The sequence below is a fragment of the Aeoliella fuhlenseeensis genome (assembly GCF_052161615.1).
Lineage (GTDB): Bacteria > Planctomycetota > Planctomycetia > Pirellulales > Lacipirellulaceae > Aeoliella.
In genome coordinates this window covers 5,939,953-5,997,623 of sequence record NZ_CP197417.1, presented here as the reverse complement: position 1 = coordinate 5,997,623, position 57,671 = coordinate 5,939,953, and the positions used below count along the sequence as shown (strand labels likewise).

The 57,671-nt window shown below is 60.5% G+C and carries 38 protein-coding genes (2 of these 38 only partly in view); 12 read left to right on the top strand and 26 right to left on the bottom strand.

Translation table 11 applies throughout. The features are described from left to right. The 3 genes from SH292x_RS23530 to SH292x_RS23520 all read right to left on the bottom strand — a co-directional run. Positions 1 to 3,043, bottom strand: the 5' portion of a protein-coding gene (locus SH292x_RS23530) for a PQQ-dependent sugar dehydrogenase (RefSeq protein WP_442483471.1). Its footprint begins 1,010 nt before the window's first position; only the first 3,043 of its 4,053 coding nucleotides appear in the window; the start codon lies at positions 3,041 to 3,043; the stop codon falls past the left edge of the window. Positions 3,044 to 3,286: 243 nt separating this feature from the next. Next, the gene (locus SH292x_RS23525; RefSeq protein WP_442483470.1) at positions 3,287 to 4,846 is read right to left on the bottom strand and encodes a hypothetical protein; all 1,560 of its coding nucleotides are present in this window, start codon (positions 4,844 to 4,846) and stop codon (positions 3,287 to 3,289) included. A 33-nt stretch (positions 4,847 to 4,879) separates the two neighbouring features. Further along, a complete protein-coding gene (locus SH292x_RS23520; protein ID WP_442483469.1) occupies positions 4,880 to 5,461 on the bottom strand; it encodes a sigma-70 family RNA polymerase sigma factor in 582 nt (193 codons plus the stop codon). Between the two features lie 559 nt (positions 5,462 to 6,020). Here SH292x_RS23520 and SH292x_RS23515 point away from each other — a divergent pair. The 3 genes from SH292x_RS23515 to SH292x_RS23505 all read left to right on the top strand — a co-directional run bounded on the left by SH292x_RS23515 (position 6,021) and on the right by SH292x_RS23505 (position 11,572). Beyond that, positions 6,021 to 7,085 carry a DUF1559 family PulG-like putative transporter gene (locus SH292x_RS23515; RefSeq protein ID WP_442483468.1) on the top strand — a complete coding sequence of 355 codons (1,065 nt, stop codon included), beginning with the start codon at positions 6,021 to 6,023 and terminating at the stop codon, positions 7,083 to 7,085. Positions 7,086 to 7,221: 136 nt separating this feature from the next. Continuing rightward, positions 7,222 to 10,281, top strand: a complete 3,060-nt coding sequence (locus SH292x_RS23510) for a PEP-CTERM sorting domain-containing protein (RefSeq protein ID WP_442483467.1) — start codon at positions 7,222 to 7,224, stop codon at positions 10,279 to 10,281. 85 nt (positions 10,282 to 10,366) lie between these two features. Then, entirely contained in the window at positions 10,367 to 11,572 is a 1,206-nt protein-coding gene (locus tag SH292x_RS23505) for a PEP-CTERM sorting domain-containing protein (protein ID WP_442483466.1), read from the top strand. Between the two features lie 311 nt (positions 11,573 to 11,883). Here the strand turns inward: SH292x_RS23505 and SH292x_RS23500 are convergent, their stop codons facing one another. From SH292x_RS23500 to SH292x_RS23485, 4 genes are all read right to left on the bottom strand, one after another. After that, entirely contained in the window at positions 11,884 to 12,864 is a 981-nt protein-coding gene (locus SH292x_RS23500) for a DUF1559 family PulG-like putative transporter (RefSeq protein ID WP_442483465.1), read from the bottom strand. A 272-nt stretch (positions 12,865 to 13,136) separates the two neighbouring features. Next, positions 13,137 to 13,439, bottom strand: coding sequence for a hypothetical protein (locus SH292x_RS23495; RefSeq protein WP_442483464.1), 303 nt, complete (start codon positions 13,437 to 13,439; stop codon positions 13,137 to 13,139). 420 nt (positions 13,440 to 13,859) lie between these two features. Further along, positions 13,860 to 15,287 carry a type I glutamate--ammonia ligase gene (gene glnA, locus SH292x_RS23490; protein ID WP_442483463.1) on the bottom strand — a complete coding sequence of 476 codons (1,428 nt, stop codon included), beginning with the start codon at positions 15,285 to 15,287 and terminating at the stop codon, positions 13,860 to 13,862. A gap of 332 nt (positions 15,288 to 15,619) precedes the next feature. Continuing rightward, positions 15,620 to 17,005: an outer membrane protein assembly factor BamB family protein gene (locus SH292x_RS23485; protein WP_442483462.1), complete on the bottom strand. Its 1,386-nt coding sequence runs from the start codon at positions 17,003 to 17,005 to the stop codon at positions 15,620 to 15,622. Positions 17,006 to 17,356: 351 nt separating this feature from the next. Here SH292x_RS23485 and SH292x_RS23480 point away from each other — a divergent pair, with 351 nt between their 5' ends. Further along, a complete protein-coding gene (locus SH292x_RS23480) occupies positions 17,357 to 21,346 on the top strand; it encodes a hypothetical protein (protein WP_442483461.1) in 3,990 nt (1,329 codons plus the stop codon). A 164-nt stretch (positions 21,347 to 21,510) separates the two neighbouring features. Here the strand turns inward: SH292x_RS23480 and SH292x_RS23475 are convergent, their stop codons facing one another. From SH292x_RS23475 to SH292x_RS23440, 8 genes are all read right to left on the bottom strand, one after another. Next, the gene (locus SH292x_RS23475) at positions 21,511 to 22,689 is read right to left on the bottom strand and encodes a hypothetical protein (protein ID WP_442483460.1); all 1,179 of its coding nucleotides are present in this window, start codon (positions 22,687 to 22,689) and stop codon (positions 21,511 to 21,513) included. A 152-nt stretch (positions 22,690 to 22,841) separates the two neighbouring features. Continuing rightward, a complete protein-coding gene (locus SH292x_RS23470; RefSeq protein ID WP_442483459.1) occupies positions 22,842 to 23,783 on the bottom strand; it encodes a PEP-CTERM sorting domain-containing protein in 942 nt (313 codons plus the stop codon). A 210-nt stretch (positions 23,784 to 23,993) separates the two neighbouring features. After that, positions 23,994 to 25,052, bottom strand: coding sequence for a DUF1559 family PulG-like putative transporter (locus SH292x_RS23465; protein WP_442483458.1), 1,059 nt, complete (start codon positions 25,050 to 25,052; stop codon positions 23,994 to 23,996). A gap of 704 nt (positions 25,053 to 25,756) precedes the next feature. Continuing rightward, positions 25,757 to 26,317, bottom strand: coding sequence for a DUF1559 family PulG-like putative transporter (locus SH292x_RS23460; RefSeq protein ID WP_442483457.1), 561 nt, complete (start codon positions 26,315 to 26,317; stop codon positions 25,757 to 25,759). 10 nt (positions 26,318 to 26,327) lie between these two features. Further along, positions 26,328 to 26,693 carry a hypothetical protein gene (locus SH292x_RS23455; protein WP_442483456.1) on the bottom strand — a complete coding sequence of 122 codons (366 nt, stop codon included), beginning with the start codon at positions 26,691 to 26,693 and terminating at the stop codon, positions 26,328 to 26,330. 175 nt (positions 26,694 to 26,868) lie between these two features. After that, positions 26,869 to 27,396, bottom strand: a complete 528-nt coding sequence (locus SH292x_RS23450) for a hypothetical protein (RefSeq protein WP_442483455.1) — start codon at positions 27,394 to 27,396, stop codon at positions 26,869 to 26,871. A gap of 377 nt (positions 27,397 to 27,773) precedes the next feature. Beyond that, positions 27,774 to 28,127, bottom strand: coding sequence for a hypothetical protein (locus SH292x_RS23445; protein ID WP_442483454.1), 354 nt, complete (start codon positions 28,125 to 28,127; stop codon positions 27,774 to 27,776). Positions 28,128 to 29,010: 883 nt separating this feature from the next. Beyond that, positions 29,011 to 29,238 (bottom strand): hypothetical protein, encoded by a 228-nt coding sequence (locus SH292x_RS23440; RefSeq protein WP_442483453.1) that lies wholly within the window; start codon positions 29,236 to 29,238, stop codon positions 29,011 to 29,013. 439 nt (positions 29,239 to 29,677) lie between these two features. Between SH292x_RS23440 and glgC the strand changes: the two genes are divergently transcribed. Further along, complete coding sequence (gene glgC / locus SH292x_RS23435; RefSeq protein WP_442483452.1) at positions 29,678 to 30,898, top strand: glucose-1-phosphate adenylyltransferase; 1,221 nt, start codon at positions 29,678 to 29,680, stop codon at positions 30,896 to 30,898. A gap of 15 nt (positions 30,899 to 30,913) precedes the next feature. Here glgC and SH292x_RS23430 read toward each other — a convergent pair whose 3' ends face one another. The 3 genes from SH292x_RS23430 to SH292x_RS23420 all read right to left on the bottom strand — a co-directional run bounded on the left by SH292x_RS23430 (position 30,914) and on the right by SH292x_RS23420 (position 42,085). After that, a complete protein-coding gene (locus SH292x_RS23430; protein WP_442483451.1) occupies positions 30,914 to 37,456 on the bottom strand; it encodes a hypothetical protein in 6,543 nt (2,180 codons plus the stop codon). Then, the gene (locus SH292x_RS23425; RefSeq protein ID WP_442483450.1) at positions 37,449 to 40,979 is read right to left on the bottom strand and encodes a hypothetical protein; all 3,531 of its coding nucleotides are present in this window, start codon (positions 40,977 to 40,979) and stop codon (positions 37,449 to 37,451) included. Before SH292x_RS23425 ends, SH292x_RS23430 begins: the two co-directional genes overlap by 8 nt. A 272-nt stretch (positions 40,980 to 41,251) precedes the next feature. Next, complete coding sequence (locus SH292x_RS23420; protein WP_442483449.1) at positions 41,252 to 42,085, bottom strand: inositol monophosphatase family protein; 834 nt, start codon at positions 42,083 to 42,085, stop codon at positions 41,252 to 41,254. A gap of 471 nt (positions 42,086 to 42,556) precedes the next feature. Between SH292x_RS23420 and SH292x_RS23415 the strand changes: the two genes are divergently transcribed. Continuing rightward, a complete protein-coding gene (locus SH292x_RS23415) occupies positions 42,557 to 43,213 on the top strand; it encodes a hypothetical protein (RefSeq protein WP_442483448.1) in 657 nt (218 codons plus the stop codon). 64 nt (positions 43,214 to 43,277) lie between these two features. Here the strand turns inward: SH292x_RS23415 and SH292x_RS23410 are convergent, their stop codons facing one another. The 8 genes from SH292x_RS23410 to SH292x_RS23375 form a co-directional block, all read right to left on the bottom strand. After that, positions 43,278 to 44,585: a hypothetical protein gene (locus SH292x_RS23410; RefSeq protein WP_442483447.1), complete on the bottom strand. Its 1,308-nt coding sequence runs from the start codon at positions 44,583 to 44,585 to the stop codon at positions 43,278 to 43,280. A 227-nt stretch (positions 44,586 to 44,812) separates the two neighbouring features. Beyond that, positions 44,813 to 45,808, bottom strand: coding sequence for a DUF1559 family PulG-like putative transporter (locus tag SH292x_RS23405; protein ID WP_442483446.1), 996 nt, complete (start codon positions 45,806 to 45,808; stop codon positions 44,813 to 44,815). Positions 45,809 to 45,856: 48 nt separating this feature from the next. Beyond that, on the bottom strand, positions 45,857 to 46,588 hold the full coding sequence (locus SH292x_RS23400; protein ID WP_442483445.1) for a BON domain-containing protein: 732 nt from the start codon (positions 46,586 to 46,588) through the stop codon (positions 45,857 to 45,859). Positions 46,589 to 46,777: 189 nt separating this feature from the next. Further along, complete coding sequence (locus tag SH292x_RS23395) at positions 46,778 to 46,975, bottom strand: YezD family protein (protein WP_442483444.1); 198 nt, start codon at positions 46,973 to 46,975, stop codon at positions 46,778 to 46,780. Next, positions 46,972 to 48,096 carry a sulfate/molybdate ABC transporter ATP-binding protein gene (locus SH292x_RS23390; protein WP_442483443.1) on the bottom strand — a complete coding sequence of 375 codons (1,125 nt, stop codon included), beginning with the start codon at positions 48,094 to 48,096 and terminating at the stop codon, positions 46,972 to 46,974. Before SH292x_RS23390 ends, SH292x_RS23395 begins: the two co-directional genes overlap by 4 nt. 52 nt (positions 48,097 to 48,148) lie before the next feature. Beyond that, positions 48,149 to 49,042, bottom strand: a complete 894-nt coding sequence (cysW, locus tag SH292x_RS23385; RefSeq protein ID WP_442483442.1) for a sulfate ABC transporter permease subunit CysW — start codon at positions 49,040 to 49,042, stop codon at positions 48,149 to 48,151. Between the two features lies 1 nt (position 49,043). After that, positions 49,044 to 49,880: a sulfate ABC transporter permease subunit CysT gene (gene cysT / locus SH292x_RS23380; protein ID WP_442483441.1), complete on the bottom strand. Its 837-nt coding sequence runs from the start codon at positions 49,878 to 49,880 to the stop codon at positions 49,044 to 49,046. A 60-nt stretch (positions 49,881 to 49,940) separates the two neighbouring features. Continuing rightward, positions 49,941 to 51,011 (bottom strand): sulfate ABC transporter substrate-binding protein, encoded by a 1,071-nt coding sequence (locus SH292x_RS23375; RefSeq protein ID WP_442483440.1) that lies wholly within the window; start codon positions 51,009 to 51,011, stop codon positions 49,941 to 49,943. Between the two features lie 209 nt (positions 51,012 to 51,220). On the opposite strand from SH292x_RS23375, the gene SH292x_RS23370 reads away from it, so the two are divergent. The 6 genes from SH292x_RS23370 to SH292x_RS23345 form a co-directional block, all read left to right on the top strand. Further along, complete coding sequence (locus SH292x_RS23370) at positions 51,221 to 52,768, top strand: sigma-54 interaction domain-containing protein (RefSeq protein ID WP_442483439.1); 1,548 nt, start codon at positions 51,221 to 51,223, stop codon at positions 52,766 to 52,768. Positions 52,769 to 53,031: 263 nt separating this feature from the next. Beyond that, on the top strand, positions 53,032 to 53,721 hold the full coding sequence (locus tag SH292x_RS23365) for an ABC transporter ATP-binding protein (protein WP_442483438.1): 690 nt from the start codon (positions 53,032 to 53,034) through the stop codon (positions 53,719 to 53,721). Between the two features lie 26 nt (positions 53,722 to 53,747). After that, on the top strand, positions 53,748 to 55,043 hold the full coding sequence (locus SH292x_RS23360; protein WP_442483437.1) for an ABC transporter permease: 1,296 nt from the start codon (positions 53,748 to 53,750) through the stop codon (positions 55,041 to 55,043). Between the two features lie 103 nt (positions 55,044 to 55,146). Continuing rightward, positions 55,147 to 56,763: a hypothetical protein gene (locus SH292x_RS23355; protein ID WP_442483436.1), complete on the top strand. Its 1,617-nt coding sequence runs from the start codon at positions 55,147 to 55,149 to the stop codon at positions 56,761 to 56,763. Between the two features lie 33 nt (positions 56,764 to 56,796). Next, positions 56,797 to 57,522: a DUF4190 domain-containing protein gene (locus SH292x_RS23350; RefSeq protein WP_442483435.1), complete on the top strand. Its 726-nt coding sequence runs from the start codon at positions 56,797 to 56,799 to the stop codon at positions 57,520 to 57,522. 42 nt (positions 57,523 to 57,564) lie between these two features. Further along, positions 57,565 to 57,671, top strand: partial view of a DUF3299 domain-containing protein gene (locus SH292x_RS23345; RefSeq protein ID WP_442483434.1) — the beginning only. Its footprint extends 562 nt past the window's final position; only the first 107 of its 669 coding nucleotides appear in the window; the start codon lies at positions 57,565 to 57,567; its stop codon lies beyond the right edge, outside the window.

Here is a 57,671-nt window from a genome sequence, read left to right as displayed (position 1 = left end):
CGTTCTCGACGAAGTAGAGTTTATCGTCGAGGCCGCGCCACCTTCCACCAAACGGATTGCGGAGCCCATAGGCGAAGATGTAGTCGGTGGCCGTGATGCCATCGCCAGCGTCGTACAGCGGATTGTCGGTCGGAGCCGAGCCATCGAGGTTCATGCGCAGGATCTTGCCACGGAACTGCGTCAGATTCAGCGCCGTGCCCGCATTAAAACCATCGCCCATGTGAACGTACAGCAGTCCATCGGGGCCGATGCTGATGTTCGAGATCTGGTGCGACTGCCCCTGTGTCTCGGGCTGCATGTTCAGAAGCACGGTGCGCGAAGCCAGAGTCAGACCACCCGCGACGCTCGTAATGCGCTCGACCTTCGGGTAGTGCGTCTGGTTGCCGGCTGGTGCCCCGTTATCCCACAGCAGCGTGACGTACAGATGGTAGATCTCTGGATCGAGTTCGTCGCGCACGACCGTAATGCCGGTGAGCCCCTGCTCGCCCGAGCCGGAAATGGCACCGGTTGGGTTGTAGTCGAGCAGTCCCGTGGCGAACTCGTGCTTCGTGCCATCGCGCGTGACGACTTGGATCGAACCGTACAGTTCGCTGACGTAGTACAGCGGGTCGTCGGGGTTGGGGCCCGGGTTTTCCACGAAGGCAATGTTGACCGGCAGTCGGTAGTCGGTGCCGACGCGTTCGATCACGAAATTAGATTGGTTGACCACGAACGGAATCGGGATTGCCGAGTCGCGCGCGACGACCGAGAAGTCGGGCGTGGTCTGGCCCGCTTGGCCGTAGTAAGTCCCACCGGCGATCGACACCCACAGGTAAGAAACGCCGCCCGCTGCCAGTTCGATCGCGGGCAGGAACACCGTTCGTTCGATGCCGAGGTTGTCGGTGAACACCAAGTTGGTCGCCGGTAGGCTGAGGGGATCGGACCCCGCCGTGATGACGACCCGCAGATCGGCGTCGGAAGCAAGCGGCGGCGAATCGATCACCGCGTTGCCGACAAGTTCCGAACCCTCGATGCGAAGCATGTCGTCGCCCGTCGCCCCCGACTCGACCACCAACGAAGGCGGAACGAATGGCGTCGGCTCGTTGTCGGTGAAGTCGCCAAAGAACTGCACCTCGCCTATCTGCATGGAGTTGGCGCCACCACTGTTTCGTAGCGACGTGAAGACCATGCGATAGGACGAGTACTCGACGGTGTTGGTGAACGTGACTTCGGGGCCGAGCGTATTGCGGTTGGTCGGCAGGTTCATGTTGGTGCCCGAAGCGATGAGCGTCCAACTCTCATTGGTGCCGGTGCTATGCTCGGCACTGGTGATCGCGTCGTTGGTGCCAAAGATCTGCCAGCCGCGGGGGTCGCGATCGGCGTCGTCGTTGGCGGTGGTGATCTGGAACCCGGTGATGATGGACTTGCCGCCGCCGGGGGTGACGATAAAACCGGAGTTCTCTTTGCCGAAGTTCAAGTACTTGTCGAGCGAACCATCAATCGCAAACTCGACGTCTTCGTTTCCGTTGTCTGGGGAGCCGCTGTTTCCATCGAGGTCAATAGCGCGGATGTCGTCGTCGTTCGCCAGCAGTGTTCCATCTTCTGGAACTACGACATCGCCAAAGAATTGGATCTCTGCGATCTGCATCGAGTTCACGGCCGGCGCGTCTTTCAGTCCCGTGAACACCATTCGGTACGACGTGTAGGCGGTAGAGTTGGTGACTTCGACTGAGTCGCCGGGCGTTTCGCGATCGGCAGGGAGCGCGAGGCTGCCGGAGTCGATGAGCACCCAAGCTTCGTTGTTACCGGTGCTGTTGTTGGCGCTGGTGATCGCGTCGTTCGTTCCGAAGAGGGACCATGCACTCGGGTCGCGACCTTCGACGTCGTTCGCCGTGGTGATGCGGAAACTGGTGACGATCGACGCACCCGACGAAGGCGTGACGATGAATCCCGAGTTCGCTTTGCCAAAGTTGAGATACTTGTCGAGCGTTCCGTCGATGGCGTTGGCCGCCCCCTCCTCCGCTGGGGAGTTGCTGCCTCCGTCGGTGTCGATGGCGCGAATGAAGTCGCCGGGGGTGATGATGCCGCTCTTGTCTTGTAACTCAATCGGTACGCCCGCAAGGTCGACCCATTGCGGGCCGGGGAGCGTTAGGATGTCCTGGGCCTTCATTGGGAAGATGGCCGACTCGTTGCCGGTGACGAAGTTGCGAATGGCGAAGTCGCTCACCGCCCCGGTGTCGTCGCGGAACCGCACTCGCAACTGGTACGACGTGTTCTCCGCCAGCGAAAACTCACCGGCCTGCGCGTTCATGAAAATGCCATCGCCCAGGTGCGTGTGCAGTCGCTCAACCCCTTCGATGCCCAGCGTCTGCCACACCACCTGTGGTTGCGCGCCCGTGGTCCAGATCTCCCAATCGGTGGACTTATGCGTATTGCCGTCGAGGTCGAAAAAGCCAATCGCTTCCATGTGAACGTCGGCGGGGTTGACCGACTGGCCTTCGGTCGAGGGCTCGGTGATCGTGGGTGGCACGGGACCGGAGTTCGGAGTGCTGGGAATGCCGACGATCTGAAGGTAATTGATCCGTGTTGCCAGATTCGCCGCAGCGCCGACATCGAGCGTCAGCCGGCCATCGCTCACCGTGACATCCATCGTTTTGATGAGTGGCGTTGCAACGTCGGGCGCGGCGGTCCAGTAGTTCACCCCTTCGACGTTCAGAGTGTGGACGCCATCGTTGTTAGCGGGATCGCCAACGGCGACGGTCACTTGGTAGTTGCCATTGGCGAGCGCGAATTCCCAGTTCTGCCCAGCCTGCACTTGAATCAGCGTGTCGAGACGTTGATCGAGGTTGGCACTTCGCTCGGCACCCTGGGCGGCGTGGTCGACGGACCAGCCGTACTCGAAGCCATCGCCGCGCGGGCCGAACACGAGGCCTTGGTCGCGGAGGTAACGAATGGGTGTGGTGGCCTCGTCGTTTTGAAAGTTGACGAGGTACGTATCGCCAGCAAGGTAGATACGCGTTTCGAGAGACTCAATGCGCAGGCGTCGCCTCTGGAGCAAAGACATCGTGGTTGTTCCGGATTGTAGAAGTCGGTGAGACAGCTACCCACCATTCAACAAAGGCAGCCCGCGTTGCCTTGTAGTCGTGAGACGGAGCGTTACCCCGTGTAGTGTGCACTCTTCAGATTGGAAGGTTGGACCAATCGATAGGCAGACTCGTAAAGTAAGGAATGGGTGGGAGAACGCCTGCCTGAGAAAATACTTGTAGCGTGGGGCTGGTCGCGACGCCACTGTTTTGCGGATACTCGCTTACTCGGCAGTCCTGAACGAGTAGATAGCCACCGAAATATCTTGCCAGTCGGTCAGGGTCGAGTAGTGATGCGAATCTTCAAAGCCGATGAGAATCGCATCGGACGTTTCTTCGAGGATGTTGTGCGGAGTGGTGCGCCACTTGCCTTCCGAGTCCTCTTCCAGCACGCTGCCCTGGAGTTCGTACTCTTTCACCAAGTCGGATTCGTTGCGGATCACATACACGCCGCGATCTGCGGGAATACGACCGTTCGCACATCGCACGCAATCGTTACCCTCGTTCCGCCACAGAACCTGGCCCGTTTGCACGTCCACAATTTGAACGGCGTTCCGCAACCAAGCGTAACTCGAAGCCATGATATAGGCTTCTTGACCAGGTTTAACATGCAGACGATAGCCGACGTGCATGTTAGCCGCGGGCATCTTGACCTTTGGCGGTGCGGGCAGGTATTCGGCAGGGTTGGTAACAACCCGCTTACCGCCCAAACGCGAGAACCGCACGATGGCCCGGATGTCGTTGTAGTCGCCGTCTACGGTGAGCGACATCGATTCCGCAGGCTCGTTCGAGTTGTAATAGGAGTGGTCGTCCCAGCCGACAATCAGCAGTTCGTTCGACTCGATATAGACCTCGAAGTCGCTGGTAAGCCATGGCTGCCCCTCGGTCGACGAACCCGCGTGATAGGCACCGACAAACAAGTAGTACTTGGAGCGGTCGGAAGTGTTCGACTGCGAGAATCGGCCAATCCATCCTGTCCCCACTGTGGCGTTCTCACCGCGGCTAATCACGTTACCGAACGAGCAGTGCGCCCCGACAGCTCGACCCTTCGAATCGAGTTCGACGACGTTTAGTTTGTTCTCGCTCGAAGCGTCGGAAACGATGAACACTTCCATCGATTGACCTGGCGGAAGCTCCACCACTCGGCCTCGCTCGCGATTCCCGGCAGCGAACTCCATCCAAGCCGTGCCACTCGCAAGCTGCGGAATGCCCTGCCGCAAGTCGGCGAGCGTCGGCAGCATGAGCCGCGAGGGGACGGAAGTCTGTGAGAGCTGCCCCACGAGCGTCGTGGTATGCACGTCGTCCGACCAGAACAACGCGTTGTGGATATCCTGGTGGAAGATATAGCCTTCGGAATCGTCGGTGCCGATCGCGCTGACAGAATCGGAAGAGCTTGCCTCGGGCGTACGAAACAAGATGACGCCCAGTAGCCCGACGGCCAGGGCCGCCAACAACGTCTGCATCCACCCTCTACGCCAGGGGTTGGACTCGCCCGTCTTCAAGTCGGAATTAATTCGCTGCAATAGAACCGAACAGCCCCCTTCGGCCGAACCGGTAAGATTGACTTCCGCTTGCGGAACGAGCAGGGATGGGAAGTGGCCGTAGGAGTGCGAAAGTTCGCGCGCTAACAATAAGTGGAGCGTGTAGTAGTGGGTGTAGTGCTCCTGAAGGTCGGGCCGGTCGACCAGGAGCGCATTGAGCCCCTCGGCCACTTCCTGAGTGGCACCTTCGTCCACCAGTCGGCACACCAGTCGCTCAAGTTGGATTTGTTCGTCGAACTGCACCTTGATTACCCCCAAACTCCTAGGGAACGAGATTTATCCCGCCGTTGGTCCGTCGTATTTCAGCTCTTTCTCGATACACTTCAGCAGCGCCCGCCGCAAACGCATCAGACCGACCTTGATGGCCGAGGGCGTTTTTCCGGTCCGCCGGGCGAGGACCGCGATCGAGGCGTCTTCTTCGTAGCGTTGCCGGAGCAAGTCGAGTTGAGGCCGACTTAAATGCGACAAGCAGTGCCTGAGGGCAATGCGGGGTTCCGTATCTTCGTCATCGAGTCGCGAGGCGTTCTGGTTCGCGAGCTGCGAGATCAATTCGTCGCTGAAGAACACATGACGATCGCGGCGTTGGTCGCGGACGTAGGCCTGCACCTGCCAGAAGGCAATCTTCCGAGCCCACGCCGAAAAGCTGGTGCCCGGGGTGAATTCCGACGCCTTTCGCCAAGCGACCATATTGGTTTCTTGGAGCACGTTTCGAGCGGCGTGCGCATCGCCGAGCAACATGCTGATGTAGTTCTGCAAACTCACTTGTTCGTCCGTTAGCCAACGAACGAACTGCTCCTCGTTCAAATCACTGTCCGCATCCGGCGGACGATTTTCGTTTGAGCACTCGCTGGAGTCCATGGGTCAACTCCCTGCCAAAGATAAGAGAAGGTCGATCGGCCAGCTCAGTCCGCCGCTCACACGTAGCATACGAGACGAGAGCCTGCGCGCTCGATCCCCCCGCTACTACATACCAGTTGCGGAGCTCGCGGTTACAAGCATTTGATCAGTTTCGAAATGTTTCACCGCGGTCGCGACTTGTGACCAGGAAACTTTAGGAATTCTTCAAATAGTGTAACCGGCTTCCCAAAAGTTGGTATTTGGTGGTTGGAGGACTTTTCGACAAGCGACACGGCCCGCTCTTTTGCCTGGGCGCACCGTCGTCGTCATGCGGTTATGAGCAAGCCACGCGGTTGAGTGCGGGGAGCACGAGGCTGCGGGGAAGTGCATCGAAGCAATTCGTTGTTCGCGCTATCGGTACGCGCTGACCTCGATGTGCGGGCTCGCGCCGTTTGTCGCCCTGTCCTGGAAACTTTTCTCTACCGCTGTTCTTAGGAGCAAAGCCGCGATGGCATTGCAAATCATGTCACGGAGCGAAGCACATCCGTCAGTGAATCGAATTCGGATTAGTGGAGCAACATTGAAGAAGAGTTCGAAGCGGAAAGAACGCGGCGGCTTTACGCTTGTTGAGTTGCTCGTCGTCATTGCCATCATCGGCATCCTCGTGGCCCTGCTGCTTCCCGCAGTCCAGGCAGCCCGCGAATCGGCTCGGCGCAGCCAGTGCACCAATCATCTGAAGCAACTCGCCCTCGGGGCGATCAATCTCGAATCGACCAGCGGTCGGCTCCCAGCTTCTGGCTGGCGGGGAAACTGGACCGGCGACCCCGATCGGGGCTCTGGTGCAGACCAGCCAGGGAGTTGGTTGTTCTGCATCCTGCCGTACATGGAGCAGAATCAGATTCATGACATGGGGAAGGGGCTATCCAACACGGCTCGATTTGATGCAATTCGGGCTCGCGATCAAAGCGTTCTTCCTACTGCGAACTGTCCCTCGCGCCGAAATGGTGGTCCTTATGCGCAATCGGCAACCTGCCTGACTGGCAATGGTACGGGTGCGGCCGGGTCATTTAATCAAACGCAATTCGCCCGCAGCGACTACGCGGCGAACGTTGGTGACGAGACCGGCTTTGACGGCCGCTGTATCGCTATCAGTCCGCAGGCTTACAACGTGCAGGTCAACGGCTTTCCTCCGCGGTTCACGTCGTTCTCGGGGGTGACCTTCTGCGGTACGGCTGTAAAGTTCCGCCAGATCACCGATGGTTTGTCGAATACGATCGTGTTTGGCGAACGTTGGATTCCTCAAGAAGTGCTGGAGGGACAGGGGTGGGCTGCCGACGACTGGGGCCAGTACTCTGGTTTTCAGGATGACACGGTGAGGTCGACGTACTTCGTCGGCACGTCTGCGGGAGGTGTCCAGCGGAAGGCGACTCACCTACCCCGATCGACGACCGATCCTCTGGCCACGGTCGTGGCAGACGTCGGCGAGACGATCTCTCGCGAGCTCTTTGGTAGCTCTCATCCAGGTGTTTGCCTGTTTGCCTACTGCGATGGTTCGGTGCAGGGTGTCAACTTCGATGTCGACCCCGAAGCTTATCGCCGAATGGGCTCTCGCAATGACGAGGGCGTCACCAAGATTACGCGTTGATGTTCACCTTGAGTGGTTTGTAATCCGGTGCGTCTTGTCGCCGGTTCACTGATAGTCTGTGCCCAACTTTTACGGGCTCATGGAAAGATCCCCCGTAACTGGGGCTGAACAGGTAATTCTACCGGGAGCGTTACTCATGAAGCGACTTGCGTTCTGCTTATCGGTCTTGGGGTGTGCGGCGTTTGCCCCCCTGGCCCACTCTTTCAACGTGCTGACACCCAGCGACTTCATCATTGCCATCGATGCGGACTTCGTGGTCCCGGCAAGCAGCACCCCAGCGAGCGGCAATGAAGACGTAGAGAATGCGATCGATGGAATCGGCACCAACAAGTACCTGAACTTCGGTCGCGAGAATAGCGGTTTCATCGTCACCCCAGGCACCAGCACCATTCAAAGCCTGCGTCTGACTACGGCCAACGACGCGGAAGCCCGCGATCCGGCTACTTACATTCTCCAGGGCACCAACGTCGCGATCGCCACTCCTGACCACGGGACCGGTGACGAGATCGACTACATGTGGGAGACCATCGGCAGCGGGTCGTTGGGGCTTCCAGTGGCACGCAATACCATCGGAACAGCCGTCAATTTTCCGAACACCACCGCGTATTCTTCTTATCGCCTGTACTTCCCGACGCTGAAGAATCAGCTTGCAACGAACAGCATGCAGATTGCCGAGGCAGAGTTCTTCACCGGACTAAATGCAACTGGAACTGACGTGCTCGTTCCAGGGCTGCCCATCATTCCCATCTTGACCGATCTGACCCCTCGTCCGTCGAGCAATTCGCCGGTGAACGAACTTCCTGGCAAGGCCCTCGACCGTATCCTCAGCACCAAGTACTTGAACTTCGGCGAGAACAACTCGGGTTTCATTGTCACGCCGTCTGCCGGGTCCTCGATTGTCAACAGCTTTAACATCACGACTGGTAATGACGCCCCCGAGCGTGATCCCACCAGCTACGAGATTTGGGGCACCAACGAAGCTATCACCACCCCGAACAACGGCATTGGCAACGAGCAAAACTACACGTTGATTGCCTCGGGTCCCATTACTTTGCCTTTGGACCGTGGTGTTAACGGTGGCGACATCACGTTCACCAATAACACGAGCTACACCTCCTACAAGGTGGTCTTCCCCACCGTTCGCGATGCGACGGCGGCCAACTCGATGCAGATTGCCGAGTTCTTCCTGAATGCTCCGGACGTTTCCGCTCTGGTGATCAATCGTAGCGGTCCGAATGCTGGCGAAGGCTTCATCCGTGCCGACTCGGCGTTCTCGATTGGCGAGTACTACATTAGTTCCGCTTCGGGCTTGCTGAATCCAGCAGGTTGGACTTCGATCACCTCGACGGGTGCCGACGCCGCGGACAACTGGACAGTTACCAGCAGCACGTCGACCCTTCTTCGCGAAGAAGACGGTGCGGGTGGTGCGAACAACGGCCTCGCGCTCACCGCCGGCGGTCAGTTCAATTTGGGTGAGGCATTCCGCGTGGTGCCAACGTTCTTTGCGGACGGCACCACCGCCACCAACTGGGAAGATGCCGTGTTCGTGATGTACGACCAAAACGGCAATCTGATTGGTGGTAAGACCGAGTTCGTTGGCGACCCCGTTGCATGGGGCGACTTCAACGGCGATGGAACCGTGGATATCGGCGACTGGCCGCTCTATCGGGCCAACTTGGGTGCAAGCTTCGCCGGTGTTACCGTCATCGACGCCTACCTCCAGGGTGACCTTGATGGCGACTTCGACAACGACCTTGACGACTTCCAACTGTTCGTCAACTTGGCGGGCGGCATGGGAGCTTTGTTTGGTAACCCCGTTCCCGAGCCATCGTCGATTGCCATGGTTGCCTTGGCCGGTGTAGTGCTGCTAGGTCGTAAGCGGCTTCGCGGCTGGATGACCGCTGCCGCGGCTCTCTTTCTTGCCGCCATTCCGATGTCGGCCGAGGCTCAGTTGAACCCACCCACGAACCTTTCGTTCACCGTAGTTGGTGGCACGCCGGTCACCTCGATTCCGGAAGGGCAGCTCAACGAGAACGAGAACGCCACCCCTGCTGCCTTGTTCGACGACTTGCCTTTGAATGACCCGGGCAACATCAACTCCGATCTTTTTCGGCTGAACTACACCACGCTCATGCCGGCTCTTGGTCAGTATGCAATCGGAGGCGAGCAGCCCGGCGTTCAAGACACCGCCGTGGTGTTCATGGATTACGGATCCTCGGTCACCGCCGATTGGTTTGCCTACTCGCAGCGAACTGGTGGAAACGCGGTTGCCGATAAGGTGGGCAAGTTCGAGTTCTGGTTCAGCAATACCGATTTCGGTGGCGTGGTTCCAGCATCTGCTCCTAACGCAACGTTCGAATTGCTGCCAGGCGATAAGCGTATCGACGATAGCATCATTCGCCCCTACACCCTCGGAGGCCAGCACTCTGGTCGGTACGTTGCCATGCGTATGACCGAGACGGCAGAGTCCGGGGCCTTGCTGAGCACCAGTCGCATCGGCGGTCACGAGTTCCGCTTGCTCGATGGTCCGAGTGACATCGTGATCGATGTGAATCGCGCGAACGGCGTGATCACCATGAGAAATAACTTGCCCGGTTCGCAAGACATCCTGATGAAGGGTTACAGCATCGAAAGCCCAAGTGGCTCGCTCGACCCGGTATCGTTTGACGGAGTTCGTGGCAACGGTACGTTTGCCTTGGGCAATGGTTCGGGCAACGGTTGGGAAATCGGTGGTGGATCGAGCACGACGCAGCTAGTCGAAACCTTCTTCTCGGGCGAAACCACTTTCGCCAGCGGAGCTTCGGCAATTAGCTTGGGCAGTGCTTACAAGGAACTCGGCGGCACCGAAGACCTCGTGTTCAAGTGGACCAACGCAGCGGGCGAGTTCTACAACGCTCGCGTGGTTTACAGCGGAGTCGCTCCTGGCCTGAACGGCGACTACAACGACGACGGCATTGTCAATCTGGCCGACTACACCGTCTGGCGTGACAACCTGGGTGCTAGCGTCACTCTACCTGGGGATTCGACCCCCGGCACGGTCACCGCCGCGGACTACACGGTGTGGAAGAACAACTTCGGTGCTGGTTCGCCCGGTGCTGCAAGTGGTCTGTCTTCGACTAATGTCCCCGAGCCGAGCACCCTGCTGCTGATCGCGGCCGCTGCTCTGCCACTGATGCTGCGTCGTCGTGCTTCGTAAAGTGCAATCGAGAAGAAGCCTGTTGGTTTTAGTTTGAGAGTGTTCCTGTCAATCCTCTGTTCGAGGCATCCTGGAGTAAGTTCTTATGAAGAGACATCTGCTGACAACTTTTGTGGCCGGGGGAAGCGCCTTGGCGCTGCTTATCGCCGCATCGCCGGCTTCGGCGGTCAACCTGTTTAGTGCAACTGACAACATCCTGGCAATCGACGCTGACCCCACCGTGAGCTCCACTCCGGTGAGCGGCAACGAAGACGCCAGATTCATCGCGGATCAGGTCTTTGTCGCGGGCCCACCATCAACGGGCACGACCAAGTACCTGAACTTCGCACGCGTTGGTAGCGGCTTCATCGTCACTCCCACCGCTGGCTCGACCAACGTGCAGAGTCTGCAGCTGCGGGCGGCCAACGATGCTTCGGAGCGTGATCCGCTCACCTACACCCTTTACGGCACCAACGACCCGATTACCAGCGCCGTCAACAGCACTGGTACCGCTGAGAGCTGGACCGTCATCAGCTCGGGTGCTACCGGCCTCGGAACTGATCCGGGCCGTCACGAACTAGGTTCGATTGAAGACATCGCTAATGGAGCCAGCTACTCCTCGTACAAGATGGTCTTCAATACGATGCGTAACCTAAATGCCGCGAACTCTTTGCAGGTGGCGGACGTGCAGTTCTTCACGGGCACAGGTGGCAGCGGATCGGCGGTATTGAGCGCTGCGGATATGCCTTCGACCATTGGTATCGCCGATGGATCCGGATCGCAAAGCCGCTATCCCGCCCCTGGCGAGGCACCTTCGCGTGCGTTCGACGGAGCCAGCAATACGAAGTATCTCAACTTCGGTAGGGAAAACACGGGTGTTATTCTGAGCCGCGCCGACGGTCAAAAGACCATCGTCCAGTCGATTCAGTTGGTCACCGGTGGCGACGCTCCCCAACGTGATCCGCTGACTTGGATTCTCCAAGGTACCAACGATCCCATTGTCAGCACCGATAACAGCCTTGGCATTCTCGATAACTGGGTAATGGTAGACAGTGGTGATTCCGGACTCGCTACCGACCCAGGTCGTAATCTGGCCGGTTCGATTGTTTCGGTGGACAACAACACTCCGTATGCCGCGTACCGTTTGGTGTTCCCCACCCTGAGAGATGCCGGAGCAACCAACAGCATGCAGGTATCGGAGATTATCCTGGATGGCCAGGTTGTCCCCGAGCCCTCGACGTTCGTCATGGTCGGCATGGCCGTCACCGCCCTTGGCTTGGTGGCCCGCCGTCGTAACACAAGGAGTGCATGATTCGCTTAGCGGCGATCCGGCGGGGCAGTCCGGATCAACTCTAAGAGATCAAAGCTCCTGATGACAAACGCTCGGTGGGTTCGCCCCGCCGAGCGTTTCGTTTTTTCCAGGGCGGAGATGCTGTGGGGGGCATCTCCGCCCCGTGTTTATGTTACTGCTCGTTTGACAGTAAGGCGAGCCGGGAGCGCCCTTTCAAGAGAATCAGCGACCGGAGGTTTTCTGAACAGGAGGGAACGGAGAGAACAGAGAAGATTCTGGAACACTAATCGGCGCTAATCTTCGCTAATAGGAAGAATGCGGAGGATTCGGGGTTAGCCGTTCTGCAAGTTGAATTGCTTCTCCGGCCATATGCGACGACGTGCGGCGGGGACGAAGGGGAGGAGTACAATCGCGACGAAGGCGATGGTGTTGCCTATCCGAGCATAATCCCATTCCGGTTCGCCAAGTTTCTTCAGTTCATTGAGGTCCACTTGCTCGCCACCAGTGGCGGTTAGCAAAGCCGTCGCCAGCTCGCGAGGCAACGGTGCGCGTAGTTTGTAGTGGCTTCGGTCTGCCATGATCGCGCTGCGGTAGTACGTCGGTTTGCGAAACGGTCCCGTGCTCCAAAGGTGCCCGTCAAAGTTCGCGGGATCTACTGGTTCGGTCAGCAAGGCAAGGGCTTCATCGAACGTCAGGTCGCGAGGTTCTTTCCAATCGATGTGCTGGTTCGACGCCTCTAGCAGTAGGATCGTCTGCTCACGCCCATCGGTGATATCGGCAAAGGTCCGCGGCGTTCCATCTCCCCACGCAGTTTCGGGGCCAACGATTGCAAAGCAGTGTGTTTCGACGCCGTACGCGTGCGTGGGACATTGGTACGAGTTGGGGGCAGGCAATGCGCGATTGAATGGCCCGTCCCAACGTTGCGAGAAGTCGTAGCCAATTTGGGTTTCCATAATCGGCGATAGCAAAGCCCGCCAACTATGCAAATGGGCCGAAGGTGGTACCGTGGAGCTGGGTGGTGGTAGTCGACCGTGCGTGTCGTGATAAAGTTCAAGGTGAAAGGCGGTGTAGTAGAGATGGCCGTAACAAGTCGTCGCCCGAGCATAATCGCGTGCATGATGGACCGCGAACGCCAGATAACACATGGTCAGAACCACTGCGACGGTTAGCAGATGACTAAGGCCGCCAGGACGCAACTTCCAATTTATTACACCGAGGACCGCCGCAACCAAAATCCCCCACGCCCCAAACACCGCCAGCGACGCCGCAACTAGCGCGAACAAATACAGCAAAGTCGTGATACGAAAAGACATGAGCCGAGGCCAGTGGGAAACGTCGATCGCCAGAGTCCCCACTCATCCTACCATTAGCGATGTTTAGCGTTGATTAGTGTTTCTCTGTTTCCCGTCCTCTGTTCCCTCCGTGGCCTCCTGTTTGTTCCGTCTCCGGTCGCTAACGCTCCCGGCTCGCCTAAGGGTGTTCGCTGGGCTGGCCACTTTATGTTCCCGCTCTTTCCCAAAACAAACCAAGCCAACCACGCCTGCGCGCGGTTGGCTTGCCTGTTTTCTAGTTGTACTCGCTCCGGTTAGAAGCGGATGTAGATGCCGCTGCCGCCGTAGTAGTTGCCTCGGTAGCCGCTTTGATACAGGCCGCTCGGGCCGTACCAGCCGGGGTTGCCGTAGTAGCGAGCCGAGTAGGCACGCGGGGCGGGGTAGCCACCGTAGAAGCCGCTGCGATACACGGGCACCACCACCGGACCGCCGTAGCCATAGCCACCGTAGCCGCAGTCGCGGCGATGACGATGGGCATCGGCACTACCGGCTGTCATCAGACTCGCCGCACCGATCGCCCCAACAAACAACATCACCAACATCGTTCGCTTGAACATGATTCACACTCCTTCGGTCGCTCGCACGCGAGCGTGTCCTGGAAACGGGGAGAGAAACGAGTGCCATGGGGCGAGGATCGGGCCCGGGCACCTCGAAGATAGTAGGGATGCACACCGAATGCCGGTTAGTGCTGGGTGTTTTGTAACTCGTTATGTGGCAATAGGTTACATGCTTAGCGGGCGTTGCGATTGTGATCAAGGCACACCGAAAGGTGTTGCGGTTTGGATGGCGCGCGTCGTCAGAAACGGACAGTTGCCATAGGTCCGTGTGCTCCTGCATCGGCAAGATCGGGCTCGGAGAGCCCTGCCACAAATGAGTCTTATGATGGCGCGTTTCGGAGTCGTACCGACATAAAAATAGCCCCGACCAAGCTTGGTCGGGGCTACTGAGAAAGCATTATCTACTAGTCGCACTCAACTCTACATGTCGTAGTACATGCAGAACTCGTACGGATGCGGACGCAGGGCGAGGGCTTCGACCTCGTTCTTCATCTTGTAGTTGATCCACGTGCTGATGACGTCCTCGGTGAACACGTCGCCGCGGAGTAGGAACTCGTGATCTTCAGACAACGCCTTGAGAGCATCTTCCAGCGAGCCCGGCGTTTTCGGCACGGTGGCCAGTTCTTCAGGCGACAAGTCGTAGATGTCCTTGTCCAAAGGCTCGCCCGGATCGATCTTGTTCTGCACACCGTCGAGCGCTGCCATCATTAGCGCGCTGAACGCCAGGTACGGGTTCGAGCTGGGGTCGGGGCAGCGGAACTCGATGCGCTTTGCCTTGGGGCTCGGGCTATACATCGGGATGCGGCACGCGGCCGACCGATTCCGCTGCGAGTAAGCCAAGTTCACCGGCGCCTCGTAACCCGGCACCAGGCGCTTGTAGCTGTTGGTCGTGGGATTGGTGAAGGCCAAGAGTGCGGGGGCGTGCTTCAAGATGCCACCGATGGCGTGCATCGCCTGGTCCGAAAGACCCGCGTACCCACTCCCGGCAAACAAGGGCTCCCCGTTCTTCCAGAACGAGATGTGGGTGTGCATGCCCGAGCCGTTGTCGCTGTAGATTGGCTTGGGCATGAACGTCACGGTCTTGCCATGCTTGTAGGCGACGTTCTTGATGATGTACTTGAACATGCACTGCTTGTCGCCCATCGTCACCAGGTCGTCGAATCGCAGGTCGATCTCGCTCTGACCCGCGGTGGCGACTTCGTGATGCTGGGCTTCGACGTCCATGCCGCAGTCGATCATCGTCTGCATCATCTCGGCGCGGATGTCGTTGAGCTGGTCGGCTGGCGGGCACGGGAAGTAGCCTTCCTTGTACCGCAGCTTGTAACCCAGGTTGGGTCCTTCGCCGGCGGCTTTGTAGTCTTTGCCACGATTCCAGGCCGCTTCGACGCTGTCGAGATAGAAGAAACCCGCGTTCGGCGTCTGATCGAAGCGGACATCGTCGAAGATGAAGAACTCGGCCTCGGGGCCGATGTAACAGGTGTCGGCGACGCCAGTGCTCTTTAGGTAGTTCACCGCCTTGCGGGCGATGTTGCGAGGATCGCGGGTGTAGTCTTCGCGAGTGATGGGGTCCTGCACGTTGCAGATCATCACCAGGGTCTTGAGTTGGCAGAACGGATCGATGAACGCGGTGTCGGGTTGCGGCATCAATAGCATGTCCGACTCGTTGATCGCTTGCCAGCCACGAATGCTGGAACCATCGAAGCCCAGGCCATCCTCGAACGTATCCTCGCCCAGCTTGCCGGCGGGAATGCTAAAGTGTTGCCAGATACCAGGAAAATCCATGAAGCGGCAGTCGATGGACTTCACGTCGTTTTCCCGGCACATGGCCAGGACTTCTTGCGGCGTCATAGAAGGATGTCCTTTCAAAAGAAGGTGCAGAAAGGGGAGTGGGCCGAGCCACTAGGCCTGGGAGAAGGCAGCTTGGAACTCCGTTGGTTGGACCCCCACGCTTCGGACTGCGACCGCTCGCAGAGTCACCGATCGTGAGGACCTGTTGGACGCGGCGCGGTACAAGCCATTGCCGAGGGCGGGCGTCCAGCGTGAGAACAGCTTTGCCTAGCCGCCCTCCCACTGCTTAGAAAATAGCCGATCGCGCAGCCGGTGGATACGGGCCAACGAAAACCGCGCTGGCGGAAACTGGCGGAATTTTAAAGAAGCCAAGTTGGCTGGGTGGCTCGCCTTTAGAATTCGAACGAGCCTGCCTCACCGTCATCGGCACCCTCGGCGAATGGATCGTCCGCCGCCGGCTCGGCTTCGGGCTCGCCCGCTGGCTCGGCTCCGCCGTCGAACGGATCTTCGGTCTCTTCACCACCGAATGGGCTGGCGTCGTCCGCGGGTTCGCCGAACGGGTTTCCCTCGGCTGGCTGTGCAGGTTCGGCGGGTTCGGCACCGTCTTCTACGGGAGCAGCGGCATCCCCTTCAGCCGGCGCCGCGGGAGCGGTGTGGATTAGCGGTGCATCCGCGCCAATTTCGTGCAGGCATTGCACGAGACCCGTTTCGTTGACGAGGTAGAGTCGGTCGGTCGTGGGATTGACGATCGCCGTGGTTTCGGGGCTCGTTCGCAGGCTCCCCAGTGGCACGCCACTCTTGGTATCGAGGACCATGATGTCCCCCATTCGAGTGAGCCCATACGCACGCGTCTTCCCGACGCCGAGCAATTGCCACACGCCGGGCGTCTTCCACAGCCCCTTGCCCGTCGCGGCATCGATGGCGTGCAGGGCTGGTTGTTCGCTGGCAATGTAGGCCACGCCATCAATGGCAACCGGCGAGCGGTGCATGCCCGAGCCGCTCGCATAGCGCCAGCGTTGTTGTCCGGTCATCTCGTCGATGCCGTAGACGAACCCGTTGCTAGACGAAGTAAGTAGCAGGCCGTTGTAGGAAACGGGGTGGCTATTCACCAGACCGGAGGTTTCGAATCGATAACGGACGCCGTTGCCCCCAGGGTTGGCGACGTAAAGATAGCCGCGTTCGGTGGGCCACACCACGCTGTCTTGCGTTCGGGTCGCCGATCGGAACGAACGTCCTGCCGAGGCGTAGTACCAAACGCTCTTCTTTGCATCGCCGATGGGGAACGCTTCGATCTTGCCCGAGAACAACGGAACGTAAACGTACTCTTCGCTGATCGCCGGCCCACCCCCTGCCCCACCGCCAAGCGGACGGCTCATGATTTCCATGCCGTTCTCGCGATCGAGCACGTGAATCGTGTTGCCATTCACCAGGGCCACGAACAGAGCGTTCGCCGCGGGGCCGAGACTCGGATGATCGGGATTGCCAATTCGCACCACCCAGCGAGTCGCACCGGTCTCGGCGTCCATCGCGTGCAATACGCCCGCGGTGGTCAGCACGAAGACATCGCCACCGGACAGTACGGCTCGCTCGACGCGATGCTGCGCGGGGTCGAGCTCGGCCTGGGAGAACCAAGCGCGGGTCAAACCGTTGCGCTCGGCCTCGACGTTCGACACCAGGCCCGATTTGGCCAGCGCCATCGTGGGCAGGGTCAGCGCGAGCACGGCGGTCAGCAGGGCGAACGGGCCAATTTGGGGACGTAGATGGGGGCGATTGCGCATGCGAAGCAAAATGGGTTAGAGGTCCCCGTGGCCGCCGCGCCTCGCGAACGAGAACCGCAGCGGTGGAGTGATCGAGATTGTTCCGGAACCAGTATTGTAGTCACCCAGTGCGTGCAATTCACCTTTTCGGCCGGAAAAGTAAGGTTGCCCGCGGATCTGATCGCGGGGCCGTCAGGTCCGCCAGGCCGCCGCGGAGCCTAGCCCAACAGGGCCCTTTTGGCGTACATTGCGGGATTACACGGGACTTGGACCCCCTCGCCCACACTTGCCGGTGGCGGGGAGATTGCCCAGGCGGGGCGATCCTCCGGCCGAGCCCCACCCACGCCGCCCGCCATCCTTCCCTCGGCCCGCATGCGTAACGCCACCCTCCAGCCCGACGATGCGTGCAAAGCACGTCTGCAGGAAGTGGTCGGCTACCTGAATTTCTCCTCCGGAACGCACGACCCCAAGTTCCTGGCGAACCTGAACGAGGTCTACCGCTTCGTCGAGCAGCGGACCGTCCCCGGGGCCGAGACCCTCGCCACGCTGTTCACCCTCATCGACCAGCGTGCCGCCGAGCTCCATGCCACGGGGGGCGCGTTCTCCGAAATTGGCCAAGTGACCCGCGTTGTCCAGTTGGTTCGCGACCACTTCCTTCCCGCCTACCGCGAGTTCCACCGCGACCTGCTCCGCCACCGTCCCGATGAAGAGTTTTGGCGGCCGCTGCTGGTGGGGCGAGTGTTCGAAGTGGTGCTGCCGAGAATTTGGGCGACCGAACCCGACGCGCAGATCGTCGCCGGCGCTCGCGATCAACTCGACGACTATATCGGCTACCGCCCCGTACCGGTGCTCGAGTCGCAGCGCATCGAGCCCTACCGCCACGAGTGGCTCCGCCCCATCCCGCTCTATGTCGAGGGAGCTGGCGTGTCGGCCGGACCCTACGAGCCGGTGATCAGCAAGACGCTCGAGATCCTCCGCGACACCTCGCCCGAGCTGCTGAACGACGCGTGGTTCCAGTTCGAGTACCTCGAAGAGCTGGCGCTCGATCCGCGAGCCTACGACTTCGACCATCCTGTGAACAAGCGGCCCAACTACCACTTTGGCCAGTGGGACCCCAATCGCATCGACAACAAGGGCTACTACCGGCGGTTCGTGTTGCAGCCGCTGGTGCTCAATTCCCTGCTCACCCGCGTGCAGGACGCCAAGGCGCTCGGCGTCGACGAAGAGCAACTGCTGTTCGAAGCCGCCGCCGTGCTTGCCGGCACCATCCTCATGGCCTCGGGCACCAGCGGCAACGGACCCAACTGCCACGGCTCCGACACCACGCTCGGCACGCTGCTGCCCCACATCGCCGAGTACCGCGATCGCTTTTACGAACACCTCGTCGAGCGCGCCACTGGCGTCGAGGGCGAGCGACTCCGCGCCGAAGCCAAACGCACCCGCCAACCGTTCGGCGGCGCGCGGCAGCACCTGAATCAAGAACTCGCTCGCCGACGCGCGTTGCAACTACAGCGAGTTCACCTCGCGCAGGTCTACGCCCGCATGGGCTACGCCGAAGCCGCCATGACCGAGGCTCAGTCGGTCCGCGTGGCGTCCGCACGCATGCTGTGCCAGATCTACTGCCGCCTCACGGCCGGCCATCACGCCATCGACCGCCGCCAGCCGATGGAGGTCGCTACTTACCTCGACGAGATCACCGATCTCCTCGAGCGTGGCATCGAGTGCGGTGCGCTCGCCGACCCGTGGAGCATCCTCGGCTTCGGGGCGAACTACAGTTTGTTCCCTTCGCTCGAAGACACGGTCCGCGACTTCCGCGTCGACGACCTGATTCAAATCGTCGAACAGACGCTCGACCTCTGTTCCCGCGCGTGCGCCGAAGCCGCCGCGATCGACGAGGCCGAACTCGAGCAAACCTTCAGCGCCCGGCTCGAGAAGCTCGCCGACTGGTGGGACTCGTTTGGCTCGGCCGACATCAGCGGCGTCAAACCGCTGAACGCCAAGGAAATCCAAATCAGCACCAACTTGGTCGCCGGTGCCCTGAGCGCCTGGCACAAAGCGGGTGCTGCGGCGGGCGACGTCGGTTTCTGGCGACTGTTCGTCGAAGAGTTTTCCACGCCCAAGGCGTTTCAGCTGGTTATCGAAGCCCTGCTCGACCGCGAAGACCTCGTGGCTAGCATGGCCTTGATGATGCAGTGGCTCACGCAGGTCGACTACACCGCGCTCGAAGAGGGAGACGCCGCGTTCCATCCGCTCGCCCTCCGCTGGATGCGCATGGTCGAGTCGCGCGTGCAGGAAGCCGGCACCGAGGGAGACGATCAGTGGGCACTCATCGCGAGGTTCTTCGGACAGCTCGAAGCTAGCTCCGAAGAGTTCTGGCACGTCCCCGAGTTCGACCTCAGCCGCCACGCCTACGACTACGATGGCCCCGACGACTCCGTGTTCGACGACGACTACGAAGACGACGACGAAGAAGCCTACGACGAAGATGAAGAGTACGACGACTTCGACTTCGAAGACGAACTCGACCCTCTGTTCGGCTCGGCCGACGAGGAGATGCCCTACCGCGACAGCGCCGACGATGGTTTCGACTCGGCCATTTTCGATCCCGGGGCCGACGACACCGACTACGAACTCGAAGAAGAAGCCGAGCGGCTTCGCGAGCGCCTCGCGTTCCTGACCACCGTCGCGCGACTGTGGAAGCACGCCGCCATCGGCTGGGACGCCACCGCGTCGCCCGAGCGCCGCGACCAGTACGACGCCTGGCAGCACGACGCCGCCGTGAAGTACGGCCAGCTCGTCAAGCTCCTCGAGTCGGTCCACCAGCATCGCATGACCGCCCCGTCCGGCACGCACGAGTCGATGGTCGAGTACGACCGCCGGCGGATGATCATCGAGACCCTTATCGAGCAAATCATCACCACCTGCGTCGAAGTCTCCGACGCCGGTCGACTGCTCCGCGCAGCCGCGGGCGTCGCGCAAGTGACCGAGGGCGTCCCCGCGTCGGCCATCGCGCGAACCATCGAGATCCTCCGCTCGGTGCTCAACGGCGACGCCGATGGCGTCCGCCAACACTGGGACGACTTCGCCCGCTCGCTGGTGGATCAAGAACTGCTGTACGTTCCGCTCAGCAAAGGGGGCAGCCCCAGCCGCATCGTCAAGGCACGCGCGCTACACGGCTTGATTCACGATCTACTCGGCTGGCTTCCGCGGCTAGGTTTGGTGCGCGAGACGTGCGAGCTGCTCGACGTCGCGCAGCGGATGGAAATCGAACACCCCGTCGGCCAGGGCGCGATCACCGAGTACGACACGCTGTTCGAGCAAGGCTACCAGGCGCTCGTCGAGTGCGTTGTCGCGTCGGCCAGCACTTGGGAAGCCGCCAAAGGTGGTCCGCCCCGCCCCACCGATCAGATGCTGGTCGAGGCGCTGCAAGATCTTACCGAGTCGCAGCTCGGCCGCTGGCTCCGCCATAGCCGCACCGTGCGACTGAGCGTCGTCGAGAAACTCGCCGACCCCAACGATTGGAAACGCTTCGTCGAATTCGTCGAACGCTACGGCCGCGACCTATTCACGCAGCGGTTCCTCAGCCTCGGCAACCTTCGTTCGATCCTTCATCAAGGTGTCGGCGTGTGGCTGTCGAACCTCGAGATGGAGCCCGGCGACGACCGCCTGCTGGTGGTCAACGAACTCGGCGGCCGCATCCCGCGGGGCGAAGCGACCGAGCTCCTCACCATCGCCATCGACGCGGTGGTCGAGAACTTTCGCGAGTACCGTGACTACAACGCGACCACCACGCAAAGCGATCACGGCGAACTGTTCTACACGTTCATCGACTTCCTGCGTCTGCGTGCCAACTACGACCGCAGCGCCTGGCACATGAAGCCGGTGTTCCTTGCCCACGAGATCCTCATTCGCCAAGGCCGCGACGCCGCGGCCGACATGTGGCGTCGGGCGATCGCCGCCCGCACCAGCGAGCGAGCCGACCAATACATCAAAGCGTTCGCCGAAATGTCCGAGCGCTACGGCATGCGACTCCCAGCCATCGCCGAACGCCTCGGCGAGCGTTTCATCCGCTCGCTGACCGTTGATCGCCTGCGAGCGCTGGTCTCACCGGCCATCGAAGCCGCCGACGCCGAGCGCCGCGACGGATCGTTCGAAGCCTTGGAAGCGGAGATCTCGCAGCTCCTCGCCGAACCCTGCGGCTCGGGCCTCGACGTCCCCGACTGGGTCGCCGCCCTCGAAGACGAAGTCACCATCATCCGCCGCACCCGCAGGCACAATCCACCGGAAGACAGCCTGCTCGCTCGAATCGAGCAAGTGACTCTCCCCTGGGAAGATCTGCAAAAGCAGCTGGGCGAAGAGTAACGACGCATTCGCCACTCGCCTCGAATCTCTATCCCCACTCTTCCACGACGGGAAGTCGCGGGTTCCCAGGTAATATCCGCCAAGGTCTGCGCAACAAAGAAGCCCACTCGACTGGCGCGTCGAGCGGGCTTCGTAGCAGACAACAACCGTTACTTGGCGAGAGCTTAGCGATTGCGCCGGGGAACCCGTGCGACTAGCGCCGACCCGAGTAGCACTAAGACCAACGTAGTTGGCTCGGGAACATGGATGGGTGCGCCCGCGAGTGCTTCGGGGCTCCCCGCTCCGAAGTTGGCTTTCCAGGTATCGTAGTCCCCCGTGTCGACAATCGTCGAGCCATCGCCGGCCCCGTTCAGGACCGCCTCGTCGGCACCTAAATTATCTCGCCACACGGTGTAGTCGGCCAAGTCGACGATTCCATTGCCATTGAAGTCCCCCGCCTGGACCGGCCCTGCAATGAAGTCGAAGGTAACTGCCGAAATGGCTCCAAAACCATCCGGCGATGCTTTTGCGAAGATCGCAAACTGGTCCCCCGGCTGGGCGTCGACCACGTCAAAGAAGTGCATGTCGACAAAACGGTTGGGGCTGTCAAAGCCGACAAACTCTCCGGAAGAGACCGGAGTGCCGACAATCGCGGGGACCGGATCGAGCGTGACCTTTGCGAGGAAAACCTCGGTCGCGGCCCAGTTCGAGCCGTCGAGTCCGTCGGTCATTACACCCACGCGAAACGTGGATGGCACCCCGGCCCCGACTTCAAATCCCCACCGAGCAGCTCCGAATTCTGCGGTGCGAGGGTTGTTTCCGAGGACATCGTTTCCGTCGACAATCCCAATTTTTACGTAGGGACTTTGGGAGTGTAGGGGCTTACCAATCTCTTCAATCGTGGGTGACTGCGTATCGCCCCAGTTGTAATCCCGGTATCCGTTGACAAGTCTCGGATCGTCGACGAGGGCATAATTCCAGCCGCCAACCTTATTCGCGGTGAGATTTGCAGTATTGGTCACGAAGCTGGGGAGCTCCACGAGGTTTTGATAATTCGTGTCGTCGGCAAACGGGACACTGCTTCCAGCACCGTTGGTGAAATAAGGCCATTCAAAATCCGTGGCGAACATAGCGTATCCCGCACTGCCGTAGACGTTATCACCATCGATATCAAGCGGCTTGCTGTCGCCATTGCTCCGCCATGTGACCACCACGTAAGGCGGCGTACCACCCGGGAAATAATTAGGTCCGGGTGCGAAACCAACATCAAAATCGGACCCCGCACTCGAGAGAGTAACAGCCTTAAGCGGAGTCACAAGAGCAAAGGCCGCGACGACCGCGGCGAGTAAATAACGAACGCGCATGGTGTCCCTAAATCTGTTGCTTGAACAATGGTTCGATCATCAGTTTCCCAGGCGGGAGTAGCACCGATGAAACCAAGGGGTAAAACGCGGTGGGTGGAGCCGAGTCCACCCACCGCGCTAAGTTGTAGCAATCCAACAATTGGGTTCTCCCACTAGCCGTTGCGGCGGCGGAGTGCGAGTCCACCGGCGACAACGCACAACACGGTGAGGCCCCATGTGGCCGGCTCTGGAACGGGGTTCACGTCGAACGAGACACCCGCGATTCCCCCCGTTCCGCCCGACGCTGCCTTGGAGAGGACCACAAACCGGTCCCCGGGCTGCGCTTCGGCGATGTCGAAGAAGTGCATATCGACGAAACGGTTGCGGACCAGGGTGCCCGTCGAAACCGGGGTGACGCTAAGATCGAGAGAAGTGCCGCTGATCTTCGCAAGGTAGACCTCCGTTGCCGTCCACACGACGTCGTTGAGCCCATCGGTCATGACTCCCAAGCGGAAGGATTCCGGCACATCGGCTCCTACTTCAAATGCCCAGCGGGCGGCACCATACGTGGCAGTGACGGGATTGTTTCCAATCATGTCCCACCCATCGAGTGTTCCCATCATCACGTAGGGTTGCTGTGCCAAGGGAGCCGTGGGAGCGACGGAGGTGTGCCAAGCAGGATCGTTGCCACCGTTGACGTAGCGTGGGTCATCGACCAGAGCGTAGGGCCAGCCACCAACCTTGAACTCCGTGAGATTTTGAGAGTTCGAAACGAAGCTCGGTAGGTCTACCAGGTTTGGCCAAGTCGGGCTATTGAACGGTTGCTGGCTTCCACAGCAATCCACATGGGGATAAACAAACTTCGTGCCGAAGAGGATGTAGCCTGCAGTTCCGTAGACATCGTCGCCGTCGATGTCGTGAGTCTTGGCGAGTTCATCGTCGCGCCAGCGGACGACCTGATAAGGGGGGGTCCCCCCCGGGAAAAAGGCCGCTCCGCTGAAGAGGTCGGTGCCGATGTTCATTTGCGAGCCGACGCTGGAGAGCGTGACCGCACTCGCGGTACTGGTGAGCCCGACGCAGATCAGGCTACCGATCAGAAAGAGTCTCGTCTTCATTATGTCTCCTCGAAGTAAGAAAGAAACCGCCAACTTCTGGCAACTGTTCTATCTCGAGTGTTTCGAGATAAAGAACACTCCACCCCCGCGCCGAGCTACGTAGCTTGTCGCGACCGCAATCCTTCTCAACTCGCTTCTTTGTCAGCCTGGTGGACTGGCCGTGCTCCGCACGTCTCGCGCGGAATCGCTCGAAACAAACCGCGTCACCAGTTAATAGACGCTCGCAATATCCACCACATTTCCATCGCGACGATTGGATAAGTAGGTATAGGGAAGCACATCGACATCAAACGAAATCCCATGCACCGACCCATCGCAAAACGACATGAAGAAAACGCCCGAGTGTGCGCTACCAAAACGCCATGTGCGAAGGTCGTTGTCCGTAAGTTTTTCACGGTCGGGAATTGGAAGAAAATCCTGTTTGACGAATCCCACGTCGTCTCGACCAGCGTAACGAACCGTGTCGCGTTCGTCGGAGACGAGCGCGCCCTGGTCGTCACCGGCTCCCCCACCGTCATTGCCAGGATCCACGTAGAGATCGGGATCGACACTCTTCTCGCCGATCAAGAATGTTTGCGTCGTCCCGTCGGTGATTTGGGAGAGTTTAAAAGTGTGGTGAGCGTAGGAGATTCCGTTGACATTCTTGACCGCGCCGTCAGGATGCTGAAAACTTCTTGCAGGATCTTGGTCGGCGTACTGCCATGGATTCGTGGCTGGCCCTGGGGGAGGCCCACTTCCAAAGCCCATCTTCACATTGCCAGCGTTAAAGACGTAGTCGCTCTTGGCGACGAATTCCAAGGCGTCGGAGCCGTAGGGCTTTTTCACAAACGATAAGCTGGAGGTCATGGGGTAGGCTACCGCACTACGCCGGCTTGGGCAGACCCAGGTCGCAACGGGTGTTTCAAGCCGCTGCTTGCTGGCGGTAAGCTTCTGGGCGACCGGCATCCCGCTCCCTAGGTCATGGAGTTGCTGCTGCTCATGGAAAGGTAGGATGCTGTAGAAGCCGCTGCCCGGTTGGCCAATCCCGCCACCACGATCGGGATCGGGAGCCCAGCCCACTCCCCACCCACCCGAGGGGAGTTTTTTATAGCTGCTTTCGAAGTTCAGCACAGCGAGCGCAAGCTGTTTGATATTGTTTTGGCACGAGTTTTTGCGAGCGGATTCGCGCGCTGCCTGCACCGCCGGGAGCAGGAGCGCCACCAGAATGCCGATGATGGCAATCACCACCAGTAGCTCCACTAAGGTGAAGCCGAATTTCGATTCCGCCAACCGCCGCCGGGAATTCAAAAATACTAACACAAGATCCAATCCCAATTCTTTCAGAGCACAAGCTTCGTCGAATGGCAGTACCAACTAGAAACTCGTTGGAACGCCTGCTGTCGAACTCTGGATGGACATCAGCAATGCGTCGTGCGAAGCATGCCCCGCTGAAAACCATGCGATCGCGGGCCTACAAAGGCCGCTTAGACCGAGCCACCCAAGGAACATTCGCTCAATGAACCCCCGCCATTTTTGTACTGGTCCCCCCTCTACGGGAGGTACTCAGTAGGGCTATTGATTCGACGATAAGTAAAACAGCGATAGAGCAATGCAAATGCGATCACTCCATCATCGCAACTGTGAATTCTACCGAGCGCGATTTCGATTGCTAGGCAAATCGCCGAAAGTGGAAAAGGGGTGTAATCAATCAGGAAATCCATGGAACACCCTAATGTGTCGCCATTGGAAATCGAGAGACGCTAGCTAGATACTGGGGCATCCCCCTGCAGCGGTAGGTGAGACGCCTACCTCGCATCGAGCAAGTCACGCTGCCCTGGAATATCTGCAAAAGCAGCTGGGCGAAGACTAACGTTTAGAAGATGCTCCACTTCGTGTGCCACTGGCTCCGCCAGTGCCGCCCCCGCGAAGACACGGCGCGAGCTGGCAGCGCACGCGCAAGGCAACGTTGTTCCTCGTCAGCCGGGACGACCGACCTACTGTGGTTTCTCCACCCACCCTTCGAAATGCATCACCGTCGGCTCCCCACAATCCACCGGCGGTGCCGACGGGCGGTCTAATCCGTCGTCGGGGGCCATCCAAGGAATGTCGTGCCGGGCTTCGACGATCTGCCACTCGCTCGGCCCGCCGGGTTCGGCCTTCTCGTAGAAGTACGACGTGTAGTAGGGGTTCTCGCGTCGATCGTTGAGGCATCGATACTTCTCGGGTATCGACGACAGTAACTTCGAGTTGTTCGGCCCATCCCAAGGTTCGTCGAACGAGTATCGCGCGAACAGCGCCGGATCAAGAAATTCGAGTATCAGTACTCGCCAGCTATGCCAGGGTTTGCCATCGGGGCCAAGAACAACACGGCGCGGGTAATCGCCGTACTTGTCCTTGTAGCACATCACCGCCAACGAGACGTGCTTGCAATGCGAGACGCACCTAGTTTGAAAGGCTTCATGCCGAGTCTTCTGAGCCGTCACCGCCAAGAAACCTAGCGGTACGCTCAATACGGCGACATTGATTAGTAGGGTTCGAAGGGAGAAGCGTGGCATGGGGAGGGGTTCAAAACTTGATTGCCGATAAACTTCGGCGACATTTTTTCTGAATGGACGTATCGAGTTCCTTGAGCTGCCGGATGATCGGGAGTCGCGAAAAATATGGCTCTACCTTAACCGCCGTCAAGGCCGCGATTGCAAGCGATATCAGCAGAGCAATCCCGACGACTATATCCTGCCGCCATCCGAAGGGGACAAGCAACGTAAGGTCAACAAGCCAAGTCACTAGCAAATAAAGCACGAGGAATGACAGTGCGAGTGACGGGATAAAACAAAACACGAGCAGTGGCATTAACCGGAGTAGCGTCGCGCTGAGGCTCGCCATCCACAAGCAAAGGACGAAGCGAACCACGTTGATGAAAAATTGATTCATCCGCAAAGTCGTAGGGTGGGTGGTCCTGCCGCTATTCATCTTAGCCAGTCTTTAAAGCTCACCGGCAGGTTCACCCACCGTTTTCCAGAACCAAAAGGTGGGTGAACCCGTCGGCTGTTGCATGTAAACAACCGCCAAATCGTGTCGCGCCGACGGAACCACCCACCCTACGTTACTAGCTTGAGCTTGTAGCATAAACCAAGCATCCGCGTCGGAAAAACTGAGCGTGCTGAATTGTCACCCCGCCATGCCCTTGCACATGTCGGGGAAAGTTCTCGGCTGCGAGCGATTCTTTGATTCCCAGATCGCCCTCCAACAGTGCCGATGACACTTCTGCGGAAGATCTAATAGATTGTAGAAGCCCGCGGACTTTGTCGGCGCAGTCTCGTGGGACGCGAAGCTCGATTCCAACGGTATTCATTTGGTCGGTAACGTCATCGAACATGTCGATCGCCATGAAGCATTCATCATCCGCGTCGCTTGCGAAGATCAACACATCGCCACGCCCCTTACGTCCGTTCGGGTGAGCCGCCGTGTAGTCGTAGAACTGTTCGTAGAGGCGATCCAAAGATGCTTCAGGTGGTGTCACATAAAGGGTTGCAAAGAGGGATCGGATTACGTCGATGTCCCCGAAAGTGTCATCGGAAATGTCCCCGATCGGAACTCGCAGCTTGAATTCGCAGTAGTTGGTTGAGCGGTTCATGGCAATTTCATTATGAGTTACGATTTCGCCACGCCTCTGCGAAGTTGCTCCGCCCAGCGAACCATCTCTACTCGATCCTCAGGTTGCCAAGCTCGGTCCGTGGCCGTTGGATCTCGCTCAATACTCAGTCGGGCTAGATTGCGTCGCACGCTTTCAAGCTCATCGTCCCGATAGTGCGTGACTACAAGCCGTAGCCATTCGCCCTCGTCGTCGGAATCCGTCGCGAGGCGGCAGAGGAAGTCTGCGAAGGTCTGTCGCCACTCTGATGCTGACATGGTATGTGTTAAGAGACGAGCGATGATTACAGAGAAACAAGTTGGGGGAGACGCATGGCGGTGACTCGGCCCTGGACGCCGTCACCTGAACAAAGGAGGGGATCAACAGAAGAAGACTTGCTCTCCCTTTCGGAGATAGTTGCAAATACGACTTAGAAGTTGGTTTCCGCCAATTGCCTCAGCCGATAGGCCGCCGAGCACTTCGCGCAGGCGGCTTTGCATCGCGGCAACTTCCTCCAGCGGTACATCAATGGCATTCCCGTAGTCCGTAAAGCCCGGCCAAACTTCAACAGGTACGCCAAGAGATTCGCCGTATGCCATCAGATCCTTCCACGTGGAGTAGGAGATCAGATCGTAATCGCCCTCCGCCGGAAAGACTTCGTAGTGGGGAAGGCCGTCCCTGCCCGTGTAGTGCTGGACACGGAACGACCGAGAGTGAACTAGGCTGCCACCCATTACTTCTCCCAACTCGAAGCTCGACGATGTAGATAGGGAATATCTCAGCGGACTGCATTTGACCGATTCGTTGATTCTCGCCGCAATGCTTAGTACCTGCAAGCTTTGTAACAGTGCGGTGGTGGGGTCGCCCCCCCGACACCAGTCTCGAGAATGGTGGGTGAACCCGTCGGCGGTTGCAAGGACACGACGGCCCGACCGTGTCACGCGCACGGAACTACCCACCCGAAGAAACTCCCCTAAAACCACCTATTTCCCATGCCTGAACTTTTTTCCACTTTTTTCCAGAATGGGACTAGAAAGTACTCGCGCGTGTGATCCAATGAACACGTGCCGCTCTCGCGAGTGGTCCTTGCCCGGTGGGCGGGGTTGTTGTTTGGCAATTTGGAAATGAGAGGAAAACGACCGGCGAGAGTTTGGCGTTGGGGGTCGCGGTGCGCGCTCCGTTGGGAATGCACACGCAACTGCCAGCCCCCACCCCGGCCCTCCCCCGAAGCGTCGTTGCGATTGGAGTGAGTTCGAATGGCAGCCCTTTCCCCCGCAACGACTGGGGGAGGGAGTGAGGGAGGAGATCAAAGAATAAAGTCGCACCTGCGGGTTGCCCCTGCGACATTACTCTTTGCTACGGAATAGCGATCGGCCTTGTAAGGTGTTCGCTGGATTAGACTTGCGTCCACGCTCCCGCTGGGAGCGAAAAGATTAAAGTCGCACCCAACGAAATAATCGCGATGTGCGACAAAACTCGTGGGGCGAAACTCGTAGATCTCGGCGACTTAAGAAGGACTCCCGACCGATCGCGGCTCTGAGCAAAAGATGCTTGCTCACTGCTGCCACAATGAAGAGCCGCGATCGGTGGGGAGTAAGAGAAATAAAGTAAAGGGGCTCAGTCGCCCGACATGCCGGACATCGCGAGGCGGAAGCTCGAAGTGTCGATGGTCGGTGGTTGCCAGGTCCGCGGGAGTTCGTCGGGGAGTTCGGGTCCGACGAATCGGCGGCGGCGTTCGTTCATCGTCCAGGTCTCGCGAATCGAAGCACAAGCCTGGTCAATTTCGCCGGGCGAGGGCAAGTAGTCGATGCGAAGGGAGTCGAGCGTTTCCAAAGCTTCGAGCATGGATCTCGGGTGCCTCGGGAGCCAGGTACAAGCGTAAAAAATTGGCCGGACGCCGATTGGCGGGCGGTGGGCGTATGGTAATCGACGCCCGGCCACTGTTCGGTTCTGCTTGCCATCCGACTTGTCAGTCAGTTGGCCAACGAGGACTAAATTAGCTGGGGTATGTGTGGATTGTGTGTAGGCCCCGTCAGAATTCTGCGAAGAATCGGACGACCCGAAGAGATAGTCGATTCCTACGCAGGAAGTGACGACTAACTAGAGTGTGAGGGCATAAATCGCCTCGAAACAAGCACTTTGCGGCTTGCGGCGAAGCGCGAGCGTGACCTTGAGCGAAACCCGCTGGACTAGGGATTTCCGTACCAAAACGGTAAAATCGGCCAGCGGGGCAATCGCGATTTTGCGGCAACGACGAAGACTGCCAGCTTAGGAGTATCGGGCGATGAAAGACGTGTTGGCGGTGGTGCTAGCCGGTGGTAAGGGTTCGCGACTGGAACCCCTGACCCGCGATCGTGCGAAGCCGGCGGTTCCGTTTGGCGGGAACTATCGGATCATCGACTTTACGTTGTCGAACTGCCTGAACAGCGACATCCGCAAGATCCTGGTGCTCACGCAGTACAAAGCGATGAGCCTCGACCGCCATATCACGCTCGGCTGGCGGAGTTATCTCTGCCGCGAACTGGGCGAGTTCATCGACGTCATTCCGCCGCAACAGCGCATTGACGAAAAGTGGTACCAAGGCACCGCGGATGCCGTGTACCAGAACATCTACGCCCTGGAGCAGGAACGCCCCAAGCACGTGGTGATCCTCGCCGGCGACCACATCTACAAGATGGACTACAGCAAGCTAGTCGCGAGCCACGAAGAGAACAACGCCGACCTGACCATTGCTGCCCTACAGGTTTCGCTTGAGGAAGCCACGCAGTTCGGCGTGATGCAAGTGGACGCGGAGAATCGCATCATCGGTTTCGAAGAGAAGCCCGCAAAACCAAAGCCAATACCGGGCAATCCGAACTTGGCGATGGCGTCGATGGGCATCTACGTGTTCAACGCCCATTTCCTGTTCGACGAACTGTGCAAAGACGCGACGCTTCCCGAGAGCAGTCACGACTTTGGCAAGAACATTATCCCGTCGATCATCAACTCCCGGCGGGTTTACGCGTTTCCGTTCCTGGACGAGAATCGCAAAGCCCAAGCGTACTGGCGAGACGTCGGTACGATCGACTCGTACTTCGAGGCCAACCTCGAACTAACGACGGTCGATCCGCCGCTGAATCTTTACGACATGGAATGGCCAGTGCGAACGCACCAGCCGAGCCAACCGCCGGCGAAGTTCGTGTTCGACTCGGACGACCGTCGAGGTGGAGCGCACGACAGCATCGTTTCAAGCGGCGTGATCGTCTCGGGTGGTCACGTCACTCGCAGCGTGATCGGCCCGCAATCGAAGATTCACAGCTACGCGGAGGTCGACGAGTCGATCCTGTTCGGCCGCGTCAGCGTCGGCCGCCGGGCGAAGCTTCGCCGGACGATCGTGGACAAGGACGTGGTGATTCCCGAGGGCTTCGAAATTGGGTACGACCTAGCACTCGATCGCAAGCGCGGATTCACCGTCACGGAAAGTGGTGTGGTGGTAGTCGCTCGTGGTGAGAATATTTTGAGCTAGTGGAGAACACAGAGCTCACGAGAACCACGACGAGGTCTCGCTCGATTGGCGGCGGCGTTTGAGGTAGTTCCAGCGTAGCCAGGCGATGATCGCCAGTCCCGCGAGGACGAGCCCTAGCGTACGCGGCCAAAGGCAGAACCACCACGCAAGGCCGAGCAGCACGACCACGGGGAACAGCGTTTCGTACCCGTCGAGCGGCCATCGCCAGCGATTCCGCGTGACGACGAACACGCCAGCGAGAAGTACCCCGCCCAGCGCCATCGCCCAGCGAACCAGCGGATCGGTCGCATCGCGGCGGAGCAAGATCCACCGCAAAGGTTGGCTGTCGCTTTGGACGAATTGCTGGACGCGTTCGCTTGCGTTCGAGTCAGGCGGCACGTAAGTGGTGCCGATGGACGCAAGATCGGCGGCGGTTCGCGTGCGCAGGATTTCGGCGGTCGCACGAGCTAGTAGTTCGTCGTACTCGTTCTTCCCGCCATCGGGCGTCACGACGACGGGATCGACGGGCGCTGCAGCGTCTCTCGCTTCGCGAAGGGCTTGCTCGGCGCGGCTGAGCGTGGCGGTCCACTCGGTCGCCCACTCGCGCGGCAATCGGCGATCGGCGCGAACGCCGCTCCCTACGCCTGCCGAAAGCAGTTGATTGAGTTCGAGCACGGCAAGGTCGACCGCAGGTAGATTTTCCACCTGAGGACCGCCAAACGTCGCGTCGTCCGCCAGCCCCCGCATTCGCCACAGGCGATGCTGGACTTCGCAGGGGCGGCCCGCTGCGAAGAGTTGTGGGATTTCGATAGAGCCCGAACTGTCGGGCGTGCGGTGCTCGAGGGTGACTTGCAACACGTGAGGCAACTGCGGATCGGGGAGCACCAGCCGCAGTCGATTCTCCCCCGCACGAGTCACCAGAGCCGAGCGACCATCGACGGTCAAGTCGATGAGTTCGCGATGCGGTGGAAGCGCGATCTCGAACGCGTCGACTTCTAACGCAGGGAGCACGAACTTGGTTTGAACAATCAGGTCGTTGGTCGCCGTTTGACGAACGTCGATGGAAGCGAGTGGCAGTTGCAGCTGACGATCGTCGGAAGCGTGGGCGGTCCACACTCCGACGGGCATCGCGCTGGACGTGGCCTTGAGCAATCGAGCGGAGGGCCATGCAGTGAGCAAGCCCTCGATGCTCGCGGGGGCGACGCTGGGTTCGGCACGTTGCCAGGTCCACTCGCCTAGGTCGTCTTCAAGTAAGCCGAAGTAACGCTCGGTGGTCGAGGAACCTCGCACCGAGATCATCGGACACTCCAGTCGATTTGGCGAATCGAGACGCACCGCCGAACGGAGGGCGAGCCTCAGCCGATTGCCGGCGGCGACGACATTGTCGAGTCGCAGCTTCAGGCGTCGGCCGCCGGTGGACTGTTCAAGCGTCGCGTCGAGCGAAACGGGACCATCGACCTCGGGTGTGCCAACGAGTTCGGCGGGCCATTCGATTTCGAGCTCGGGGAGATTGCCTTCGGTGACATCCACGAGCACGGCGAACTCGGCGATCCAGGAGTTATCGCGGCGGACCAGAGTGGTGAGGATGTCGGTGTCGAGCTTCACTTCGTTGGGCTGGACGAGCACCACCAGCGGCGTGCTGCGATCGCTCGACGTGAGCAGCGACTTGACGCCGTACGCCTGCCACCCTTCCGGCGGTGTGGCGGCGGTGCCGGTGAGCTCGGGCTCGACTTCGCCTTGAATGTCTTGGGCGATGAGTTCATCGGCGGCAAACAGGGCGACCTGTTGCGTGATCGCCGCGTCGAGTGCCGCGGTGATGCGAGGTACGTCGGCGGTCAGCCCTCTGCCGGACGTTTCCTTCTTTAAATCAACATGACCACTGATGCGAAGCTCGACAGCACCTGTGGGAGGTGCCGTGTAAAGCACTAGCAAGCGATCGGGAGCGGCACGACTGAAGTCGACGGGTCGGCTCGATTCGCCATCGAGCACTTCGACGGAGTCGATGTGTTTGAACTCGGGAGAGATAGAAAGTAACTGCGAGAAATGCTCGACGCCGCTGTAGTCGAACGATCCACGGTAGATGACCTCCAGGCGTTCGTCGATGGCAAGGACATCGAGCGATTCTTCGGGCGTGACTTCATGCACGGTCGGACGAATGGTGGCGACCACGGGACCGGCGGTGCGGTCGAGACGGACCAATTGGCTTGGCTCGTCGCGTTCGATCCATAGTTGCGACAGACTGGCGAGCGACTGGACATCGGTCGCGGGGATTCCTCCGACAACGATCGCCATTTCGGGGGACTCGCTCACTGCCAGGTAGCGTGCGTCGATGGTGGTGCCCACGAGCGCCAGGTCGGGAAGGCGGAGGCGACCGAAATGTGTCGAGCGATCGCACGCGAGTCGAAAGCGCACCTCCGCAGTGCCATCCTCGCCGACCATGGGTTCCAGCGGCGCGAGCAAACGCCACTCGCAGCTTGCATTGGGAACATCAGTCGACGTGGCGACGAGTGGCAGGCCGTCAGCGAGAAGGGATAATTTCGCGGGAGGAAGGTCGGTGGCTGCGAACTTGAATACGCCTTCGATGACGGCGGTGTCGGGCGCGACTTCCAGCCACTCCCATCGTTCGACCGAGGGAGGTTCGGTGGCCACATCGAGACTCAACTGCGGCCACTCCACCAATAGCTGGGAATCGCTACGCAGCGGAATGCCCGCTGCTTCGGCAGGAGTTGCGGGTGTGGGGACTTCGAGGCCATCGACACGCAGCTTGGCTCCGATCGAAGTCGTATCGAGCACCAACTCGCCCCCCGGAAGTGGAGGCACCGTTAGCTGCACCGACCACGTCGACTCGGCGTAGCGGATCAATGGTTGGAACTCGAAGCGAAGACGGAACTTCCCTGTCCGCGTAACGTCGAACTCTGCGTAGTGCCCGTCGCTGCTCCAGCGAAGCGGCACCGGCAGGCCATCGACTTGCACGATGTCCGACCACGCGGCGTCGGTTTGTTCGAACGGCAGGCGGATGGTGGCGGGGGCACGAAGCACTTCGAGGTCCATGGCCGCGGTCCAACGGCCGACACTGGCGGTTGCCCCCGCGGCCGATGCGGCGGACGACAGCGAACCGGTGTAGCGTGGTTTAGACACGACCCACGACTCGGAGGCGACTTGCTGCTCCTCGCGTCGCAACAGCTCGCCGAGGAACTTGGCGGAGAGGTAGCGTTCGTCGCTGGCAATGCGACCGTTCGCATCGACGGGGACCAACACGCTTTCGATTACGGGCTCTGGTGCCGCGGCGATGGTCGATTGCGTGGCGAGCATCGCAAGGACGATGAGCGTGCGGACCGTGACGGTTCTCATCCTCGCTGACGGGCCGGCACTCCATGCTTGCCACGCGGTGCGGGTGGCGAGTTCGAGCATCCGTAGCGCCACGGCGAGGATCGCACCGCCCCAGACCGCGGTAGCCCACTGGTACGTCGGAGTTGGAAGTAACAGCGCGGCCATGAACGCCATGGCAATCGCCACGACGAGCCAACTTGATCGCTGCCACAGCCAGTAGCTTGCGATGGCGGACAGGAGCAGAACGAGTGCGAGGCGGACCTCGGTTGTCGGTTGATGGACGACCTTCACGCTTGCGTCGCCCAGGTTGCCCACGGGAAGCGACACTCGGTGGAGCGTTCCGTCGGCTCGGTCGCCGGAACGCCAGGGTCGTTCCAGCTCGGGCCGGGCAACGAGGGGGCCGAACAATCTCGCACGCCAATCAGCGGGGCGATCGGCGCGAGGGTAGTTCTCGATACGATAATCGCTTGGAACGGCGAGGTTCCATGTCGCCACCTCGACGGGCAATCCCAACAGCGGCCAAGGAGCACGCAGCATTTCGCCGTGCGCTAGCTGCTCGCTCGGCATGGTGTAGTCAACGATAAACTGCTCGGGCCCGTCACTACCGGTCAGTGGAAGTGCGAGCGTTCGCTCGTCGGCCGCTTGAGGTGTGTCGGAGGTGCGATTGGTGGCGGCCGGACCGGCTTCGCCGAAGCGATGCCAACGAACCTTTGCGGCCCCGCTGGGCAGCGTACAAAGCAACTGCCGTTCGGCGGTGTTGTCGACCGTAAGCACCAAACGATGTTGCGATGGGGCTTGCGGCAAGTAAGTTGAGGCAAGCGAAGCGCTGGCAATGCTCGCGAGCGGTAGTCCATCGATCGCCCCGCCACGCGAAACGACGAGCTTCCGCCCGGGGGCTCGCGTGCTTGCAAGCCACGCCGATTGCAGTGGTACGTCGCCTGGACTTTGACGCTGGGAGAGTTGCCATCCGCTGGCTTCGACGCGGACGTCGCGTGCATTGGGCGAGCGAACTTCGACCCATTCTTCCAGTTCGCTGGCTCCCTCGACTTCCAGGGTCGGCGGCGTGCAGCTTACACTGGAGAGTAGGTTGTTCTGCAATTCGATAGTAAACGGACCCGACTGCCGACGCGGGAGTTCGAGACGGAACAGCCCGCTATTCACCGCTTCGGTTCGCCCACGGTTAAACCCGGCTTCGGCGGTGGCGATTTGCCATTCTTCTTCGCCCGCCAGCCGCCAACGAATCGCATCGGTTTTCGCCCCACGCATGAGCAGCTCGACGAGCTCGATCGAACTCGACTCGGGCACCAGTTCGATGCGATGCGAAAGACTCCATGTTTTTTGCCGGTCTTCGACGGTCGTCACCACGCGGGCGCTCACTCGGGGGGCAGCGGCAGCCAGATGTAGCTGTAGGTTATCGTCGACTTCCATGCGATCGTAAACAATCGCATCGACTACGCCTGGCAGCAACTCGGCAACGGTGGCGGCGACGAGGGTCATGTCGAGCGGCGGTTGAGGCGGCACGGTCTCGAGCTGGTAACCATCTTCTACGTTGATGGCGGTCCAGCTTCGAGTGAGTCGCGCGTCTTGCCACTCGAGTACATCGAACTCCGCGATGGGTTGCCACCCCATGTTGGCAGCCGCAGGTCGCGAGGCATCGACGGTCAATCGGATGGCGTCGGAACTGCCTGCAAGTTGTGGATCGATGGACGCACGCACCACCAAGAGGTCGTCTTTGCCCGTGCGGTCGACGTACCAGTCGTCCACCGTAAAAGGAGCCAACGCCGTCACGACTTGAATCTGCCACTCGGGCTTGAGTGTCGCGACTAGTAGCCGGACGGGCGTGACGGAGGACGAACGCCAGCTGGTAGTGACGGTGGCCGACGTGCCAAGCGAATCGAGTTGCAGGACGCGTCCGACTTGAACCGTGTTGGTGGCGGGTCGCGCGGCGACTGCGAGCTCCACGCGACCGCGTGACGACCACTTTTCAAACTGCAATGTCTGGCGGTTGGGGGCGCCGCCAGCGGAGACTTGTACGGTGTTGCGAGCTGCCAGGTCCGCCACTTGGAGGGCGGGATCGAGCAGCACGCGGACCTTGCCCGAGGTCCAGAACAACTGTGGAAGTGTCACTTGCGGCAGAGGTGTGACAGCACCCGCGGCCATGGGATGCCAGGCTTCGATCACCAGTTCGTGACGCACTCCGCTTGCTGTGGCTGGGAGCGAGAGTTCGTAGGTCTCGGTGCCACGCGTCCTTGGTTCGACGGGCCTGCCGTCCCATTCGACACTGCGAATGACGAGGCCCGGCGTGAGGGAGAGGGATAGCAAACGAGGAAGTGACTTGGTGCCCGTGATGTCGAACTGTTGACGAAGTTCGACGCCGCTCTCTTGCACGCGGTAGACCAGTTGTTCTTGATAACTGGCCATCTGAAGTTCGTTGGGGGCGGGTTCGGCGAGCGTGCGAACTCGCAGTCTGAGCGACTCGCCACTCCCCCACCGCACCAACCAGCGACCTTTATCAGGAGCCACCGGCGGCAGGGATGGAGCGAGGGCTCCCGCGGGTAGCATCGCCGCGTCCCACTCGTCCGGCCCAAGGACCATGGCGGACTCGCTTCCGGTGACGTCGGGCGCTTGTCCGGTGGGGAGATCGAGCAGCAAGTGGTTCACCAGCGAGAACGGAATCGCGAGGCGGAATTCGTCAGTCGCTGCGTTAGGGTTGCGGGGCAGCGAGTGCCAATCGAAGTCGAGCCGATCGCTTGTGGGGACTTCCACGGCCAGCCCTCGTCCGGCACCCCAGTATCCCAGCCGCGCGGGACGCCCGGTGTCGCGCCACGTGCCGCTTCGCACGCCGAGACGGGCGGACTGGAGCGAAAGCCAGACGGGTTCCGAACCTGTGACTTCGCATTGCATCGAGCCCCGGCCGACGAGTCGATGCTGGGTGTCGAGCGAGGCGTAGAGTACGGTTTGGCCGACTCGGGCGGCGTTTGCCTGATCGTTTGCCGCGCTCGCCGATTCTAGGAGGGATTCGAGTCGCCCGGCCTCAATGGGAAGGTAAGCCTTGCCCTCGGTTGGCCACGCGGTGATCTCGCCCGCCGGGACATAGACGTTGCGGACAGCGATGTCCTTGCCCGCCGAGTCGGATGCCGAATCGCTGGCTGGTTCGACGCCGACTGCGCGCGGACTAGCTAGGATCGCGATGACGAGCATCAGCGCAATCAGCAGCGAGGGGACGAGTTGGCCACGGCGGCTAGACATTCGAGTCGGTCAGTTCGATGGAGATCGTCGGGGCATTGGTCGATACTCCCCCCACGTGTGCAGGCACCAGCGTCGAGGGGCGATGCGAACCCGACGCGTCGCGGGTGATCGACGCGGTGGCGATGGTCGAGACGGACGGTTGGCGGCGCCCGCCGTACATCAAGTACAACACCCAGGCCACGAGACCACACACGATGCCGTAGAGGCCGAGTTGGGCGACGGCCACCGCTTCGACCGGCGCGGCGAGCCCTGCCGCGGCCATCAACGCGCCGAGCACCAGCAGGACCGGCGGACGGCGCAACCAAGGGACGTAGGCTAACGCCATGGCCACGACCAGCACGATGCCCGAGACGGCAAGGACGAGTAGTTCGCGGCGCACCAACTTCAGTTCGAGCGAGGCGTCGCGGATGCCGCGATAGAGCATAGCGTGCTCACCTCGCGTGGGTTGCTCGACACCGACGCGAGCACCGACCCATTGTTCGAGTTCGCGGGTGCCGAGGCTGCTTGTGCTCCGCCAGTTGCCATCGACCCACTCGGTGCGGAACGCGGGGACAAGGGATGGCGCCGCCGACACCGCGCGATAAGCGACCGGTGCAATCACTTCCCAGTAGAGTGGCTCGGCCGACGATTCGTTGCCAGCTAGTCGAGGGCGCTGAGTCATAACTTCGGTGCTCCAACCTAGTTCGCATGGCAGGCGATAACGGACCTCTAGCGTGCGGGGGTTGTCGCTGGCCATCGAAGGGATGGAAACATCGAGTGCCCCGCCGCTCGGGATCCAATCGCTGGTCCGCACGCCATCGAGCACCACTTCGTACTCGGTGCCGGGCGGGGCGTCGGGAGGGAGTTCGATCTTCAGGCTATCGGTGTCGCCGCGGAACTGAAACGCCGTGCGGACCTGCACGGTGCCGGGGGTGAGCCAAGTCTGTACCCACACGCGATCGACTTCCACTTGCTTGGCGGCGACGTTCTGTCCCGCGTAGACGAGCGGAAGGAAGCTGCTTCGTTGCTCGGCGACTAGCGTGATCACGTCGTCGCGGTTGGTGGACTCGATCTGCCAACCTGCGCCGGCAGCCGGAGTGTAGGACTTGCCGCTCGCCGTTTCGAGTTCGACGGTATGCCCCAGAAACTCGGTACCAGGAACGGTGAGCAGTGAGAGCTCGATGTTTTCGTCGGGCCGAGCAGTGACGGGAAGGACATAACGGGCACGGACGCGAAACTTGCCCAGCCGCGGGTGCGGCAGCGCGATGCGTCGTTCGGGCACGGTGGGGAGCCCTGCCGCGAACTCGCCGGGTAGCAAGGGCACTTCGAGCTCGGTGCCAATGTCGCTCCCGCCATTGGCAACTCCGCCGGTGGTCGAGGGAAGTAGTTCCAGCCGCAAATTGGTGACACTGCCGGGCGTTGCGAGCGACAGCGCGCTGAGGGGCTGATGGCGGACATCGAACTCGATGACCTGCGTTACCTCGGCCTCGGTGGGGTCGATGGCGATCTTCGACAGGTTCTCCACCAGCACGCGTCGCGGGCGAGCGGTTCGCTCGGCCGCGAACGTCAGCGGTGGGTAAACGCCACTGTATTCGAACTGCTGCCCCGGTGGCTGGCCCGGCAAGGTGTCGGTGGCGTCCTTGATGGGGAGCGGCACCAAGCCTTGGCTGCGAGTGCTGTCCGGCGTGACCTGCAAACCGGTATCGGCGGTAACGGTGAGCGTGCTGGGATTGATGGTAAGCGACTGGCCCCGCCCGTCCGGCGAAGGCAACTTGAGCGTGAACGACTTGGCTTCGTCCGGCTTCCACGCCCGACGGAAATCGAGCGTCACGGTCGGTCGTCGTGAAGTAGCGTACGCCATCGAGAATCCGAAGTAAGCCGACGAATCGCCATCCGCGCGAGGTTCCGCGAAGGTCTCGATGTCTTGCTGCCCGACTTCCTGGGTTCCTTCGAGGTTGGTGGTAGTGGTTTTCTGATGCGTCCAATCCTCGATCGAGAACCTCGGGGCGAACGCCACGGGCAGCGAGCTTCCGCCCTCGATCTGATACTCGACCACCATGTTGAGCAGGGCTTCGTTGGGGCCGATGGTCAGTTTGTAAGTTGGCCTCGCGATCACGCGTTGCTCGCGTGGTACGAGTCGCATGGGCTGCGACCAAGGCTGTCGCGCGAAGCTAAACGCCGCGGTCACGCTCCCCGCTACGGGTTGTGTCTTGAGCCACGTAAGGTCGAGCTCCGAAGGATGCACGAGTCGCACCGAGTCGTTCGGGGCGTAGCGCACCTGCCACGCGTCGTCGACCACCACAGCCACTTCGCCATCTTGGGGTAGCGCACCAACCACCTCGAAGCCGGAGAGGGTAAGCGACAGATCCTTGTTGTCCTCCCCATCGCCACCCGAGGGCAATGCTTCGATGGTTTGAAGGTCGACCGACACGGGGGCGGTTTGATCGGCGAGCAGCGTCACTCGGACCTCGGTCGTGCCGTTTCCCTCACTGGCTTCTTCATCGGTGATGTCCTCGATCGATTCGATCGGGGCTGGAAGCTCGCCCGTCGGAACGCGGCGGGCACCCGGTGGCAAGCGGACGACAAACTCGCGAAACGATTGGCCGAAGCTTTCGACCGTAATGCGAGACTGAGTCCGCACATCGCGGCCATCAATCGTCACAAGCATCTTGGCCGACGCGCTTAACACCGACTCGGCACGCGGGCTTTCGGCGGGGCGATCGAGCCAACTGAACGAGGTCTCGCCACCGATGCCCTCCCCTTCGATCTTGGTGCCGCCATCGCGTAGGGTGGTGCTTTTCAGCACGACGCCTTCGCTGGCGACGATGGACTGAATGGGGCTAGCGACCACGAGTTCCATCGAGCCCTTCGTGGCGCGGGGCGCTAGCATCTTGAGCGTCGCCCTGGCGCCGTCGCGCTTGAGTGGAACAATCAGGTCGAGCTCGAGCCGAATCTGCTCGTCCTTCTTACCGACCAGCGTAGCCACGTAGCCACCGCGGGCCAGATCGTAACGCAAAAGACGCTGGGCTTGCCCGGCGGGTGGTTCGGGGAGTTCTTCGAGCAGCGCACCGGCCAGCGACAGAGGCACCTCGATGGTCCCGTCGCTACTCAGCGTGATGTCGAGCGTGGCTCGCATCGCGGCGTAGTTGCCTTCGAGCGTGCCGACCATTCGCAGTTCGTCGATGGTCGGTTCGCCCTGGGAGTCGCGACCGGCGCCGGCCAATTGCTGTTGATTCCGCCACGCCTCCATGAACTCGCGGTAGCTCATGTTGAGCACCGGCTGAGGATTTCCCTCGGCGTCGAGCAAGAGGAAGGTGTCGGGGCCGACGCGCTCGACCTTGCCGGACATTTGTTCGAAGACGGGCGACACGGGCGGGGGAGCTGCGGTGTCGGGAGTGGGCTCGGTTGATTCGGCTGTAGCTTCCTCAACCGCCGACGCAGCGTCCTGGCCCCGGGCTGGAAGCGTGGCGGCAAGGCACAGCGCAAGCGCAGCGGCGATTGCTCGCCATGCCGAGGTTCGTGCTCGCGGGCCAATGCTCAACACACCATTTACCGATCAATCAAAGGAGATACTCAGGGGGGCAGGTTTTCCCTGCCTTGGGGGCTCGACCGACGAGAAGTAGAGAAGCAGTGGGCCGAGCGCTCGGCAACCGCCCCCAAACGCTCGCCCGGATAAGTAGTGTCATGTCGCTCCATTCTAGTCACCCAGCGGGCGGGCAGGAAAGAATTCCGCCGCGGTAAGCCGAGCGTTTGGGCAAGGATTTGTCGCAAATATTCGGCGTTTTTGCGCCAACCGGACCTCCAGGCGGGTGTTTGTTAGCGGACGACCGGCGTGGCCCCCGATTCTCGCAAAACGCCCAGCAGTTCGCCGTGTACGCCCGGAGTCGAGGCAATCAGGTGGGCGTCGGCTAAGTTAAACTCGCCGCCATCGCTCGCGGTGACCGTGCCGCCGGCCTCGCGAACCAGCAGAACGCCCGCCGCCACGTCCCAAGGGTGGATCGCCCGGGCCCACTTCGCGTCGAGCACGCCACGGGCGACAAACGCCAAGTTCATGGCCGCCGAACCGGTCCGCCGCACTCCACGACAACGGCCCACCACGGCGACGAAGTCCAGCACGTCCGGCGACAGCGAATCGACCTGAGCCGGCAGGCTCATCGCCAATAGCGACTCGTCGAGCCGAGCCGAATTGCTCACGCGCATCGGCTCGTCGTTGAGCCACGCGCCGCTGCCCTTCGCTGCGGCGTAGGCGTGGTCGTGCACCGGATCGTAGATCACGCCGGCCACCACTTCGCCTTGGTTTGCGACGGCCACGGAAACGGCGTAGGCCGGAAAGTCGTGGACGTAGTTTGTGGTACCGTCTAGCGGATCGACGATCCAGCAATAGGGTTGGGCGAGCAATCGGCGGATGTCGCCGGGATTCTCTTCTCCTAGGAAAGCATGATCGGGGTAGTGTTCCGCTACGACTCTTGCGATCGCCTTCTGCGAGGCGAGATCGGCATCGGTCACCAGGTCGGCGGGAGACTTCTCGCGCGCCTGGAACTTGCCCCGCCACTGGCGAAGCATCTCCCCCCCCGCCCGAGCTGCCAGCAGCGCCACGCGGAGTAGTTCGGCATGCGGCGAGTCGGCTAATGGAGGGAGTTCAGCGGGCATGACGAAGAAAAACGAGGAGCAAACGGAGGCGGTGAGGACATCGACAAGTCGGCAATCTTACCGCGATCGGCACTAACTTGCAGTCCTGCACCACCCGTCGAAATGGCGATTGAAATGCCTAAGTAATTGTGTGATAAGGACTAAGGTCCTGTCGGTAAAGTGGGCAATATTTGGGACCTTCAAACTTTCTTAAGAATTCTCTGGACACGGCCGGCCGTATGAGTATGATTACGGGTGGACATGAGACGCTGTTGGATGGTCCTCGGATACCTGCTAAGTCGCAGATTTGCGGCTAGGCGATTGCCTAATTTCCATCATTCCCTGACTCCGAGTCATCTGCCTCTTCTCTGTTCCGGCCCCGTCGCTTCACTTCGGTGTTCGGCGGGGTTTTTTATTGGTGTTTTGAGTCTTTGACTCTTTCTACGTATCAGTTCCTTCCCCAGTTGTTTCAAGTTTCGGAGTGTCCCGCGCATGTGGCATTGGGATGGAAGCCTCGCGACGGTCGACCTCGGCCAAGTACAACTCGCCGTCGCCATGGCACCGGGCGATCGCAAGGTCCAAGTTAAAACTTCCGAAGACCTGCTACTTGCCACGCTCTGGGACATGCCAGCGGTAAGCGCGACGCCGCTTGTAGATGTCTACGTCCGCGGGCACGATTTGGTTTGCCTCACCGCGCCAAGCGATTCGTTCCCCTACCACACGCAGTTGTACTGGACACTTCGCACGGTGGACGTCACTCCAACGCCGCTGGTCGCACTGTCGTTGTTGGTGTCGATTCGCACCGACCTTCTGGACACGCATCCCGAGATCGAGCTGGTGACCCAAGCCGCGCGACGAACCTCGCGAACACTCGATGTCGCCGGTGGGCCGGCGTTTGTGGTGCCGCTGCGCGATAGTGTGACGCTAGTGGACTTCGCGACGCCCGAGGACTGCGTAAAACAAGAGATTCTCACGCCGCACCACGACCGACTGTCGATCGAGCGATCGCTGTTTGGCCACTTTCTGGAGAAGGGCGTCATTCGCAGCGGCCGCGCCTTTGCCGCGCTCTACGCCAACGAAGTCGCGGACGACGACGCCTCGGTGGTGTGCCACGAGTTGTTGTCGACGGAGCTTCCGCTGACGACGTAAGACTCGATCTTGTGCAGGTCCGGGGTCGGGGACGACCCGGCTCACACGCGCCGTGAATCGGCGCTTACTGAATTGCCAGCGTGACGTGAGGGTTCGCGCTCCGTCGGTCGCCCAGGTCGACGTAGCGTTCGTGGCCTCGCGTGGTGACCTTGTACTTCTCGCCGTTGAGCGGATTGGTGTGGTTCGTGGGGGCGGGTTCGCCGGTGAGGTTCGCGAGCAGGAACACCCACCCTTCCACACGGGCGCGATCACGGGCGAGTTCCGCTTGGGCGAGCGTTAGGCTGTTGTCGAGTACGAACAGGTGATTCGCGAACCATGGGTAGTCATCCGTTTGCTCGTTCGCGCGAAGCAGTCGGTCGCATTCCACCAAATGCTTCGATCGAATGTAGTACGGCTGGTCGGAGACGTCGATGATCTCGCGCATGTAAGCGAGGTACGCCGCTTCGTCGGCATCGATCTGCTGCTCCTTCGCGACGCGGAGCGAATCGTACACGCCATCGGCGCGAAGTTGCTCACGCTCGTCGGCGGTGAACAGCAAGTCGGCGAGACCAAGCCGAATGGCTTCGTAGGTGATAATCGCCATCGCCCGCTCGCGAACGAGCGTGCCACGCATGGAAGGCCAATGGCGGAGCGTGTTGTCGAGTGTTCGATAGATCGCACGCAAATCGTCGGCCGTCACACCTGGCCTTCCTGCAATCATCTCGGCCACGGCGAGCGCTTCGCTTCGCAGGTGGGCGGCCTGCACGCGGGCTTCGAGGTGCTCGGAGTTGGCGAGCCAATCGGTCCATCGCCATGCAGCGTCGAACCTCGCGATCGCGACATTGGCAGGGCTTTCCAAATCGGAAACCGCATCGACCAGCAGCAATCGACAAGCGGCCGCCGAGCGATAGACGAACGACAGATCGTTGAAGTAGCCTCGGTCGAAGCGAATGCCATAGTCGCACCCCGGAAGCTTGCTTGCCTCGAACACGGCTTTCGTTTGCTTCGACCACTTGGTCCCCATCAGCCGGGCTTCTTGAGCGACGAGCGACGGATCGGCGGCGCCGAGGGTATCGAGGAACGATTCGGTTTCGCTGTTGATCTTCGAGATCTGCTCAAGGTCAGGTAGCGCGTGCTCCAGTGCCACCGCAGCGTTTTGATGCACGAGCGATGCATCGGTGTTGAGCTCCGATGGTAGCGTGTGCGATTGCTCGACGAGTCGGAACTCTTCTCGTAGTGCCGACTGCCGACTTGCTCGTACCCCCGGAAGCGTTGCCGCGTGCGCGAGCAGCGATTCGAGCGACTCACCACGCTTCTGACACCCAAGCTGCACCACCAGCGCAGCGAGCGTCAACACGACGCATCCGGCGCAGCGAGGAGCGTGGGGCATCATGACGTAGGGACCTTGGCAACGCGGAGTGATAGCACCAGAGGGCTCATGGTATCGCCGAGGCCAAGATTGTCACAAGAGAAACTGGGGCAACATCACGTCTTGCTAGCATCGCGAGCTTCACCAGATCCCGCCCATTTGGCAATTGCTCAAGTCAAAAGTTCCAACGGGTAGCACCGCGGCGCGGACCCGTTGGAACTCGAAAGGGTTGCCTCCTCTGCGACCGACCCTTATTGCTGCGGTGTCAGTTCGCCACCAGCGCGAGTGACGAAGCGGGCGTACTCGCGGATGTCGATGTCTTCGTTAATGCTGCGGACCGAACCGTCGCCGAAGGCGTGATTGGCGATACCGGGGTGGAAGGCATAGGGTGCGCTCGTGCCGAAGGTGCTGTGGTACGGATGCGGATAGCCTGCTTCGACGATGTCGCTGCCGTTCGCGCAGTTGAGAGCGCAGGTGCCAGTCTCCGCGGTGCCATCGGCCGACAAGCCACTGACGATGATGTCGGACGCTGGCCGGCACCAACCACCGCCATTGACGCGTGCCTTCGTGGCGTCGGAAGTGACTTGATTGCCTTTGCGATACAAGAACGGACGCCCCGCCGACTCGGCAAGCAGGATGGTATTCGACAGTCCGTCGGTCACGTGACGAAACGCCGCCTTGGGATTGTTGTACTCCATGATGCCGGGCTCGTTGTCAGGCGAACCCGTCGTGTTGTTGGTACGATCGACCAAGTTGGCGGACATGAGTCGTTTGTCGACCCACACGGTCGGCGAGTAATCGGTAGGCACACTGATCTCAGCGACCCAAGGCGATGCTTCGGGCAATCCGTCCAGGCGATCGGCCGCTTCGGGAGTCGAGGGGCAGTTCATCACGGGGATGACCTTGTTGACCGCGGGACGGTTGGCAATGTCGCCCCAGTTCTTCTTCAGGTCGAAGATGTTCTTCACGTTCCCCTCTTCCAGATAGGGGAGCAGGTGCGTGAACGCGGCAATACGGGGTGCACTGGTGAGACCAACGGGCCGCGCACTCACTGGCACCGTCTTCCGAGCATCGTGAAAATTCTGAACCGCGAGGCCCAGATTCTTGAGCCCGTTGACGCACTGCGTGCGCCGTGCGGCTTCGCGAGCGGCTTGGACCGCTGGAAGTAGAAGTGCGACGAGGATGCCAATGATGGCAATCACCACCAGCAGCTCGACGAGCGTGAAACCCTTAACGTTGCGAGACATCGGTAAACCCTTTCGGAGCAAAGAACTAAAAAATCAATAAGGAAGAAACTACAGCTTGATGGGCGAGATGGTGTTTTCCTGCGTCGCCACTCGGATGGTGATGTCCGATGTCTGAGGCGATGCGTACTTCTTGGGAATGACGTTCGGGCCCGAGATGACATCCGCGCCGTTCTTGATCGGCTTGTACCACTCGACGGTCACGACGTACTCACCCTCGGGTGCACCATCGCCACCGTCGTAGGTGGAAACCTTCAGCGAGCCATCGGCTGCGACGCTCGCCCGTGGCGAAGGGACGTTCTCTTTCGTCGTCTTCGGATGCAACGCGACAAATGCCCCGGGAATCGGCTTGCCCTGAAACGAGACCGAGCCGGACACGGGAAACGTCGGCACTCGCTCGGGGCCCGACTTGCTGTTGCAACCCGTGACCGTGCCCATTGCGAGAAGTGCAATCAGGCTCGTTCCCAGTAGTGCAGCCCGATGCTGACGAACCTGCCCGCGGCGGCCACGAGTGCTGACATTCGATTTAGGAGCCGTGATCACGGGCTGGACAACGGCTAGATCGTCGATGACGCTATGCACGCCAGCCATGTGCGCGACAATGAGCACGATGGCCTGCCGTTCGAGCGAGCTTGCGACCTTGCCAGCGAGGGTGACGGTTCCGCAAGCCGTAGTGATGGTGAGCGACTTCGACGAACGAAACTGTCGGAGTTCGAGCCGCGTTCGCACGCGAGCAAGCAGTTCATGGTCAGATTCGTTGAGCTGGAGTGATTGGTTAGGCATAGAAGATCTCCTTGTACGTACACGGCTTGTGACCCGCGCACGCATGTATGAAGTGAGTGAGTGACAGAGCCCGGCGTAGTCGTTACGGAGAATTACCGCATCGATCGTGGGTGCCTCCGGAAAACCGGTCGGACTCGGTGGGCAAGAGCACCTCTCGCAGATGCGAGTCGGTGTGGAGTGGTAGGACCGTCAACAGCTTCGTCGGACGGCTTCGCTGCGGCTTCGTAGTCGCCGCTTTTCGGTACGATCGATTTGGATGACGACACCATCTTGTACTACGATGTTCACCGCTCCGAAGCGTAAGCCACGTAGCGCGCTGATGATCTGCTGCACTTCCTCGGCGGAGGGGCGAGCCGGGTCGATGCCGTTGGCAATGTCTTGGTTCATGCTCGAATCCTTTCGTGCTTAGCCGCCGTATCGGTGGCGCGGCGCTTGGGCTCTTCGCCGGCAACGAAGATCTTGGCTTGCTTGGGATACAGGTGAACCGATTCTTGTTCGTTGAGCGCCAGCGTTCGCAGTTCTTCCAGCGACATGTCCACCAGCACCGACTTGCCATCGGCGGTGACCAGCGTAATGCGAGCGAGCGAGCCCGCGGCGTTGATTCGTTCGATGGTTGCCGGGACGCTTGGCTCGCCGTTGGCGGTGCGGCGAATCACAATATCGTGGGGACGCAGATAAACGTTGGCCGCCAGTTCCTGGGTGCCTTCGTAGCTAGGGTAGTCCACGCGCAGGTCGCCCGCCGTCGCAACGCCCTGCTGCACGCGACCTTGAAACACGTTGACTTGGCCCAGAAACTCCATCACGAACGGCGTGCGGGCGTGGTGGAACAGTTCGTCGGGCCGGCCATGCTGTTCGATCTTGCCCTGGTTCATCACGACGACCTTATCGGCCACTTCCAGAGCCTCTTCCTGGTCGTGCGTCACTAGCACGGTTGTCACGTGCATTTGTTGGTGCAGCTTGCGAAGCCACTGACGAAGCTCCTGGCGAACCTTGGCATCGAGTGCGCCAAACGGTTCGTCGAGCAGTAAGATCTTCGGCTCGACGGCCAGCGCACGTGCCAGCGCGACGCGCTGACGCTGACCACCCGAGAGTTGCGACGGATAACGCTTGGCGTACGGGAGCAGTTGGACGAGCGACAGCAGGCGATCGACGCGGGCCTTTAAGCGATCTTCGCTCAGCCGCTCCTTGCGGGGCTTCACGCGGAGGCCAAACGCCACGTTCTCAAACACCGTCATGTGGCGGAACAGGGCGTAGTGCTGAAACACGAAGCCGACGTTCCGCTCGCCAACGCTTTGGGCGGACACTTCCTCATCGTGAAAGCTGACCATCGCGGCGGGGTTCGCGTCGGGCGACTCCAGACCCGCCATCACCCGGAGCAGCGTGGTCTTGCCCGAGCCCGAGGGACCCAGGAGCGCGACGAGCTCGCCCGCCTCGATGCGGAGGCTTACGTCGTCGAGCGCCTTGGCTCCGCCGAACGTTTTCGAGATATTTTTGACTTCGATACTCATAGGGAAACTCGATGCGAATGTTTTGTTGTGTGGTGGTTGGCTTTCAGCGCGATTACGCCTCTTGCAGGGCTTCTTGTTGCTCGCGTTCGAGTCGCCACTCGACAAACGACTTGAGGGCGAGGGTCACCAGGGCTAGCAAGGCCAGAAGCGAAGCGACAGCAAAAGCCGCCACGAAGTTGTATTCGTTGTAAAGCACCTCGACATGCAGAGGCAGCGTGTTGGTGCGGCCGCGGATGTGGCCCGACACCACGGACACGGCGCCGAACTCGCCCATCGCGCGGGCATTGCTCAGGATCACGCCGTACAGCAGTGCCCACTTGATGTTTGGCAGCGTTACACGGAAGAACGTTTGCCAGCCACTTGCGCCAAGCGAGATTGCCGCTTGTTCTTCGTCCGTCCCCTGCTCTTGCATCAGCGGAATCACCTCGCGGGCGACGAACGGGAAGGTGACGAAAATGGTCGCCAGCACGATGCCAGGCACCGCGAAGATGATCTGAATGTCGTGCTCGGCGAGCCAAGGCCCGAACCAACCGTGGGCACCGAACACCAGCACGTAAATCAAACCCGAAACCACCGGCGACACGGCGAAGGGCAGGTCGATCAGCGTGATCAGGAAGCTCTTGCCGTGAAACTCGAACTTCGCAATGCACCACGAAGCCGCGAGACCAAACACCAAGTTCAGCGGCACGGAAATCGCCGTCACCAACAGCGTCAAACGAAGCGCCGACCAGCAAGTAGGATCATTAAAGCTTTCGAGGTACGTCCAAATGCCCTTGCGAAACGCCTCGGCGAACACGGCCGCCAAGGGAACGAATAGGAACAAGGCCAAGAACGCGATCGAGATGGCAATCAGCAGTCGTTGTACCCATGGCGACTCGGTGGTGGCGCGACGGGGAACGACGACGGTGCGGGGAGCTTCGTAAACCGGTGCGTGAATGGCTTCCATGTTACACGCCTCCCTGCAAGCGACGACCAGCCAAACGCTGGACGAAGTTGATGAACAGCAGAATCGCGAACGATGCCAGTAGCATGGTCACCGCCACGGCCGAGGCACCGGCGGTGTCGTACTGTTCGAGTTTCGACACGATCAACAGCGAGGTGATTTCGGTCTTCATTGGCATGTTGCCAGCGATGAAGATGATGGACCCGTACTCGCCAATCGCCCGTGCGAGCGACAGGGCAAACCCCGTGAGTAGTGCTGGCATGATGGTGGGTAGGATTACTTTGGTAAGCGTTTGGAAGCGAGTGGCACCGAGGGCGGCCGCGGCTTCTTCGGTCTCGCGTTCGAGGTCCGACAGCGCGGGTTGCAAAGTTCGTACGACGAAGGGAAGTCCGATGAAGGTCATTGCGACGATGATGCCCAGCGAGGTGAAGGCCACCTTGATGCCGAGCGGTTCGAGCCATTGACCGATCCAGCCGTTTTGAGCGTAGACCGCGGTGAGTGCGATGCCCGACACGGCCGTTGGCAGAGCGAAGGGCAGGTCGACCATCGCGTCGATCATCTTGCGTCCGGGGAACGTGTAACGCGTGAGCGTCCACGCCACCAAGAACCCGAACACCGCGTTGATCAATGCCGCGACCAGTGCTGTGCTGAACGTCAGCCGATACGAGGCCAACACTCGTGGGCTGGTGGCGGCGACCCAAAAATCCTCCCAACCTAGTCCTGCCGCCTTGGCGAACAGCGCTACTAAGGGCAGCAGGACGATCAAACTCAAGTACAGGATGGTGTAGCCCAACGTGAGGCTAAACCCCGGCAATACATTTCGACGTGACGACTTCGGCATGATTCTCCCCCTCGCTTCCTTGCGAGTAAACTTATGGACTCAGTTACCTTGTGGACGTAGCTACCTAGGCTGGTAGATGGAGTCGAACACGCCGCCATCGGCGAAGTGCTTCTTCTGAGCCTCCTGCCAGCCACCGAACTCGTCAGTCACGGTGAACAGTTCGAGATCGGCGAAGCGAGCCACGTCCTTGGGGTCGGCTTCGTCGCGTTGTTGGGGGCGATAGTAATGCTTGGCGGCGATACGCTGGCCTTCGGGCGAGTAGAGGTGTTGCAGGTAAGCGTTCGCGACATCCAGCGCGCCGTGCGAAGCGGCGTTGCGATCGATGACTGTGACGGGTGGCTCGGCGAGCACGCTGACCGATGGTACGACGATTTCCACGTTGCCTTCGCCAAGTTCGTCGATAGCGAGCAGGGCTTCGTTTTCCCAGGCCAACAGCACGTCGCCAATGCCACGCTGCACGAAGGTGGTCGTCGAACCGCGAGCACCTGAGTCGAGCACCGGCACGTTCTGGAACAGCTTGGTGACGAACTCTTTGGTCTTCGCTTCGTCGCCACCATTTTGCCGCTGAGCGTAGCCCCACGCAGCTAGGTAGTTGTAACGAGCTCCGCCCGAGGTCTTGGGATTCGGGGTGATGACTTCGATACCGGGCTTCACCAGGTCGTTCCAGTCCTTAATCCCCTTGGGGTTGCCCTTGCGAACCAGGAAGACGATGGTCGAGGTGTAGGGGGCACTGCGATTTGGCAAACGCGACTGCCAATCCACCGGCAGCAGGTCGGTACGCTGGGCAATTTCGTCGATGTCGTAGCCAAGAGCCAGCGTCACTACGTCGGCCTTCAGTCCATCGATTACGGCCCGCGCTTGCTTGCCGGCACCACCGTGCGATTGCTCGATGGTGACGACCTGGCCGGTCTGATCCTTCCAGTGCTTGGCAAACGCGGTGTTGAAGTCGCGGTACAGCTCGCGAGTGGGATCGTAAGAAACGTTGAGCAGGGTGACCGGATCCTTAGACTTGACGTTGCCGTCGGCGATGTTTTGCGAAGTGGCTAGAGTGCTCGAGGCAACATCGTTGCAACCCGCGGCCACGGCAGCCAGAAGCAGGAGAGCGGCGAAGCGGGCAGGTAGGGCAGTCATCGAAGGGAGCTCCGAGTTATTGGGGGAAGTGAAGTCGAGTCACCCCTAAGCACGCCGCGTGCCAGTTTCATCGATAGGTCGTAACTACTTACGGTGGCAATGGTTGCGCTTCATGTGGCATTTGGATGGATAATCTCCAAGTAGTGGTATATCCTAGAAGTGATAGGATATGTCATGAGCTCAGGATATTTCCCATCGAGCGACCCCTTATGTCGAACAATCTAAAGACGCTGCTCGAAATCTGGCGCGAAGCGTGCCAGCACATTGAAATTCAAGAATCCACCGCCGGTATCCACAAGCTGCTGGCTCGGCAACTGCCGCTGACGCATGTCACCATCATCCGCATCGAGCCCGAGCACCATCTCGCCGCGGTGGTAGCGGTCGCTCCGCTAGCAGCCATGCCTGCCGAAGGTCTGCGGGTTGAGCTTACAGTCGGAGAGACGAAGCGCCTGGTGGCGTGGGTGCGGAAGCTGGAGATTGAATCCCGAGATGCGGGCGAAACGCTAACAGGCCCGCTCGCAAGTCTCCCCATTCACGACACGAAGTCCCAGCTTCGGTTGGTGCCGCTACGGCATGGGAGCGATACGCTCGGCGTGGCCACATTTGCGGTGAGGTCGCAAGCAGCCTTCACCGCCGCTCAAGAAGAGCTCATCGCTGATCTTCAGGAGCCACTTTCAGCGGCGCTGGCGAACGACCGCCGCTTGCACGAACTAGCCGCGCTGCGCGAGGCGGCGGAGGCCGATCGAAGGTCGCTGCTCCGTAGGCTGGGGCGGACTGACCTTACCGATCGCATCATCGGTGCCGATGGTGGCCTGGCGCAGGTTATGTCGCGCGTCGAACTCGTCAGCCAGTCCGATGCACCCGTGCTTCTGCTCGGCGAGACGGGCACCGGCAAGGAGGTCATCGCCCGCACCGTGCATGAGAGAAGCGATCGACACGACGGACCTTTTATCCGCGTGAACTGCGGCGCGATTCCTAGCGAGCTGGTTGACTCGCAACTTTTCGGACATGAGAAGGGAGCGTTTACTGGAGCAAGCGAGATGCGGCGCGGTTGGTTTGAGCGGGCTGACGGCGGCACACTTTTTCTCGACGAGATTGGCGAGCTTCCTCCCGATGCCCAGGTGCGGTTCCTCCGCGTCTTGCAGGACGCGTACGTTGAACGCGTTGGTGGGGGCGATCCTGTGCGGGTCGACGTGCGTGTGATTGCGGCGACGCATCGGGATCTTGCCGGCATGGTGCAGAGTGGTTCGTTCCGCGAGGACCTATGGTATCGCATCGCCGTGTTCCCGATCCTACTGCCTCCGCTGCGCGACCGCCTTGGCGACATTCCGGTGCTCGCTGGGCACTTCGCGGAACGCGCCGCGCATCGTTTTGGCCTATCGGTGGTCATGCCGACCGAGGCCGACTTCGACCTACTGCGGGCTTATCACTGGCCAGGAAACATCCGTGAGCTCGGTGCGGTGATCGATCGCGCGGCGATTCTCGGCGATGGTCGTTCGCTGGAGCTCAAAGCGGCCCTCGGCTTCGCCTCACCAACGGTTGCCAAGGTGTCACGCTTAGGGGCCGCCCCCGCGACCTTCGAAGGTATCACATCGCTGGACGTGGCGATGCGCGAGCACATCGAGCGAGCGCTAGCCGCCACTCAAGGCCGCATCGATGGCCGCGGCGGCGTGGCCGACCTGCTGGAGATCAATCCGCACACATTGCGGTCGCGAATGAAGAAGCTCGGCATCGACTGGCGGAGCTTCCGGCCTTAGAGAGCACGGAGTTTGCTACTTGCAAAACAATTGCAAGTGCTATAGAATGCCCATCAGCGGCTTTTCGCTCCCATCCTGCGTTAAGCATCCCCTTCGGCGTTGCAATCGCCCGGCGGTGGAAAAACGACGCGAACTTTCGCGGTTTTCGCCCCGTAAAGAGTACTTTCGCCCCACGCGATACCGGCGTTTCCGCGGCCTGCCGCTTCGCGGTATGATGGTCGATCCGCCCCCACGCTCGCCGCCCTTCAGGGCACGCCCCACCCATGTCCGACCGCTCGTTACTTGTTGAACTCAAAAACGTCCAGAAGGCTTATCGCGAGCCCAGTGGCGAGCTGCTGCCGATTCTGGACATCGAGCATTTTGCGATTCACCGCGGCGATCAGGTGGTCATCCGCGGGCGTAGCGGCTGCGGTAAGACGACCCTGCTCCACGCCATTGCCGGACTAACGCCCGTCGACTCGGGGTCGATCAACTTTAGCGGTGTCGAACTCACCCGCTTGGCCGAAGCCGGACGCGATAAGTTTCGCGCTCGCAACATTGGCTACGTGTTCCAAACGTTTAACCTGCTACCGGCGTTCACAGCTCTCGAGAACGTGATGCTTGGTATGACGTTTACCGGCAGGCCGCGAGATCGTGACCGCGCCATTGAGCTTCTAGAACAAGTGAACCTCGGCCATCGACTCCATCACAAACCCTCGGCCATGAGCGTCGGCGAACAGCAGCGCACGGCGGTAGCCAGAGCACTCGTCAATAAGCCGCTATTGCTGCTGGCAGACGAGCCGACCGCGAACATTGACCCCGGGCATCAGCAGCAAGTGGTCGACATGCTTCGCGAGGTGTGCGTCAGCGAGAACGTGGCGATGCTGCTGGTAACCCACTCGCCCGAAGTGTCGAATCAGTTCGACAACGTGGTGGCTCTCGAAGAACTCAACCGGGTGGTGAGCGGCGTATGAACTTCCTTTCGATAGCCTGGCGCAATATGTGCGATCGGCCCCTGGCGTCGTTCCTGACGGCGCTGTCGATGGCGCTTGGCGTGGCGGCCGTGATCGTGGTGCTGGTGATCCATCGTGTGGCGGTCGAGCAATTCAAGCAAGACGCCCAAGGCTACCACTTCATCGTCGGTGGCACCGGTGGGCGGACGCAGTTGGTGCTGAGCACCGTGTACCACCTCGACAAGCCACTGTATCCGATCTCGTACCAGTACTACCGCAAGTTCATTGATGGCGAGTACGAGCCCTACACCAAGGCGGTAGTGCCCTACTGCCTCGGCGACGCGTTCGTTAGCGGCGACCGCAAGTTCCGCGTCATAGGCACGACGCCCGATCTGTTCGACAAGCTGATCTACCGCGACGGCAAGGGCTACAAATTTGCCGAGGGACGCAACTTCGAGCGCGATAAGTTCTTCGAAGCAGTCGTCGGCAGCGCTGTCGCCCGGCAAGGCAATCTGAAGCTAGGCGATACGTTCAATCCGACGCATGGACTTGGTGGCGAGGGAGACAAGCACCGCGAATTCAAGGTCGTCGGCATCCTCGAACCAACGCAAACGGCCAACGACCGCGCGCTGTTCGTGAACATGGAAGGCTTCTACTTGCTCGAAGGCCACTCGCTGACGGCCAAGCCCGACGCCGAAGCTACGGCAGCGACGACAACCCCCGAGCCCGGCGCGCCGACGGTTGGCTACGACAACGATGGCAACGAAGTGAAACCGCTGCCCGAAGCTCAACGCGAGGTAACTTCACTATTAGTGTTGGCGAACGATCCGATGAGTGCGTTTGCGCTCTCGACTACCATCAATAAATCGGGAGATGGCAATCAAGCCGTGGCACCCACCGAAGTCGTCACAGGCCTGCTGGAGAACATCGTCGGGCCGGTACAGGTGGTCCTGTTGGTGCTGACGACGCTCATCGTGCTGGTGGCCGCGATTGGTATCCTGGTGAGCATCTACAACTCGATGGCCGACCGAGCCCACGACATTGCGGTGATGCGAGCACTCGGGGCCAGCCGGGCATCGGTGCAAACCATCGTGCTGCTCGAAGCCGTCCTGCTGGCCGTCCTGGGTGGCCTCGCGGGCATGGTGTTGGGGCACCTGATGGTCGGCATCGCGAGTCCCTTTGTCGAAAGCCGCACGGGTGTCGCGCTCGACATGCTAGCGTTTACGCCGCTGGAATTTATGGTGATTCCGAGCCTCGTGGTCCTGGCGATCCTGGCGGGGATCCTGCCCGCGATTACCGCCTACCGCACCGATGTCGCTAAAGCCCTGAGCGGCACCCGATAGAAGTGGATATAATGAAATCGTAGCCGGATTCGCCAGAATTCGGACAACGAGAACAACAGGCCAAATCGCGGACCGTGTGATGGTCCGGCTATTGAGGGATCTTATGCCACGCCCCAAGAAGTTCCTTGCAGCCGTCGCGCTGATTGCCTCCTTTGCAGCGTTCCGTGCGCTCGCTTGCCCCTACTGCACGGTCGAATCGAGTACGTTGTCGGAAGACATGGCGGCGAGCGATGCCGTGGTGCTAGCGAAGCTCACGCCCGTTGAGGGCGAGCGAATCATCGATCCCGACTCCGGCAAAGCTAAGTTCACCATCGACAAGGTGTTGGTGGGCAAGGACAAGATGAAGGACGTGAAGGAGATCGAAGTGGTCTTCTTTGGCGAGCCTATCGAAGGGCAGACCTACTTCATTCGCGGCATCGGCGCTGAGGAGCTCGACTGGAACATTCCGATCCCGATGTCCGACACCGCTGTGAAGTACGTCCAAGAGATTCAATCTCTCCCGGAGAAAGGCCCCGAACGGGCGCGCTACTTCTACGACTACTTGCAGCACGAAGATCCGCTGCTGGCACAAGACGCCTACGACGAGTTCGCTCGCACTTCGTACCCCGACATCCTCGACATCGCTGACAAGATCGACCACGAGCAATTGTGGACCTGGATCGAGGATCCCAGCGTCAGCCCCAACCGCCGCAGTTTGTTCTTCGTGATGCTCGGCGTGGTGGGTTCCGAAGAGGACGAGGCACGGCTCAAACGGATGATGATGGCCGATGGCCGCGTGCTCCGGGCGAGTGCCGAGGCGTCGGCCGCGCTGTCGATGGGGCTGGGTGGTGCGATCACGCTGCCGATCTTGCCCGAGATGGTCGCGATGGAGCAACGGCAAAAGCAACTCGGTTTTAACGCCATGGTCGGTTGCTACTTGAAGCTCACCGGTTCCGAAGGGCTCGACGTGCTCGACGCCGAATTCCTGCGCGACGACCAAGAAGATCCGACCAAGGTCTACGGCGTGTTGCTCGCCTTGCGATTCCTGGCCGAAGAGACCGAGGACGTGCCGATGGATCGCCTGAAGCAATCCATGCGGCTGGTGCTTGAGAAGCCCGACTTCGCCGAACAAGCCATCCGTGATCTTGCGCGGTGGGAAGATTGGACGGTGCTCGATCGCCTGGTCAAGATGTTCGACGAAGCCGACCCCAAGACCTACGTGAAAGAACCGATCGTCGCCTACCTCGACCAAGCCTCGCAGCAAGAGGGGGAGATCGGCGAGCAGGCCACCGCGGCGGTCGCCAAGATCGAAGCCGCGGACCCCGAGACGGTAAAGCGCGCCCGCAGCCTGATGTCGTTCGGCTTTCTTGGATTTGCCCGCCCCGGCAGCCGCGACCCGGGAACCGCCCCCGAGCTTAAAGACCCGAACGATCCAGGCGACGTGGAAGCCCCGGCGCTCGACGAAGACGAGGCCGAGCCTGCCGAGACGCCTGAATCGACCGACGAAAACTCCGCCGAGGAAACTGCCGAGGACTCGACCGAAGCCGCTACTGAAGAAGTCGAAGTATCGGAAGAATCGGCGACCGAGCAACCCGCCACCACGCCGACCACCGAGGCCCCGGCGATTGCGATGGACCCGCCACTGGTGCCGCCGAGCCAATCGCTGGTTCTCGGCGTACCATTAATAGCTGCGTGCGTGTTTGTCGGCATCGTCTGGCTCGTGCTCCGCGGCGGTCCCTAACTCTCCCTTATCTCCCACTCACACCTAACGACGATGTCTACCACCACTCTCCAGCCACCCGCGACTCCCAGCCACGAAGAGTCCAACACGCTCGAGTACCGAGCACTCTACTCCGGCGCGCTCGTAGCGGCGCTGCTGGGTGTGGTGTCGCTGTTCATGCTGGCGGTGACCGACTTCCTCGAAGTCGCGGTGCTAGTGGCGGTGATTCCAGCGCTTGGCATTATCATGTCGCTATTCGCGCTGCGGAAGATCAACAACAATCGCGACATCTACACCGGCAAACCACTCGCCCTGTTCGGCCTCGTCATGTCGGCCGTGATGCTGGTGGGAGGCGTCGGCCGCGCGGGTTACATCCATGCCACGGAAGTACCTGACAACTACGCTCGCATTTCATTCCTATCCCTTAAGCCCAACGAGAAAGACAAAATCGCGGGCCGTCCCGTGCCGAAAGAGGCGCTGGAGTTGATGACCGAAGGAAAGCCGGTCTTTATCAAGGGTTACATCCGCCCCGACTCGGTGCAATCGCGGCTCGGCGTGGACGAGTTCCTGCTGGTTCGCGATAGCAATCAGTGCTGCTTTGGCGACCTGCAATCGGTACAATACTTCGATCAGATTGCCGTAAAGCTCGCACCGCCACTAACCACCGACGTCACCCGGGACGTGTTTCGTATCGGCGGCCGCCTGATGTGCAACCCGGAGAACCTGGGACGCGGACCCGAGTACCCCGTGTACTTCATACTGGCCGACTACGTCGAGTAGCGGGTATGGAGGACGGCCTCGATTTCTTTCGTGCAAGGACGGATGACTAAGCGAATCGATCAACATGGCAGCGCGTGGGCAGCGGCTCGGGCTAGCGGGCTCCTGCTCGTGGCTGGCTTTGCGCTGGTCGCGGCGCTAGGGTGCAAACC

Coding starts and splice junctions, on each gene's coding strand:
- SH292x_RS23405 (WP_442483446.1), bottom strand. CDS start 45,808: ATGTCTCGCAACGTTAAGGGTTTCACGCTCGTCGAGCTGCTGGTGGTG.
- SH292x_RS23395 (WP_442483444.1), bottom strand. CDS start 46,975: ATGAACCAAGACATTGCCAACGGCATCGACCCGGCTCGCCCCTCCGCC.
- SH292x_RS23350 (WP_442483435.1), top strand. CDS start 56,797: ATGTCTACCACCACTCTCCAGCCACCCGCGACTCCCAGCCACGAAGAG.
- SH292x_RS23410 (WP_442483447.1), bottom strand. CDS start 44,585: ATGATGCCCCACGCTCCTCGCTGCGCCGGATGCGTCGTGTTGACGCTC.
- cysW (WP_442483442.1), bottom strand. CDS start 49,042: ATGGAAGCCATTCACGCACCGGTTTACGAAGCTCCCCGCACCGTCGTC.
- SH292x_RS23445 (WP_442483454.1), bottom strand. CDS start 28,127: ATGGGTGGCAGCCTAGTTCACTCTCGGTCGTTCCGTGTCCAGCACTAC.
- SH292x_RS23510 (WP_442483467.1), top strand. CDS start 7,222: ATGAAGCGACTTGCGTTCTGCTTATCGGTCTTGGGGTGTGCGGCGTTT.
- SH292x_RS23375 (WP_442483440.1), bottom strand. CDS start 51,011: ATGACTGCCCTACCTGCCCGCTTCGCCGCTCTCCTGCTTCTGGCTGCC.
- SH292x_RS23500 (WP_442483465.1), bottom strand. CDS start 12,864: ATGTCTTTTCGTATCACGACTTTGCTGTATTTGTTCGCGCTAGTTGCG.
- SH292x_RS23485 (WP_442483462.1), bottom strand. CDS start 17,005: ATGCGCAATCGCCCCCATCTACGTCCCCAAATTGGCCCGTTCGCCCTG.
- glnA (WP_442483463.1), bottom strand. CDS start 15,287: ATGACGCCGCAAGAAGTCCTGGCCATGTGCCGGGAAAACGACGTGAAG.
- SH292x_RS23480 (WP_442483461.1), top strand. CDS start 17,357: ATGCGTAACGCCACCCTCCAGCCCGACGATGCGTGCAAAGCACGTCTG.
- SH292x_RS23495 (WP_442483464.1), bottom strand. CDS start 13,439: ATGTTCAAGCGAACGATGTTGGTGATGTTGTTTGTTGGGGCGATCGGT.
- SH292x_RS23505 (WP_442483466.1), top strand. CDS start 10,367: ATGAAGAGACATCTGCTGACAACTTTTGTGGCCGGGGGAAGCGCCTTG.
- SH292x_RS23370 (WP_442483439.1), top strand. CDS start 51,221: ATGTCGAACAATCTAAAGACGCTGCTCGAAATCTGGCGCGAAGCGTGC.
- SH292x_RS23365 (WP_442483438.1), top strand. CDS start 53,032: ATGTCCGACCGCTCGTTACTTGTTGAACTCAAAAACGTCCAGAAGGCT.
- SH292x_RS23520 (WP_442483469.1), bottom strand. CDS start 5,461: ATGGACTCCAGCGAGTGCTCAAACGAAAATCGTCCGCCGGATGCGGAC.
- SH292x_RS23430 (WP_442483451.1), bottom strand. CDS start 37,456: ATGTCTAGCCGCCGTGGCCAACTCGTCCCCTCGCTGCTGATTGCGCTG.
- SH292x_RS23455 (WP_442483456.1), bottom strand. CDS start 26,693: ATGAATCAATTTTTCATCAACGTGGTTCGCTTCGTCCTTTGCTTGTGG.
- SH292x_RS23475 (WP_442483460.1), bottom strand. CDS start 22,689: ATGCGCGTTCGTTATTTACTCGCCGCGGTCGTCGCGGCCTTTGCTCTT.
- SH292x_RS23355 (WP_442483436.1), top strand. CDS start 55,147: ATGCCACGCCCCAAGAAGTTCCTTGCAGCCGTCGCGCTGATTGCCTCC.
- SH292x_RS23415 (WP_442483448.1), top strand. CDS start 42,557: ATGTGGCATTGGGATGGAAGCCTCGCGACGGTCGACCTCGGCCAAGTA.
- SH292x_RS23420 (WP_442483449.1), bottom strand. CDS start 42,085: ATGCCCGCTGAACTCCCTCCATTAGCCGACTCGCCGCATGCCGAACTA.
- SH292x_RS23440 (WP_442483453.1), bottom strand. CDS start 29,238: ATGCTCGAAGCTTTGGAAACGCTCGACTCCCTTCGCATCGACTACTTG.
- glgC (WP_442483452.1), top strand. CDS start 29,678: ATGAAAGACGTGTTGGCGGTGGTGCTAGCCGGTGGTAAGGGTTCGCGA.
- SH292x_RS23390 (WP_442483443.1), bottom strand. CDS start 48,096: ATGAGTATCGAAGTCAAAAATATCTCGAAAACGTTCGGCGGAGCCAAG.
- SH292x_RS23470 (WP_442483459.1), bottom strand. CDS start 23,783: ATGAAGACGAGACTCTTTCTGATCGGTAGCCTGATCTGCGTCGGGCTC.
- SH292x_RS23460 (WP_442483457.1), bottom strand. CDS start 26,317: ATGCCACGCTTCTCCCTTCGAACCCTACTAATCAATGTCGCCGTATTG.
- cysT (WP_442483441.1), bottom strand. CDS start 49,880: ATGCCGAAGTCGTCACGTCGAAATGTATTGCCGGGGTTTAGCCTCACG.
- SH292x_RS23400 (WP_442483445.1), bottom strand. CDS start 46,588: ATGCCTAACCAATCACTCCAGCTCAACGAATCTGACCATGAACTGCTT.
- SH292x_RS23360 (WP_442483437.1), top strand. CDS start 53,748: ATGTGCGATCGGCCCCTGGCGTCGTTCCTGACGGCGCTGTCGATGGCG.
- SH292x_RS23450 (WP_442483455.1), bottom strand. CDS start 27,396: ATGAACCGCTCAACCAACTACTGCGAATTCAAGCTGCGAGTTCCGATC.